The organism is Paenibacillus sp. GP183 (assembly GCF_900104695.1).
Lineage (GTDB): Bacteria > Bacillota > Bacilli > Paenibacillales > NBRC-103111 > Paenibacillus_AI.
In genome coordinates, this window is the sequence record NZ_FNSW01000001.1 from 980,416 (window position 1) to 1,038,086 (window position 57,671).

At 46.1% G+C, this 57,671-nt stretch carries 59 protein-coding genes and 1 riboswitch (2 of these 60 only partly in view); of the genes, 17 read left to right on the plus strand and 42 right to left on the minus strand.

The window, feature by feature from the left end:
* The 5 genes from BLV33_RS04820 to BLV33_RS04835 all read right to left on the minus strand — a co-directional run.
* Positions 1–32 carry the start of a nucleotidyltransferase family protein gene (locus tag BLV33_RS04820; RefSeq protein WP_216234837.1) on the minus strand. 442 nt of this gene lie to the left of the window's left edge, so 32 of the gene's 474 nt are visible here — the first part of the coding sequence; it begins with the start codon at positions 30–32; its stop codon lies off the left edge, out of view.
* Positions 33–176, minus strand: a complete 144-nt coding sequence (locus BLV33_RS29655) for a nucleotidyltransferase family protein (RefSeq protein WP_216234699.1) — start codon at positions 174–176, stop codon at positions 33–35.
* Positions 173–955, minus strand: a complete 783-nt coding sequence (locus BLV33_RS04825; RefSeq protein WP_090788779.1) for a lipid II flippase Amj family protein — start codon at positions 953–955, stop codon at positions 173–175. Before BLV33_RS04825 ends, BLV33_RS29655 begins: the two co-directional genes overlap by 4 nt.
* A 145-nt stretch (positions 956–1,100) precedes the next feature.
* Positions 1,101–2,699, minus strand: a complete 1,599-nt coding sequence (locus BLV33_RS04830; RefSeq protein ID WP_253187203.1) for a catalase — start codon at positions 2,697–2,699, stop codon at positions 1,101–1,103.
* Between the two features lie 160 nt (positions 2,700–2,859).
* On the minus strand, positions 2,860–3,735 hold the full coding sequence (locus BLV33_RS04835) for an SDR family oxidoreductase (RefSeq protein WP_090798689.1): 876 nt from the start codon (positions 3,733–3,735) through the stop codon (positions 2,860–2,862).
* Between the two features lie 122 nt (positions 3,736–3,857).
* On the opposite strand from BLV33_RS04835, the gene BLV33_RS04840 reads away from it, so the two are divergent.
* Both BLV33_RS04840 and BLV33_RS04845 read left to right on the plus strand, forming a co-directional pair.
* A complete protein-coding gene (locus BLV33_RS04840) occupies positions 3,858–4,904 on the plus strand; it encodes a helix-turn-helix transcriptional regulator (protein WP_090788782.1) in 1,047 nt (348 codons plus the stop codon).
* Between the two features lie 50 nt (positions 4,905–4,954).
* A complete protein-coding gene (locus BLV33_RS04845; protein ID WP_090788784.1) occupies positions 4,955–6,190 on the plus strand; it encodes an MFS transporter in 1,236 nt (411 codons plus the stop codon).
* 3 nt (positions 6,191–6,193) lie between these two features.
* On the opposite strand, the gene BLV33_RS04850 is transcribed toward BLV33_RS04845, so the two are convergent.
* Positions 6,194–7,141 carry a YihY/virulence factor BrkB family protein gene (locus BLV33_RS04850; protein ID WP_090788786.1) on the minus strand — a complete coding sequence of 316 codons (948 nt, stop codon included), beginning with the start codon at positions 7,139–7,141 and terminating at the stop codon, positions 6,194–6,196.
* Positions 7,142–7,628: 487 nt separating this feature from the next.
* A complete protein-coding gene (xylA, locus tag BLV33_RS04855; protein WP_090788788.1) occupies positions 7,629–8,945 on the minus strand; it encodes a xylose isomerase in 1,317 nt (438 codons plus the stop codon).
* 152 nt (positions 8,946–9,097) lie between these two features.
* Between xylA and BLV33_RS04860 the strand changes: the two genes are divergently transcribed.
* The gene (locus BLV33_RS04860) at positions 9,098–10,291 is read left to right on the plus strand and encodes an ROK family transcriptional regulator (protein WP_090788790.1); all 1,194 of its coding nucleotides are present in this window, start codon (positions 9,098–9,100) and stop codon (positions 10,289–10,291) included.
* On the opposite strand, the gene BLV33_RS04865 is transcribed toward BLV33_RS04860, so the two are convergent.
* The 13 genes from BLV33_RS04865 to hrpB form a co-directional block, all read right to left on the minus strand.
* Positions 10,276–12,078: an ABC transporter ATP-binding protein gene (locus BLV33_RS04865; RefSeq protein ID WP_253187204.1), complete on the minus strand. Its 1,803-nt coding sequence runs from the start codon at positions 12,076–12,078 to the stop codon at positions 10,276–10,278. The two genes, BLV33_RS04860 and BLV33_RS04865, sit on opposite strands and share 16 nt — an antisense overlap.
* A gap of 10 nt (positions 12,079–12,088) precedes the next feature.
* Entirely contained in the window at positions 12,089–13,846 is a 1,758-nt protein-coding gene (locus BLV33_RS04870) for an ABC transporter ATP-binding protein (protein WP_090788794.1), read from the minus strand.
* Between the two features lie 49 nt (positions 13,847–13,895).
* Positions 13,896–14,846 (minus strand): acetylxylan esterase, encoded by a 951-nt coding sequence (locus tag BLV33_RS04875; RefSeq protein WP_090788796.1) that lies wholly within the window; start codon positions 14,844–14,846, stop codon positions 13,896–13,898.
* Positions 14,847–14,885: 39 nt separating this feature from the next.
* Positions 14,886–15,164 (minus strand): DUF1294 domain-containing protein, encoded by a 279-nt coding sequence (locus BLV33_RS04880; protein ID WP_090788798.1) that lies wholly within the window; start codon positions 15,162–15,164, stop codon positions 14,886–14,888.
* 40 nt (positions 15,165–15,204) lie between these two features.
* Positions 15,205–15,999 (minus strand): glutamate racemase, encoded by a 795-nt coding sequence (gene murI, locus BLV33_RS04885; RefSeq protein WP_090788800.1) that lies wholly within the window; start codon positions 15,997–15,999, stop codon positions 15,205–15,207.
* A gap of 8 nt (positions 16,000–16,007) precedes the next feature.
* Positions 16,008–16,961, minus strand: a complete 954-nt coding sequence (msrB, locus tag BLV33_RS04890; protein ID WP_090788802.1) for a peptide-methionine (R)-S-oxide reductase MsrB — start codon at positions 16,959–16,961, stop codon at positions 16,008–16,010.
* A 37-nt stretch (positions 16,962–16,998) separates the two neighbouring features.
* Complete coding sequence (locus tag BLV33_RS04895; protein ID WP_090788804.1) at positions 16,999–18,963, minus strand: ATP-dependent DNA helicase; 1,965 nt, start codon at positions 18,961–18,963, stop codon at positions 16,999–17,001.
* Between the two features lie 6 nt (positions 18,964–18,969).
* Complete coding sequence (locus tag BLV33_RS04900) at positions 18,970–19,911, minus strand: LLM class flavin-dependent oxidoreductase (RefSeq protein WP_090788806.1); 942 nt, start codon at positions 19,909–19,911, stop codon at positions 18,970–18,972.
* 81 nt (positions 19,912–19,992) lie between these two features.
* Entirely contained in the window at positions 19,993–20,214 is a 222-nt protein-coding gene (locus tag BLV33_RS04905; RefSeq protein WP_090788808.1) for a hypothetical protein, read from the minus strand.
* Between the two features lie 24 nt (positions 20,215–20,238).
* Positions 20,239–20,508 (minus strand): hypothetical protein, encoded by a 270-nt coding sequence (locus tag BLV33_RS04910; RefSeq protein WP_090788810.1) that lies wholly within the window; start codon positions 20,506–20,508, stop codon positions 20,239–20,241.
* Positions 20,505–21,140 carry an alpha/beta hydrolase family protein gene (locus BLV33_RS04915; protein WP_090788812.1) on the minus strand — a complete coding sequence of 212 codons (636 nt, stop codon included), beginning with the start codon at positions 21,138–21,140 and terminating at the stop codon, positions 20,505–20,507. Before BLV33_RS04915 ends, BLV33_RS04910 begins: the two co-directional genes overlap by 4 nt.
* 99 nt (positions 21,141–21,239) lie before the next feature.
* Complete coding sequence (locus BLV33_RS04920; protein WP_090788814.1) at positions 21,240–21,539, minus strand: hypothetical protein; 300 nt, start codon at positions 21,537–21,539, stop codon at positions 21,240–21,242.
* A 52-nt stretch (positions 21,540–21,591) separates the two neighbouring features.
* A complete protein-coding gene (hrpB, locus tag BLV33_RS04925) occupies positions 21,592–24,084 on the minus strand; it encodes an ATP-dependent helicase HrpB (RefSeq protein WP_171909017.1) in 2,493 nt (830 codons plus the stop codon).
* 70 nt (positions 24,085–24,154) lie between these two features.
* Here hrpB and BLV33_RS04930 point away from each other — a divergent pair, with 70 nt between their 5' ends.
* Together BLV33_RS04930 and BLV33_RS29200 are read left to right on the plus strand one after the other, a co-directional pair.
* Entirely contained in the window at positions 24,155–24,409 is a 255-nt protein-coding gene (locus tag BLV33_RS04930; RefSeq protein WP_090788816.1) for a DUF2533 family protein, read from the plus strand.
* Between the two features lie 97 nt (positions 24,410–24,506).
* On the plus strand, positions 24,507–24,671 hold the full coding sequence (locus BLV33_RS29200) for a hypothetical protein (RefSeq protein WP_171909018.1): 165 nt from the start codon (positions 24,507–24,509) through the stop codon (positions 24,669–24,671).
* Positions 24,672–24,884: 213 nt separating this feature from the next.
* Here the strand turns inward: BLV33_RS29200 and BLV33_RS04940 are convergent, their stop codons facing one another.
* From BLV33_RS04940 to BLV33_RS04955, 4 genes are all read right to left on the minus strand, one after another.
* The gene (locus tag BLV33_RS04940; RefSeq protein WP_090788818.1) at positions 24,885–25,535 is read right to left on the minus strand and encodes an HAD family hydrolase; all 651 of its coding nucleotides are present in this window, start codon (positions 25,533–25,535) and stop codon (positions 24,885–24,887) included.
* Between the two features lie 13 nt (positions 25,536–25,548).
* The gene (locus BLV33_RS04945; protein WP_090788820.1) at positions 25,549–26,187 is read right to left on the minus strand and encodes an NUDIX hydrolase; all 639 of its coding nucleotides are present in this window, start codon (positions 26,185–26,187) and stop codon (positions 25,549–25,551) included.
* Positions 26,188–26,312: 125 nt separating this feature from the next.
* Positions 26,313–27,191 carry an aldo/keto reductase gene (locus tag BLV33_RS04950; RefSeq protein ID WP_090788822.1) on the minus strand — a complete coding sequence of 293 codons (879 nt, stop codon included), beginning with the start codon at positions 27,189–27,191 and terminating at the stop codon, positions 26,313–26,315.
* Positions 27,192–27,259: 68 nt separating this feature from the next.
* Complete coding sequence (locus BLV33_RS04955; protein ID WP_090788824.1) at positions 27,260–28,216, minus strand: hypothetical protein; 957 nt, start codon at positions 28,214–28,216, stop codon at positions 27,260–27,262.
* Between the two features lie 187 nt (positions 28,217–28,403).
* Here BLV33_RS04955 and BLV33_RS04960 point away from each other — a divergent pair, with 187 nt between their 5' ends.
* On the plus strand, positions 28,404–30,143 hold the full coding sequence (locus BLV33_RS04960; RefSeq protein WP_090788826.1) for a sensor histidine kinase: 1,740 nt from the start codon (positions 28,404–28,406) through the stop codon (positions 30,141–30,143).
* A gap of 146 nt (positions 30,144–30,289) precedes the next feature.
* Positions 30,290–30,589, plus strand: a complete 300-nt coding sequence (locus tag BLV33_RS04965; protein ID WP_090788830.1) for a hypothetical protein — start codon at positions 30,290–30,292, stop codon at positions 30,587–30,589.
* A 72-nt stretch (positions 30,590–30,661) separates the two neighbouring features.
* Here the strand turns inward: BLV33_RS04965 and BLV33_RS04970 are convergent, their stop codons facing one another.
* The 11 genes from BLV33_RS04970 to BLV33_RS05020 all read right to left on the minus strand — a co-directional run bounded on the left by BLV33_RS04970 (position 30,662) and on the right by BLV33_RS05020 (position 40,905).
* The gene (locus BLV33_RS04970; RefSeq protein ID WP_090788832.1) at positions 30,662–31,225 is read right to left on the minus strand and encodes a DNA-3-methyladenine glycosylase I; all 564 of its coding nucleotides are present in this window, start codon (positions 31,223–31,225) and stop codon (positions 30,662–30,664) included.
* Positions 31,226–31,284: 59 nt separating this feature from the next.
* Positions 31,285–32,175: an IS1595-like element ISPaen5 family transposase gene (locus tag BLV33_RS04975; protein ID WP_086558112.1), complete on the minus strand. Its 891-nt coding sequence runs from the start codon at positions 32,173–32,175 to the stop codon at positions 31,285–31,287.
* 106 nt (positions 32,176–32,281) lie between these two features.
* Positions 32,282–32,911 carry a TatD family hydrolase gene (locus BLV33_RS04980; protein WP_366414845.1) on the minus strand — a complete coding sequence of 210 codons (630 nt, stop codon included), beginning with the start codon at positions 32,909–32,911 and terminating at the stop codon, positions 32,282–32,284.
* A gap of 164 nt (positions 32,912–33,075) precedes the next feature.
* Positions 33,076–33,879: an ABC transporter ATP-binding protein gene (locus BLV33_RS04985; protein WP_090788833.1), complete on the minus strand. Its 804-nt coding sequence runs from the start codon at positions 33,877–33,879 to the stop codon at positions 33,076–33,078.
* Positions 33,880–33,895: 16 nt separating this feature from the next.
* On the minus strand, positions 33,896–34,657 hold the full coding sequence (locus BLV33_RS04990) for an ABC transporter permease (RefSeq protein ID WP_090788834.1): 762 nt from the start codon (positions 34,655–34,657) through the stop codon (positions 33,896–33,898).
* Positions 34,654–34,947: a thiamine-binding protein gene (locus BLV33_RS04995; RefSeq protein ID WP_090788835.1), complete on the minus strand. Its 294-nt coding sequence runs from the start codon at positions 34,945–34,947 to the stop codon at positions 34,654–34,656. Before BLV33_RS04995 ends, BLV33_RS04990 begins: the two co-directional genes overlap by 4 nt.
* 27 nt (positions 34,948–34,974) lie before the next feature.
* On the minus strand, positions 34,975–36,042 hold the full coding sequence (locus BLV33_RS05000; RefSeq protein ID WP_090788837.1) for an ABC transporter substrate-binding protein: 1,068 nt from the start codon (positions 36,040–36,042) through the stop codon (positions 34,975–34,977).
* A 123-nt stretch (positions 36,043–36,165) separates the two neighbouring features.
* Positions 36,166–36,275: riboswitch (TPP riboswitch) on the minus strand.
* A 58-nt stretch (positions 36,276–36,333) separates the two neighbouring features.
* Positions 36,334–37,206, minus strand: coding sequence for a patatin-like phospholipase family protein (locus BLV33_RS05005; RefSeq protein ID WP_090788839.1), 873 nt, complete (start codon positions 37,204–37,206; stop codon positions 36,334–36,336).
* A gap of 198 nt (positions 37,207–37,404) precedes the next feature.
* Positions 37,405–38,970, minus strand: coding sequence for a DUF3369 domain-containing protein (locus BLV33_RS05010; protein ID WP_090788841.1), 1,566 nt, complete (start codon positions 38,968–38,970; stop codon positions 37,405–37,407).
* Positions 38,963–40,501, minus strand: coding sequence for a sensor histidine kinase (locus BLV33_RS05015; protein WP_090788843.1), 1,539 nt, complete (start codon positions 40,499–40,501; stop codon positions 38,963–38,965). Before BLV33_RS05015 ends, BLV33_RS05010 begins: the two co-directional genes overlap by 8 nt.
* A gap of 14 nt (positions 40,502–40,515) precedes the next feature.
* Complete coding sequence (locus tag BLV33_RS05020; protein ID WP_090788845.1) at positions 40,516–40,905, minus strand: hypothetical protein; 390 nt, start codon at positions 40,903–40,905, stop codon at positions 40,516–40,518.
* 249 nt (positions 40,906–41,154) lie between these two features.
* Between BLV33_RS05020 and BLV33_RS05025 the strand changes: the two genes are divergently transcribed.
* On the plus strand, positions 41,155–41,472 hold the full coding sequence (locus tag BLV33_RS05025; RefSeq protein WP_090788847.1) for a hypothetical protein: 318 nt from the start codon (positions 41,155–41,157) through the stop codon (positions 41,470–41,472).
* A 164-nt stretch (positions 41,473–41,636) separates the two neighbouring features.
* Positions 41,637–42,752 (plus strand): aminopeptidase, encoded by a 1,116-nt coding sequence (locus BLV33_RS05030; RefSeq protein WP_090788849.1) that lies wholly within the window; start codon positions 41,637–41,639, stop codon positions 42,750–42,752.
* A 64-nt stretch (positions 42,753–42,816) separates the two neighbouring features.
* Here the strand turns inward: BLV33_RS05030 and BLV33_RS05035 are convergent, their stop codons facing one another.
* Positions 42,817–44,325: a bifunctional diguanylate cyclase/phosphohydrolase gene (locus BLV33_RS05035; protein ID WP_253186971.1), complete on the minus strand. Its 1,509-nt coding sequence runs from the start codon at positions 44,323–44,325 to the stop codon at positions 42,817–42,819.
* Positions 44,326–44,338: 13 nt separating this feature from the next.
* Between BLV33_RS05035 and BLV33_RS29860 the strand changes: the two genes are divergently transcribed.
* Positions 44,339–44,608: a hypothetical protein gene (locus BLV33_RS29860; RefSeq protein WP_253186972.1), complete on the plus strand. Its 270-nt coding sequence runs from the start codon at positions 44,339–44,341 to the stop codon at positions 44,606–44,608.
* A 237-nt stretch (positions 44,609–44,845) separates the two neighbouring features.
* Here the strand turns inward: BLV33_RS29860 and BLV33_RS05040 are convergent, their stop codons facing one another.
* Both BLV33_RS05040 and BLV33_RS05045 read right to left on the minus strand, forming a co-directional pair.
* The gene (locus BLV33_RS05040; RefSeq protein ID WP_090788851.1) at positions 44,846–45,448 is read right to left on the minus strand and encodes a DUF5317 domain-containing protein; all 603 of its coding nucleotides are present in this window, start codon (positions 45,446–45,448) and stop codon (positions 44,846–44,848) included.
* Positions 45,449–45,552: 104 nt separating this feature from the next.
* Positions 45,553–47,043, minus strand: a complete 1,491-nt coding sequence (locus BLV33_RS05045; RefSeq protein WP_090788853.1) for a L,D-transpeptidase family protein — start codon at positions 47,041–47,043, stop codon at positions 45,553–45,555.
* 237 nt (positions 47,044–47,280) lie between these two features.
* Here BLV33_RS05045 and BLV33_RS30405 point away from each other — a divergent pair, with 237 nt between their 5' ends.
* The 3 genes from BLV33_RS30405 (at position 47,281) to BLV33_RS05060 (ending at position 50,382) form a co-directional block, all read left to right on the plus strand.
* Positions 47,281–47,406, plus strand: a complete 126-nt coding sequence (locus BLV33_RS30405; protein WP_290439042.1) for a hypothetical protein — start codon at positions 47,281–47,283, stop codon at positions 47,404–47,406.
* Between the two features lie 622 nt (positions 47,407–48,028).
* Positions 48,029–49,258 (plus strand): IS701 family transposase, encoded by a 1,230-nt coding sequence (locus tag BLV33_RS05055; RefSeq protein ID WP_090788856.1) that lies wholly within the window; start codon positions 48,029–48,031, stop codon positions 49,256–49,258.
* A 182-nt stretch (positions 49,259–49,440) separates the two neighbouring features.
* Entirely contained in the window at positions 49,441–50,382 is a 942-nt protein-coding gene (locus BLV33_RS05060; RefSeq protein ID WP_090788858.1) for a zinc dependent phospholipase C family protein, read from the plus strand.
* A gap of 6 nt (positions 50,383–50,388) precedes the next feature.
* Here the strand turns inward: BLV33_RS05060 and BLV33_RS05065 are convergent, their stop codons facing one another.
* The 3 genes from BLV33_RS05065 to rpiA form a co-directional block, all read right to left on the minus strand.
* Positions 50,389–51,063: a uracil-DNA glycosylase gene (locus tag BLV33_RS05065; protein ID WP_090788860.1), complete on the minus strand. Its 675-nt coding sequence runs from the start codon at positions 51,061–51,063 to the stop codon at positions 50,389–50,391.
* Between the two features lie 17 nt (positions 51,064–51,080).
* Entirely contained in the window at positions 51,081–53,327 is a 2,247-nt protein-coding gene (locus tag BLV33_RS05070) for a type IA DNA topoisomerase (RefSeq protein WP_090788862.1), read from the minus strand.
* A 74-nt stretch (positions 53,328–53,401) separates the two neighbouring features.
* Positions 53,402–54,076, minus strand: coding sequence for a ribose-5-phosphate isomerase RpiA (gene rpiA / locus BLV33_RS05075; protein WP_090788864.1), 675 nt, complete (start codon positions 54,074–54,076; stop codon positions 53,402–53,404).
* A gap of 144 nt (positions 54,077–54,220) precedes the next feature.
* Between rpiA and BLV33_RS05080 the strand changes: the two genes are divergently transcribed.
* On the plus strand, positions 54,221–55,315 hold the full coding sequence (locus tag BLV33_RS05080) for a WD40/YVTN/BNR-like repeat-containing protein (protein ID WP_090788866.1): 1,095 nt from the start codon (positions 54,221–54,223) through the stop codon (positions 55,313–55,315).
* A gap of 3 nt (positions 55,316–55,318) precedes the next feature.
* Entirely contained in the window at positions 55,319–55,594 is a 276-nt protein-coding gene (locus BLV33_RS05085) for a MoaD/ThiS family protein (RefSeq protein ID WP_090788868.1), read from the plus strand.
* Positions 55,595–55,599: 5 nt separating this feature from the next.
* Here the strand turns inward: BLV33_RS05085 and BLV33_RS05090 are convergent, their stop codons facing one another.
* Complete coding sequence (locus tag BLV33_RS05090; protein ID WP_090788870.1) at positions 55,600–56,097, minus strand: metallophosphoesterase family protein; 498 nt, start codon at positions 56,095–56,097, stop codon at positions 55,600–55,602.
* A gap of 185 nt (positions 56,098–56,282) precedes the next feature.
* On the opposite strand from BLV33_RS05090, the gene BLV33_RS05095 reads away from it, so the two are divergent.
* The gene (locus BLV33_RS05095) at positions 56,283–57,584 is read left to right on the plus strand and encodes an AAA family ATPase (RefSeq protein WP_090788872.1); all 1,302 of its coding nucleotides are present in this window, start codon (positions 56,283–56,285) and stop codon (positions 57,582–57,584) included.
* 52 nt (positions 57,585–57,636) lie between these two features.
* Positions 57,637–57,671, plus strand: the 5' portion of a protein-coding gene (locus BLV33_RS05100; protein WP_090788874.1) for a hypothetical protein. It continues 1,672 nt past the right edge of the window; the window shows 35 of its 1,707 coding nt (coding positions 1–35); the start codon lies at positions 57,637–57,639; its stop codon lies beyond the right edge, outside the window.

The window sequence follows — 57,671 nt, forward strand, 5'->3', positions numbered from 1 at the left end:
TTAATGCCATATTGTAGCGGCAGTCCCGACAGTTAGTTCCAAACAGTCTGGTTGACACAGCCAGCACCTATATAGTAGTTATCTATATTTAATTGGTGTGCACGATTCAGCAATTCATTCAGAATTGGATTTTTCAGCACAATTTCTATGAGGTTTTCTAATTGGGTTTCACTCATATGATGAGCCTCACAATAAAACTAATTAAATAAGAGGCTGGAATAAGCACTAATTGACCTAGCATTGTCCCTATAAATCGTGAAGTCATCAGTACTACATATATTTTTCCAAGTTGATGGCGGTAATCTTCATTTTTGATGGCTTTATCTGTTATTAATCCTAATTGAGGATCGATAAAGATGGTTAATAATATAGTTGCAATCCCATTGATAATGCCCGAGGACTGAGAAGCTGTAGTGCTGAATTCAGGCAATATATGAGCTGCATATAGAGAAGATAATACACCGACTGTATAAATGGAAGTCACTACAATATTCAAAACTATGAATCTTTTGGGAATGCCCAGAAATCGAAACAAGGAGGGTTTAATCAAATAGTGTTTAGTTTTCTTTAATTGATCAATAGTAACACTAGAGATAAGTTTCGGTAAAGATCCGGCAACCTCCAGCTTGGATATAATTCTTCCAAAAATGCCGACAAAGGTTGGAAATAAGGCAATCGCAATGATAGTTCCTATGGAGGATGCAAGTAATATGAATCTCAAATATCGGATTAATTCAAAGGTCGGATGAATTTTTGCATAATCCACAAATTTAGCCGTCAACGGTGCTTGAATCAAATTCGCCGTTCGTGATATAAGGACAATAATTCCTGTTAATGATAGAGCTACTGCAATCTTATTCATTTTAACACCGGCAAATCTTGCAGAATAAGATAATGTTTCAGCAGTATGAATTATCATGGTCATCACAAACACCACAATCAGACTTTGGGTCATTGAGATTTCATCCCTTTATTTTAGCTGTATGGTTATTAGTTTCGATTTAAAATGGCGAGTTCCTTCCAAGGCTCAATAAAAAGAGCCATCCTTCGCAGATTATATATCCGCGTAGATGGCTCATGTTCCTTATACAAGCTTTGCATCAATAGGGGCTTGTTTCATGTCCCAACTCATCCGCCTGCTGTGCTGCGCGGTTAGCGTCAAGGGAACTGGTCCCTTTCGTGTTTTTGCGGATATTGGCCAGCCCTTCCGAGACGCGCCTTCCATACCCAGGATCTGCCTCGGTGAAATAACCGATCATCTTCTCCTGAATGGTCTGATGGCAGACCTTTAGAGCATTGACCAGATTGTCGATCAGCTCGTCTCGTTCCAAATCCGAGAAGGCACGGTAAGTGTCGCCTGCTTGCTTGAAATCATTGGTCCGTTCAATTTTGGATCGAACAAGCTTGTCATTGTAGGGAGGTTCATGGTCTTTACCCCGCTTTGGCGCTTCCTTTAATCCGTCCAGAGTGGATGGCTCATAATCTATGCTTGGATTTTGGCCTGGCGCAAGATCCACCCGATACTGCATTTCACCGCCGCGTAAATTGGTGGCGACATGCTTCTTTGGAGCGTTCACAGGGAGCTGCTGGTAATTAGTTCCGACCCGGTAACGCTGGGTGTCAGAATATGAAAAGGTGCGTCCCTGCAGCAGTTTATCGTCGGAGAAATCCAATCCGTCGACAAGCACCCCGGTTCCGAAAGCTGCCTGTTCTACTTCTGCGAAATAGTTTTGCGGATTTTTGTTCAAAACCATCTTGCCCACTGGAAGGAAAGGGAACTGCTCTTTGGGCCACAGCTTAGTCGGGTCAAGAGGATCAAAGTCGAGTTCGGGGTGCTCGTCGTCACTCATAATTTGCACACAGAGCTCCCACTCGGGATAATCTCCGCGCTCAATAGCTTCGAATAGATCTTGTGTAGCATGAGCTGTGTTGTTGGCTTGAATTTTTTCCGCTTCTTTTTGCAACAGATTCTTGATTTCTAATTTCAGCGGTTCCCAATGGTACTTGACGAGTACGGCTTGACCGTCTTTGTTCACCCATTTATAGGTATTGACACCTGAGCCTTGCATGTGCCGATAATTTGCCGGGATGCCCCATGGGGAGAACAGGAAGGTTGCCATATGAGTCGCTTCCGGCGACCCGGAGAAAAAGTCGAACATGCGCTCCGGATTCTGCACATTGTTAACCGGATTGGCTCGGAAAGAATGTACCATATCTGGAAACTTCATAGGGTCGCGGATAAAGAAAATTTTCAGGTTGTTGCCGACCAAGTCCCAGTTGCCGTCTTCAGTATAAAACTTGACGGCAAAGCCGCGCGGATCACGGAACGTTTCAGGGGAGTTGCCGCCAAACACAACCGTGGAAAAACGGACGAATACGGGGGTTTTTTTGCCCGACTCCTGAAATAATTTGGCTCGCGTATACTTGGCGACCGGCTCATCGCCAACTTTGCCGTAAGCTTCGAAATATCCATGAGCACCGGCGCCTCTTGCATGCACAATACGTTCCGGAATACGCTCACGGTCGAAGTGGGTGATTTTTTCGAAAAAATTATAATTCTCAAGGGTTACTGGACCTCGCCTGCCAACTGTCCTTACGTTCTGGTTATCTGTGATTGGATGACCCTGACGGTTTGTCAATGTAAGTTCTGTTTCACCTGTCGTCAATCGGGAATCCGAAGAACTACCCGTATTCTCCACAGAAATTCCATTGGTTTCTTCGTTTTTATCTTCGATCAATGTCGCGCCACCTTTCCAATAATCTACCGATCGATGGGTATTTTATCCAAAAGGTTGAAATCTATGCACGATCCAAGAGAAAGAGAATTATCCCGCCAAACATGACTTCTGGCACTGCGACTCAGAAACCATGCTCCTCTGCGTACCTTCTCCAATGTGGACGGCGGCCGTCGATATCGATGAAGCCGTATTCGTCGGATAACCCCCAAGAACTTAACAGTTGACCGGATTTCTCAGCCACCTTCGGATCAGCTGCGATTGCGGCAATCCCCCTAGCAATGAAGTAAGGCGTCTCCGACTGCAGGAAATGGATGTCCTTTTCCGCCGCATCGCGCCAATTCTCCTCCCTCACACCAAAATGCTCCAGCATCGCTTCCGAACGAAGAAAGCCAGGCGTTATCGCAACCGCCGTCACACCGTGAGGCTTCAGATCGGCAGCCATCGCCTGCGCTAGATGGGAAACTCCGATCTTGGCCAGACTGTAGAACAAGTAACCCCGATAGTGATAACCGACGCCATCTGTAATCTCTAGAATAAGGCCGGCCTTGCGTTCAATCATGATGGGAGCCGCATAATAGGCAGTCATGATGTGGGAGTGGACGGCTTGTCGCTGCATCAGCAGCCCGTTTGTCAGAGAGCCCTCCCAGAAGCCTTTGCCCCAATCGGCCAGCGGGTCGCCTCCCCAGACATCATTGACCAGAATGTCCAGCTGACCCTTCTGTTCGCTGCGAATACGCTGGAACAAGGTCACAATCTCCTCTTCCTTCGTATGGTCCACACGTATTGCAATGCCTTCGCCCCCCGCCGATAAAACGAGCTCGGCCGTTTCCTCAATCGTTTCCGGTCGGTTCATCGGAGAACGATCCGCCCGTGTAGAACGGCCTGTCACGTAGACCGTTGCTCCGGCTCGGCCGAGTTCAATGGCAATCGCGCGTCCGGCCCCTCGAGTTGCGCCTGCGACCAAGGCGATCTGGTTGTGCAGCGGTTTTTGTTTCATTGTCATTGCAGGTCCAGCTCCTTTGAATAAAAGTTAGTTGACTCTATCATCTTAGCCCTAGAATCCTGTCACCTGTTGTCATATATATATGCTACAATTAAATTAATTTAGGGGGTATTCAGATGAGGGCGGATAGGCTGTTGCAGATTATGCTGCTGTTGCAGACGCGCAGCAGGATGACAACCCGAGAATTGGCCGAGAGGCTTGAAGTTTCGGAGCGGACCATTCACCGGGATTTGGAGGCGCTAAGTGCGGCCGGAGTTCCGGTCTATGCGCAGCGCGGGGCTGCGGGAGGATGGCGCATGATGGAGGGATATCGTACGGATTGGAACGGATTTCGCAAGGACGAGCTTCTGGCGCTGCTGGCAGGTGAACCCCAGCGGCATTTAACGGACCTGGGTTTCAGGGATGCCTATGAAGCGGCTGTGTTGAAGGTGCTTGCCTCGCTGTCATCTTCACAACGGCGCGATGCAGAATATATGCGACAGCGGGTTTACGTTGATACGGCAGGCTGGCATCAAAGCGGCGAAGAAGCGCCGTGGCTGCCTGTCTTGCAGGAAGCCGTGTGGGAAGGCCGTAAGCTGCGTTTGCAATACGCTTCAAGCGGCGACACGGCATTGAGCGAGCGCGTCGTGAACCCTCTTGGGCTCGTGCTCATGGGCTCACTCTGGTATCTCGTCGCTGTCCGCGATGAGCAGGAGCCACGCACCTACCGCGTCTCGAGAATCAAGGACGCCGCCATGCTCGAGGAGCCGGTGATGCGCCCAAATAGCTTCGACCTCGCTGTCTATTGGCAGCGCTCGGTCGATCGATTTCGCAGCGAGCTTCCATTCTACTCAGCACACGCACTCGTTCATCCGAGCGTCTGTGCTCGGCTCGAGCAGACTCGCTATGTTCGAGTAGCGGCGTGGCTCGAAGGAAAAATAGTCGACGCAGTCTCTTCCGGTCGCCAGTCGCAGAAGCATGACGCCCGTTCTTCCAGAACGGATGCTTTCGTAACTTGGCAAGAAGCGGAGCTGGAGTTTAATACGCTTGAATCCGCACGTGACATCCTCCTTGGATTCGGAGATAAGGTATGCGTGCTGGAACCGTTCGAGCTCCGTGATGATCTGCTGAACGCGGCAAACAACATTACTACTATGTATGACTTTTCCAACAAAAATCCGTAACCCGAAGCGAAATACATATACCGTAGTAACTGGAAAGGAAGAATTCTTTCATGCGTGCTTACATCAAAGATTTACAAAATTTATCTTATGGCGTGCGACGATTCATCCTAAGCGAGATTCTACTTGGGATTGGAATTGGACTTTTTATGCTCGTATTGAATCTTCATTTACTGGATCTTGGAGTAAACGAAGAACAGATTGGCCGAATTTCCTCCGTAGGCGCCTTATTTATGGGAATATTGGGCATCCCTTCAGGTCTGCTTGCTAATTATATGGGACGCAAAAGAATGCTAGTTTCCGGTATCGCAATTATGAGTTTAAGCTACTTGATTTTTGGATTGGGAACTAAGCTTTGGATTTTTTATGCCGCTCAAATGATTCAATCTCTTGGGATTACGCTATTGGTTACTTCCGAAATACAGCTGCTGTTTCGTTACTGTCAATCCAAAAAGGAAGAAACGCAATCGTTCAGCCTTTTGTTTGCTATTTTTACTTTATTTACGGGGTTTGGCACATTAATTGGCGGGATTTTACCGAGATGGCTGGGTGGTCACACATCAATCTATCAAAGCTCGCTGATTGTTGCAGCTGCGATATTATTTGCAAGCGCATTACTTCGTGCAGTCTGGCTGCCAAAGGAATCAACATTCCTCACACCTGAAATAACCAAAGATACCTCAAAGGATCATCCCGATAAAAAACCTCATAAAGAAGTATCGATTTGGATATTATCTATTTTCATATTACTTTCAGGCTTTACTTTTGGCTGGATCGGCAATTTTCTTAATATTATTGTGAAATTCAGAATGCAGTGGAGCGATGAATGGGTTTCACTTGCGCTAACTTTAAACGGATTATTTCTGTTCGCGGGTTCTTTATTCATGCCGTATCTTCTAGCGCGCTGGGGAATTTCCAAGAGCTTTATTAGAGTATATGCTATTAATATCCTGTCGGCTTTCTTACTCTGCCTCGCGCTTCCTAACTCCATTTTTATAAGTATACTTTTCTTGCGAAGCGGATTATTCACCTTGTTGAATAATATGACGGAAAGTCAGTCGATGTCAGCCGTTTCAGAACATAAGCGCAACCTGTTTGCAGGTATGCGTTCTGTCTTTCGCAGCATAGGCCTTGCCGGCTCTACTTATCTCACAGGTGTAATCCTGACGCATAAAAATTATGCGCTGCCCTTTCTATGGGCCAGTTTGGCTATTTTGATGACTCTCGCCTTCTTTTGGATTTGGGTTCGTCCATTGCTTGAGGAAAAATTGGCGGAAAAACAGGAATAGCTTTTATAGCGTATGGGTGTGATCTTTTTTCCTGTTGAAAAAAGGGATGGTGAACGAAAACTTCTTACAGTCGATCTTATTCTTGCCTTCTCTGTCAAAATGAAGCGTAGCATTGACCTCTCCCCCAAGCACAATGACCATGCTGGATAAATAAAGCCAGGTGAGCAGCACAATGATGCCGCCGATGCTGCCGTAGGTTTTGGAATAGTTGCTGAAATTGTTTACGTAAAAGGAGAACAGCAAAGATGTAACGACCCACCCCACTGTTGCAAACAGGGCACCCGGAAGAACATCCTTCACCTTTAACCGCAAATTCGGCAGGAAAAGATAAAGAAAAATAAATGCGATCACCATGACAGGCAGGGGGATGATGTACTGGGCGAATCTCCAAATGGTTTCGAAGCTGCCCGGCAGGTATACGAATTTATAAATTGTCTCTCCAATCAGCTTGCCAAAGATCAGCATAAACAAGGAAAGAATGATCACAATCGCAAGAGCAATTGTAAATATTATCGATAATCCCTGTACCTTCCAATAAGGTCGATTTTCTTCCGCATCGTAAGCTTTATTCAAAGCTTTCAAGACGGCGTTGATTCCGCTGGATGCTGACCAAAGGGTAGCCAGAATCCCGATGGAAAGAAGCGAGCCGCTCTTGGAATTTTGAATTTCCTCGAAGCTGTTCAGTATCATTTGATTGGACAATTTGGGCAGCACTCGCGTAATCGTCGTGATGGCATCTTGCGCATTCATGTCTGTGAAGCTTAAGAGTGAAAGGATAAAGATCAGAAACGGAAAAAAAGATAAAATCAAATAATAGGTAAGCTGAGCCCCCATGGCCGGCACTTCATCATCTTCATATCGGCAGTACATATTTTCAAGAAAAACCTTCAAACTCATACGTTTTTTCTTAAATGGCAAAGGCTTAAGCGGGATATCTTTGGAATTTTTCATGGATATTATCCCCTCTCATCCTTGTATGCTGCTGATCCTTCCTCCTCAATTTTTACCCTGTTTATGAAAACGTGACACAATGAAAAATGGTGTTCTGACAGCATGATGAATAGGATGATAATCAAATGATAAGGATGCTGTAAATTGAGGTAGATGACAATAAAAATTGAGTCCAGCAAGGGGTAAATGAAGCTTATTGTGAAAAGACGTGTTTTACGTCTTACAATGGAAAATTACAGATTATCATTCGAAATAAGCTGTGTTTTACGGTTTACATCAAGGAAACTAGAGGTGCATGTACTAAATAATATGATTTAAGACGCGTTTTGCACTTAATGAAATATGAAAATTCAATATCGAACCAGTAAGACGTGTTTTACGTCTTATTGGAAAACTAAGGCAGCATTCCGCTTAATCGCGGTCGAAATAGGGGCAGTCCCCAGCCATATTCATGGCTTGGTGACTGCCCCTTCTTTGAATACAATGATTAAACGTTGCTCATGTATTGGTTAAGCACCGATTTCAGCAGCTCTTGGCGACCGGACCGGTTGACGATCGGCTTGTTCTGCAAGGCATAGGCTTCCAGGGTACGGAAGCTGGCTTTGCCGGCCACGATGTCAGCGCCGATGCCTGACTTAAAAGAAGCGTAGCGCTCGTCGATCACACTCTCGAGCACGCGGTCCTCGATCAGCTTCGCCGCGACCTGCAGGCCGCGGGCGAAGGAATCCATGCCGGCGATGTGCGCGTACACGACATCGATCGGCTCGAACGACGCGCGGCGTACCTTGGCGTCGAAATTCACACCCCCGCGGCCGATGCCGCCATCGTTCCGGAGGATCTCATACATCGCCAGTGTCGATGTATACAGATCCGTCGGGAACTCGTCCGTATCCCAGCCGAGGAGCATATCGCCTTGGTTGGCATCAATCGAGCCCAAGGCGCCATTGATTCGAGCTACGCGAAGCTCATGCTCGAAGGTATGTCCAGCCAACGTGGCGTGGTTGGCTTCTACGTTCATTTTGAAGTATGGCGCGAGGTCATACTTCTGCAGGAACGAAAGCGCAGTCGCCACATCAAAGTCGTATTGATGCTTGGTGGGCTCCTTCGGTTTCGGTTCGATCAGGAATTGCGCGTCAAAACCGATTTCCTTGGCATACTCGACAGCCATATGCAGGAAGCGCGCCAGATTATCGAGCTCGAGCCCGAGGTCAGTATTCAGCAGCGTTTCATATCCTTCTCTGCCGCCCCAGAATACGTAATTTTCTGCGCCAAGCTCCTTTCCATGCTCCAACGCTTTCTTGACCTGCGCGGCAGCAAAGGCAAAAACATCCGCATTATTCGTCGTTGCTGCGCCATGGACAAAACGGGGATGCGTAAACATATTGGCTGTATTCCATAAGAGCTTTTTACCGCTCGATTTCATGTTTTCCTTGATCAAGGCAACCATTTTGTCCAGATTTCTATTGGTTTCTTGGAGGGTATTTCCTTCCGGAGCAATATCACGATCATGAAAGCAGAAATAGTCCACATCGAGAATTTGCAGCAATTCAAAACATGCTTCCACACGAGCTTTGGCCAAATCCATGCCGGTATAGGAATCCCAACCGCGAGCTGCGGTGCCGACACCAAAGGGATCAGAGCCATTTGCAGTAAATGAATGCCAATACGCTACCGCAAAACGCAAATGCTCTCGCATGGTTTTGCCCAGGATCTCTTGATCAGGATTGTAGAATTTGAATGCTGTCGGATTTGCAGATTGTCTGCCTTCATATTGAATTTTTTGCAAATTTCCAAAATAACTCATGAATCGTCCCTCCGGAATTTTAATAGGATTGCGCTTTCATAAGTATAGTATCATTACCCAAAATCTTTGTAAATCCATTAAACAAACTTAGTTGTAAATGAGGTGAAATCCGTGATAAACTCTTAAATATCACATAAACTGCGGGGGCTTGTATGAAACTGACCGGGGATTTGAATCTTGTCAAAAAAATCAACACATCGATTGTGCTCAATCACATTCGAAGCTTCTCTCCAATTTCGCGTGCACGCATTGCGGAAATGACAGGATTAACAAAAGCAACCGTATCCAGCTTGGTCAATGAGCTTATTGAGAGCCATCTAACCTATGAGATCGGTGCCGGCGCATCCAGTGGCGGACGCAAGCCGATGATGCTGCTGTTCAATAGTACTGCAGGCTATGCCGTAGGCGTTGATCTGGGCGTCAATTATATATATGCCGCTTTGAGCGATTTGAACGGTGCTCTCATCGAAGATTATAGAATTAAACACGACAATGCCTCTCAGGATCTAGTCATTTCCGAATTAAAAGCATGTATCCGCGAAGTCATTGCGCGCGCGCCCAAGAATGCATACGGAATCGTAGGCATTAGCATCGGAATTCCCGGCATTAGCGATGAGCAAGGGAATGTGCTGTTCGCTCCCAACCTGCGCTGGGAAAACGTTCCGCTTCAGCAAATCATTGAAGCTGAATTCCATATCCCGGTAGTCATTGATAATGAAGCCAATGCGGGGGCTGTTGGCGAGAAGCAATTCGGGACCGCAAAATCCGCTTCGAATTTGGTTTATATCAGCATCGGGAGCGGAATCGGTACCGGCATTATTATCAAAAACGAGCTCTATCGGGGATCGTCCGGTTTTTCAGGCGAGATTGGACATATGTCCATCGAGCATGACGGTCTTAAATGTGTATGCGGCAATAAGGGCTGTTGGGAGCTTTATGCATCGGAAAAAGCGCTATTGGATCAAGCACGCCATGTGTTTGGAGATGTCAAATTGACTCTAGAGAAGCTGTTAAGCATGGCTGATGAGGGGAATCAGAGAGTAATTGAACTCTTTGAACAATTGGGAAATTATTTGAGCGTTGGGGTAGTTAACATCATTAATAGTTTGAATCCGGAGATGATCGTCATCGGCGGAAGGCTGGCAGAAGCACAGCAATGGCTGAGCAAGCCATTGCTGAAGGGTTTGAAAGAACGCTCCCTTCCCTATCCCCGAGATCAGCTGCATGTGCTGTTCTCGGAGCTCGGAATAGAGGCCACTGTGCTCGGAGCCTGCTCTATTGCAATTCATGCTTTTTTTGCAGCCAATCCTTCCTGGGTCGAGCTGCAATCTTATTTTCCAACCTGATTTACTTCTGCTTTGCCCTGAGAATGCTCGTATAATTGACGGTAATAACCATCCACAGCAAGGAGCTCTCCATGAGTTCCTTGCTCTACGATTCTCCCCTGCTTCATTACAAGAATGCGGTCAGCTTGCATAATCGTAGACAACCGATGAGCGATCACCAGCGTCGTTCTCCCCTTCGCCACAAGCTGCAGCGCGGATTGGATCAGCTGTTCTGTATGTGAATCCAGATTGGCAGTCGCCTCATCGAGAATCAGAATGGACGGCTTGCACACGACTATTCGCGCAAAAGATATCAATTGCCGTTCTCCGGCCGATAACCCGCTGCCTCGCTCCGACAAGTGTGTGTCATATCCCGCCTTCATTCTCTGGATCAGCGCATCAGCTCCGACAAATTTGCAAGCCTCTATAACTTCCTCCCGAGAAATGCTCGAATCAAACAAGCGAACATTATCTATAATGCTTCCTGAATATAAGAAAGGCTCTTGCTGCACAAGTCCAATCATTCGCTGCAGGGTTTGCTGCGGAATATCCCGTATATCGGTCCCATCAATGAGTATGCTTCCTTCACGCACATCATAAAAGCGGCAAAGCAAGCTCATCAGCGAGCTTTTTCCTGCGCCCGTAGTACCGACAATTCCGATCATTTCACCCGCACTGATATGCAGGTCCAAATCATGGATCACCGTGCTCTCCGGGCTGTATCCGAATTCCACATGCTGATAATCGAGCTTCCCTTTGACCTTTTTCAAGTCGATTTCTTGAGGCGCAGCCGATTCCTGAATCTCGGATTTGATCGAGAACAAGCGCCAAATCCGCTCCATTGCTACAGTCGAGGATTGAAGAGTATTCCACTGCTGAGTGATGGCGTTGATGGGCTGGAAAAATTGACGAATATACGTAATAAACGCATAAAGCACGCCGAACTCCATCGTATGATGAAAAACAGCCATTCCCCCAAGCCAGGTAACAAATGCGATCGATAAGTTGCCAAGTATATCAAAAGAACGGTTAAAGAGGACATTGGTGCGAATTTCCCGCAAATTTGATTTCAAATAGATTTGATTCCGATCGGTAAAATACTGCTCCTGCTTCTTTTCCTGATGAAAGGATTGAATGATATTCATTCCCGCCAGATTTTCAGCCACAAAGGCAATCAGCCTGGATAAATTGGCTCTTGAAATTTGATACGTTTTACGCATATAAGATCGGAAAGCAAAGGCGATGAAGGCGATGATCGGAATTAAGAGCATGCTGTATAGAGCAAGTGTAGAGTCAAGATGAAACATCAGGATAATGATGAACAGCAGGGTCATGCCGTCACGCATCAAACTGAGGAGCACCTGATTGAAAAATTGGTTTATGGTTTCTGTATCCCCTGACACATGGGTAACGAGGCTGCCATTGGAGAAGCGGTCAAAAAAGGACATCGGCAGCTTCGTGATATGCGCAAACAAATCTTTGCGAATCCGGCCGACGATGCTCTGTCCCGCATATTGCAGCAGATTGCTCTGCAGGTAGCTGAAGATGAAGCCGATGATCGATAAAGCGAAATAAATGCCACAGATGATGAATAGTCCAGGGAGATCGTTTTTGCCGGCAAGCAGGTTATCGTCAATTGCGATTTTTACCAAATACGGCTGCAGTAAATCAGCGGCAATGGCTAATACAGTACAAAAGAACACAGACACAAAGGTCCAGCGAAATGGCTTCATATATCCGAGAACCGAACGGAAAGCTGCTTTCCTGTCCTCACGTCCCACTGGACTGGCGCCAATTTCCACCTGCATCAGCGGTCTTTCAATGACCTTTGGCATAGCGAGTCCCCTCCTCTTGGATGGCATGCAGAGAAGCATAGATCCCTTTTTCCGCGATCAACTGCTGATGAGTGCCCTGTTGGACAATGGTTCCATGATCCAGCACAATGATTTGATCCGCATGCTTCAAGGCGCTTATTCGATGCGCGATAATAATCGTGGTTTTTCCTTTTCTCGCTTCTTTTACGTTGCTGATGATTTGCGTCTCGGTGACCGCATCAACCGCGCTGACGCTGTCATCCAGGATCAGTACAGGCGCGTCCTTCAAGAAGCCTCGAGCCAAGCTGGTTCTTTGCCTTTGGCCGCCGGACAAGGTGATTCCTCTCTCTCCCAGCCTGGTTTCATATTGTTCAGGGAAATCCATAATATTTTCATAGATTTGCGCATTTTTTGCCGCTTCTTCCACATGGTCCAGTGTCTCTTCACGGTTGGAAAAAGCTATGTTATCCCGTATCGTCGTACTGAACAGAAATCCATCCTGCGGTACATAGGCAATCTGACTGCGCAAGCTTTCCAAGGTTATGCTGCGAATATCCTTCCGATCCATGCTTATCGTGTGCTCAGGCGGGTCGTAAATACGCAGGAGAAGCTTCACCAGCGTTGTTTTGCCGCTGCCCGTTTTTCCAAGAATGCCTAATGTTTGTCCTGCTGCTATTTCGAGGTTGATATCGTGAAGTGTCTCGTCCCCGGCATCCGGATATGAAAAAGATAATCCCTGGATTTGTATTCCACCCCACCGCTTTCGATCCAGCTGAAGCGCATGCTCGGTCTCCTGAATATCCGGAGGAATCCTCAACATTTTGTTAATGCGATCGAGTGAGGCCTGTGCCCGCTGCATCGTATTGATCACATTGCCGATTTGCTGAAGCGGAGACACGATCATCCGCAGGTATAAAGTAAGCGCGACAAAATTACCTAACGAGATCTTATGTTGAATCGTTAAGTAACCGCCAAAAATAATCGCAATCATAAGGGAAATGGTACCCAGGAAAGGCAATGCAGCCTGGAACATCGAGGACATCTTCACCAAATTCAGTTGATTGTCCCTGATTCGATCCACCTTTTCACCAAAACGCGACTTCATGATCTCTTCAACTGCGAATTTCTTGGTTACGCGTATACCGCCGAATTGCTCCTCGGCCGTCTCTGTCATACTCGCTAACGATTCCTGTACTTCCTTGGATCTGTTACGGATTCTGGGTCCAAAATAAACGACCAGCACTGGAATGAACACAAGCGGAAGTGTACAAACAATAATCACATACGTTGGAATCGAGCTGACCGCCATCATCACCATAACGGAAGCAATCAAGATAACGGCGTTCGTGGTTTGGTTGATGCCCATGGAAATGGATTCACGCACAGAAGTCACATCATTCATCACATAGCTGAGCAGTTCACCCACACCGTGCTTGGAATAGTAGCTTTCGCTCAGCTTCAAAAATTGATCGAACAACCGTTTGCGGGTGATGAATTCAAACACCCGTCCCAGCCTCATAATCGTATATTGCCCAAGCCCTGCCAAAACTCCGAATGAAAGGCCAATCGCGAGTAGAAGCAAACTGGCGTCGACTACGGCAGACTCCGTAATGCCGCCCTTCTGCACTTGGTCGGTAAAATCACCGAGCACCTTGGGATAATTGGCTTGGATGATATTGCCTGCGGCAATCATACATATGGCCAGCGCGTAATAATACCAATGTGAGAATAAATAATCTAACAAAATCCGCTGCTTGCGCATGAAACTTTCACTTCCTACAAGGTTGACGTGATAAGGACGGATATGTCTGCTATTGCAAACACTTTTTTATAAAATTCATGCTTTCCCTTTTCTGATATTCATTCACACTGTGGCCCAGAAAAGGATACACCTTGATTTCCTTGGGAGCCTCGATCCGGTTATAAGCGGCGAAAATTGTTTTGGGAAGGCATATTTCATCCTTCAAGCCCACCGACACCAAAATAGGAATCCGGATTCGATCAGCCAAATTCATATTATCAAAATAGCTCAGATTTTCCAAGATGAGAGTTAACTTTTCCGGGTACACATTGGCGAATTCAGCAAGCTCTTTAAGAGAGCCTATGGAATCAAATATACCATAATTCATATGGCACATATTCGGGATGTCGGCAACTGCGCAGCAGGCCTTGTTGGATAAAGCTGCAACCGCCATAACCAAACCGCCTCCTTGGCTCCCCCCATGAAGCACAATGGCCTCAACATCGGTCTCGGGTTGAACGGAGGCGGCATCCAGAGCTTTTAAAGCATCTATGATGATAGCCATGTAATAAGAGGTTTCTTTTTGCAAAATTCCTTGGGAAATCCAGCCCTTGGTCATTCCCTCGCTGCTGGTCAATTGATTTCCGGTTTGACCTCCCTGTCCCCGCACATCCAAGGCTAACACACAATATCCCAGCATCAGCCAGTGGGCATATCTTTCAGGATAGCCGCGTCCGTTGGTGTAGCCTTGATAGACGACCACACACGGCATTTTACCGTGAACAAAAGAAGGCACAATATACCATCCAAACAAGGGTGTTTGGTCAAACCCTTCAAATTGAATTTCATATACCTTGGCATAGGGGAATGGAGAATCCACTTGCTTCCTTTGCATATTCAACGGTTTATGGTTAAATGTCTCCAGCTGATCATGCCAGAATTGTTGAAGAAGCTGCGGTTTCACACTCATTTCGGGAATGTAGTCATTTAGCTCCTTTAATTGACGGGCAAGCTCGTCCATGTTTTAGCCATCCTTCCACTGTTAAGCCATTAGTATGATTCAGATATTACCTAGTAAAAGTAATAGCAAATAAACACATAAAAAGTTAACAGCAAGAAGAGCAGGAAAACCCAATGTAAATGACAAGTGCTTTGTTTTATGCCGCCAGACAAGCATGCCAAGCCATCCGCCCAGTGCTCCTCCAATGGCTGCGAATGTAAATAAACGTTGTTCCGGGATTCTTCTGCGGCCTCGCCTTGCTTGCTTCTTATCATATCCCATAGTGAAGAAGTTAATGGCATTAATAAAAAGGAGATAAATGAATAATGCTGCGGGCAAAATAGTTCCTCCTCTAAGCTGGCAAGAAAGAGCCTCGCACCTATTCAGGAATGCTCGGCTCTTCTATTTGGGCGAGAAATATTTGATAGGCTTTTTTCATTTTATGGATATAAGCTTCATCATGAGAAGTGCACAGAAAATGGACATCGCCTTGACCATACTCATTCAACAAGGATCCTTGCTCCAAAATATCCTTTAATCTCTTCACGGTGCCTCTGCTTCCATCTACTAATCTGGTATTTGCAGGAAGGAGTTCAGCCAGTATCCGCTTATAAAACGGATAGTGCGTACATCCTAACACCACGGTTCCGTATTGTTCAAGAGAATAAGCGGACAGCTTGTCTCTTAAGTATGTCTTGATTTCATCGGGATCGAAATTCAAGGCTTCGCAATATTCTACCAGCTCCGGCAAGGGCAGCGAGTCTACAATGCTCATATCATCGACACGATGCACAAGCTCGTTGTACTTGTTCTCCCTTAGCGTGAGCGGTGTAGCCAGCACCAAGACCCGTTTACCGCTGGAACGGCTCATTTCAACGGCAGGCTTAACGGAAGGCTCCATCCCGATTACAGGGATATCCATGCTGCTTCTCAGCTCTTCAATAGCAATGCTGGTAGCTGTATTGCAGGCAATAACTACAGCCTTGACCGGCTCCTGCACAATGAGCTTCATCGCTTCCAGGATATGCTGCTTCACTTGCTCTTTAGGCTTGCTGCCATAAGGCACATGAAGCGTATCCGCCAAATATAGAAAGTCTTCCTTTGGCAATTGACGGACGGCTTCTGTTAAGACGGAGATCCCGCCAATACCTGAATCAAACAATGCTATTCTCATGAGTGTGATTATCCTTTAAATAAGTCTTGAAATTCAGTATAGCCTTCTTTTTCCAAATCCTCTTTCGGAATAAAGCGCAGCGCTGCTGAGTTAATGCAATATCGAAGTCCGTTCGGACCGGGACCATCATTGAAAACATGGCCCAAATGAGAATCAGCCTCACGGCTGCGAACTTCCGTACGAATCATGCCGTGAGTCTTATCGACAACTTCTTTTGCCGCCGACTCATCCATGGGTTGTGTAAAGCTGGGCCAACCGCAGCTTGAATCAAATTTATCCTTGGAGCTGAACAACGGCTCACCGGATACAATGTCCACATAGATTCCGTCAGCTTTGTGATTCCAAAACTCATTGCGAAACGGCGGCTCCGTTGCGTTATTTTGGGTTACCTCATATTGCATCGGTGTCAGCTTCTTACGTAAAACCTCTTTATCCTTGTCAGCATTCCAGTGCTTCTGGATATAACGATCCCTGCCGGAACCATTGCGGTATGCTTTGTAATGCATCGTGTTTTTCTTATGATAGCCTTGATGGTACTCTTCCGCAGGATAAAAGGTGCTGGCTGGCAGGATCGGCGTCACAATTGAACTGTTGAAACGTCCGCTTTCGTCTAATGCTTTTTTTGAAGCCTCGACGGTCTGCTTTTGCTCGTCGCTGTGATAGTAGATTGCTGTTCCATAAGATTCGCCGCGATCAAAAAACTGTCCCCCCGCATCGGTTGGATCGATTTGAGTCCAAAACAGCTCTACCAGCTTTTTGTATGGAAATACAGCAGGGTCAAAAGTGATTTGTACAGCTTCTTTATGTCCAGTCGTTTCGGAACAAACTTCTTTATAGGTAGGATTTTCTTTATGTCCGCCTGTATAACCGGAAATGACTTCGATAATTCCGGGCTGCTCTTCAAAGGGTGAAACCATACACCAGAAACATCCGCCTGCGAATGTGGCTTTTTCTAGGGTCATTGTATGCTATACCTCCCATTAATTAAGATTTATAGCTTTAGTATAGCTTATTATGGTCTGAAATACGAAACTCGACGCCTTGAGGAAGAATTTCCTTCACTTGATTCCTCACGAGCTCGGAACGGCTGAGTTCCTCGCTTAGAATGACGACGATGCCCTTGTCCTCCCGGGTACGAATCAACCTGCCGATTCCTTGCCTCAGACGGAGCAGCATATAAGGCAAATCCACCTTTTCAAAAGGAGAATCCGAGCCTTTGCGCATAGCCGTGTAAACGGGGTCATTCGGAGGAAACGGCAGCGCCCAGATGATCACATTGGATAAAGACGGCCCGGGAACATCAAGCCCTTCCCAAAGCGTCACCGCACAAAGGCTGCTGTGCTCATCATTTTGAAAAGCGGAGATCAAAAAGCTGATCTCCCTGTCTCCTTCAAACGCTATAGACAAGCCTGCGGCTTCGGGATTCAAGGAGATTTCCTGCTTAAATCGTTTCAGCTCCTCTTTGGATGGAAAAAGGATCAAGGCTCTGCCTTCCGTTTGCTTCAGCATACGCAGGGTCCAGTCCATTTTTTCCGCAAAAATATCGGACGAACCGAGCTCGGGAACAATGACTTCCATTTGATGCTCATAATCATAAGGGGATGCCACTGTGAATGAAAGGTAATCTTCGATGCCCAAACTGTCCGCCATATAAGAGAACGAACCGTCAATGGAAAGTGTCGCCGAGGTAAACAGGATGGGGATTTGCTGCGAGAAAACCCGCTCCTTCAGAACTTCCTTCACCAGCTTAGGCATAATGACAAAGGTCAGTCCGTCCCCTTCATCGGTGACCCAGAATATTAACTGCTCCGAGAATTTAAACAAGCTCAGTGCCAGCTGAATCATTTCCAGATGCTCTTCCACGATTCGGAGCTGATAAGGTTCAATGGTGTAAAGCTCGCTCTCAAAAATAAGCTCCTCTTCAATCGTGGCGAGTATATCCCGAAATCGATTAATCTGCACGACCAGTTCTTCCCCATAATGAATTTCCCTGCGGTCAGAGCCGGGTACAGCTTTGCTGTGCTTTTCCAAAGCCGCAAACAGCAGCTCGCTCCGTTCAATAGCCTCATCAATCGCTTCGGCCAAGGATTCGCGGATTTCCCCTTTTAACAAACGAAGCAATATTTCTTCAAAGACATTATGCTTTAGCTTGTAAGTTAAAGCCTTTTGCGCTGCGGTCTCCAGCAGATGACCTTCATCAAAAACAACCGAGCTGTGCTCCGGCAGCAAAGGAAGCTGTCCTTCACGCTTACGCGCTTCATAGGTCCATACATGCTCCATGTAAAAATCATGCGAACAAATGATCAGATCCGGTGATTTGCGGTAATGATCCCTCGAGAGCGTTTGCCCGCAGCGATGTCTTCGATCACAAACGAGGCAATCCTGAAAAGGATCCCAGCTAATTTTTTTCCATTGCTCATCATTTAAGGTCGAGTAATTCGTCCGGTCCCCATAGGGGTAGAAGGATTGCATCGCCGCATGGTTGTTCACAAAATCGGGGAGCTGCTCATGAATAGATTGAAAAAGCGCAGACTCTTCCTCCTTATGTCTGGATTCCTCCAGCTTAACGAGGCATAGATAATGATCCGGCGACTTGCCGAGACGTGCATCAATGTCCATATTCAAATGCTTGGCCAGCTTGGCGATGTCTCCTTCCGGCTTCACCAGCTGCTCAATCAACGACTCATCTGCACATGCAATCACAGCCGGTTTACGCGAATAACGCGCATGGCATAGGGCATGCAGTAAATAAACCAGGGTTTTACCGGTTCCGACGCCTGCTTCGGCGAAGATCGTTTGGTTTTCGGCAAAAGCCCGCTCCACCTGAAAGGACATATAAATCTGCTCGTCCCTGATTTCAAAGCCGGCCTCTGGCAAGATTTCATAAAAGACGTCTGCAATCCAGTCGCTTGCCTGCGAATAGAAGGATTCAGACGGATTATAGGTAAAAGGGTATCGCTGCACTGCGGGTTAGCCTCCAATAATCTTTATAAGTTCATAAGAGCGGATACGCTCATCGTATTCAGGGGTCATGGTGACAATCATGAATTCATCTACTTTATAACGCTCCTGCATAAGCAGAAGCTGGTCCTGGACTTGCCGAGGATTCCCGATCACGATTCGTTTGGACGCTGAAGCAGTTTCGGTTTCCTTGACACCGTCCGGATTAAACAATAATCCGCCGCCTCTGGCAAGCCTCCGTGCCTCCTCTTCGGTTTCCGCACAAACGACGGCTATGGTCACAATCGTCCTGGGTTCTTGCTGCAGCTTAGAGGGCTGGAACTGATCTCGATAAACAGACAGCACCTCCAACGCATCTTGATCACTCATAAACTGCCCGAATACATACCCCGCTCCCAGCTCAGCGGCATAGGATGCGCTTTTTCTATTGGTTCCAAGCAGCCATAACTCTGGGGCAACAGGCGGAATCGGGCGAGCAATCACCGTCTTGTTTTCCATTTGGAAGCGGTGATCGAGCAGCTCCGATAAAGCCTTGAGCGATTCCGGCATTTTACGGTTTTGTTCCAGAAAATTATCATTCAAGGCCATAACCGCTTCAGCAGAACCTCCTGGAGCACGGCCGATGCCGAGATCAACTCTTCCGGGATAGAGAGCCGCTAACAAATGAAAGGACTCTGCTACCTTGATCGGTTTATAATGAGGCAGCAGAACACCACCTGAACCGATGCGGATCTGCTTGGTTTGAGCACCAATATGCGCTAGTAGAACTTCCGGTGTTGCAGAAGCCAGCAGCGCCATATCATGATGTTCGCTGGTCCAATAACGGGAATACCCAAATCGTTCTGCAGCTTGAGCTAATCTTACAGCTTGCTGCAAAGCCGTATAAGCGTCAACTCCTTGAAGCACAGGAACCAGATCAAGCACACTTAATTTCAGTGAATTCAAAATCATCGAATCTCCTTTATATGTCATGCGTCACCAATTGAAAAACCGCCGTCATAACAGCTTATGCAGGCGGTTTACACAAAGCTCTTATTCTCTTAATGCGTCACGGAGCTTGGTCGACATTGAACTGCTTCCTTGTGTAGACGGAATTCGGCGCAATTTGACCGCTTCCAGCTTTAAACGTTCATTCTCAGCGATCAATTCTTCTACCTGTTGGAGTAAGCGTTGATCTTCACGGCCGCATTCGGTGAACAGTTGCTTGAGTCCGCTGCGGATTCCGTCGATTGGATTGATGGGCAAGTGATTCATGGCAGAGGCAGCCTCCTGTTCAACTTACTCTATGACCAAATTATTTTTCGCCGCTTGCACCAATTGTTCGAACAACTCGTCATTCTTATCGAGCTCTTCTTCAACGGCAAGGATATCATCTTCGCTCCCCGACTCGTTCAAGAAATTCAAGGCATAGCTCCAATCCTTGCCGTGTTTGCTTTGCAGCGTAATCTCATAATCTTTTTTGTGGTTTTCCACCTGAAAGGAAACATGACCGACATTGCCGTCCTCTTTGTTTCTTGTCATCACAGCATTAAGAATCGTAAGCTTCATCTGATATCCCTCCAGAAAGAATCGATGGTCACATCTATATTATTGTTTCGAAAATAATCGGCATGTCCGCCAACAATGGGAATTTCCCGGATAGCAGGACTTGTCTGAATGGAGCGCATGCTTAAGGCTCGACCCAGCTGCCCCCAACCGCCTAATCGGGTTATGGGATCTTTCCATTTGCCATATTGATCAACTGCGGCGACATAGATGACATGTTCCCTGAGGACAGGAGGTATGGAACATTTGGGGGATCCAATTTGTACCACAGTCGGAGGTAACAGGTCTTCTACTTCAGATAACAGAAGCTTCGCCGCATGAACGCCTGCCACTCCGCCTCCGCTGTGACCTACAATCACCATTTTGCCGCCACGGTATAATTTACTTATTTCATCAGCCGCTTTTCGACCGCCAAGGTACCTGCCTAACCTCAAAGTAAGAGGAAGCATGTCAAATGTGATTTCCCTGAGCTGCCGTATTCTGCCAAAGTACAAGTCCCCATAAGGGAAAAGCAGCTCGCCTCGGGCAGACCAGCCATCATTTTCATACCGGCGGATCAGCTCCATGCACAAATCTTTCATAAAATTAGGCGACGTCCATATGCCTGCCAGAGCAAAGATGTCTACATTGTCCATAGCCCAGCCATCCGTGTCCTTTCCCTGTCTGTTGCCAAAATAATACCATACTGTAACTAAATCTCCAATTCTCAGCTGTAAAATTCGATTTTCGGAGGGTTACAGACGGAATCTTGCAATCTGCTCCCACAGCTGCTCTTTTTCCAAAATCTCTTTCTGCTTATCGCCAATCAGATCAAAATGGGGAAAATCCGTTCTATGATGAATATGTCGCGGATTGAGCCCATTACTGAAGCACCACTCGCGAAGCCGAGTTATATTCGAACATCCAGCCTTTGTGACGGTGGTAATTCCAGGGAAACGCTCATCAATCCAATAGTGGGTCAAAAAAGCAATTTCTCCGAGAGCTACCTTCCGTTTCCAATCATTCATTTCCGTTCTGGATATGCCAAAAGCCATAAAGCATGCTCCTTTTTTCTTGCAATAGCTACAGATCTATTTTAACACAATGCTATGATCTGGGCTTAGCCCGGTTCGTAGGCTCGGCAATAAGAGGATCATCCGGCCAATAATGCTTCGGATAGCGGCCTTTGAGATCTTTTTTCACTTCAAAATATGCATTCCGCCAAAAGCTGCCCAGATCGCGGGTTACTTGGACAGGGCGCTGTGCAGGCGATAAGAGATTCAGGGTCAATGGAACCTTGCTGCCGGCTATGCGAGGAGTATCTTCCAATCCGAACATCTCCTGCAAACGGACAGACAAAGCTGGTGCAGCCGGATCCGAATAATCGACAGGGACGCGCGAACCGCTGGGAACTGTAATATGCGTAGGTGCGCTTTGCTCAAGCTCTTGCCGCTGCTCCCAGGAAAGATTACCTTCCAAAATGGAGACCAAATGAAGCCTTTGCAAATCATTGAGGCTTTTCAATCCATATAGATGAGGGCTAAGCCACTCTGATAAATGGGCGATTAATGCAGGTACGGATACATCCGGCCAACTTGAATCGGATTGATGCATGAAGCAAAGTCGCTCTTGAAGCTGTCTGGAGGCGCGAGACCATGGCAAAATGGACAAGCCTTCATCTTCAATGCCCTGAATCAAGGCTCGCAGCACCTCCGCAGGATCAGGATCGGGATGAGGAATCTCTTTCAGGATCAGAGCCCCCAGCCTTTCTCTTTTTCTGGCTCTGACGGATTGCGACTGCTTGTCCCAAACGATGATATCCTCATCATCTATGAACTTGTTTAAAGAGCTGTACAGACTGTTCAATTCAATGGGAGCCGCCAAGTAAATCCGGCTTTCCGTGATTTGATCATCCAGATCGGCAGCAACCAGATAGGCTGCATTGGACAACGACTGCAGCTCGGTTATCGCGGCTCCACGCCCGTTGCTAAGCGTGAATTTTCCAGTGGCGCGACGTCCGGCAATCCGGTCAGGATAAGCAAAGCCCAGCAGCAAACCGCATGTCGAGCTGTCCAGATCCGTTCTGGTTGCGGAATGAATACTTAATGCCTTCTGCCAGTAGGAGGACTCCACCCCTATCCTGCGGCATATTGCCGAATCGACATGAAAAGCCGAGGGGTTTGCCAGCGCATCCAAACGCAATCGCAGATCCACGTTGCGCGCATAGGCATCGCCCCGCAGGAAGTCTCTTTCACTCAGGATCGCTGCGAGGTCGCAGGCCATGCGGCCAAGCCCCAGCGGTATCGCTTGCAGGATCATATGGGCAAGCCGCGGGTGCATCCCGATCTCGGCTATGCGTCGGCCATGCGGCGTGATGCTGCCGTCCGCATGCAGAGCGCCAAGCTGTGCCAGCAGCAGCTTGGCTTGGTTCAAGGCAGCGGCTGGAGGAGAATCCAGCCATACCAGCTCCTGCGGATCCGCGACCCCCCAGGCTGCCAGCTCCAGCGCCAGCGGTACCAGATCCGCTTCCTTGATCTCCGGCGTGCTGCTGGGCGCCAGTTGCCGCTGCTCTTGCTCGGTCCATAGGCGGAAGCAATCGCCTGGACCGAGACGGCCCGCTCTGCCGCGGCGTTGATCGGCAGAGGCTTTGGACACCGCCACGGTTTCCAGGCGGGTCATCCCTGTCCGCGGCGAGAAACGCGGAATGCGCATCAGGCCGCTGTCGATGACGACGCGGACGCCCTCTACTGTCAAGCTGGTCTCTGCGATTGACGTAGCCAGCACGATCTTCCTTACTCCAGGCGGTGCGGGAGCTAGTGCCAGATCCTGGGAATCATTGCTCAGGCTTCCGTACAGGGGAGCAACCCGAACACGATCGCCTAATCCGAGTTCTGCTAATCTAGCGGCAACCCGGTGGATTTCACCGGCTCCCGGCAAGAACACGAGCATACTGCCTTCCGTTTGATTCAAGGCTGTCAAGATCGATTGAACAACCACCGGTTCGATGCGGCCCTCCAGCTTGGCGGTCAGATAGTGCGTATCTACGGGATACGCTCTGCCTTCGCTGCGGAGAATGGGAGCGTCACCCAGCAATACGGCCACAGGCTCTGCCTCGAGGGTGGCCGACATCACCAGAATGCGTAAATCCTCACGAAGCAATTCCTGGGTTTGACGGCAAAGCGCTAGTCCCAGATCGGCATGCAGATTGCGTTCATGAAACTCGTCAAAGATGACGATCCCCACATTTTCCAAGGCCGGATCTGCCTGCAGGAGACGCGTTAAAACCCCCTCAGTGATCACTTCGATTCGTGTTGCTGGGCCTACTCGAGTGTCCATGCGAACTCGATAGCCAACGGTTTCCCCGACTTGCTCGCCTAGCAGCGCCGCCATATAGGCTGCGGCTGCGCGGGCGGCCAGTCGGCGAGGCTCAAGCATGATGATTTTGCGTCCTGCCAACCAAGCTTCATTCAGAAGCGCAAGCGGAATTCGAGTTGTTTTCCCTGCCCCAGGAGCCGCAACCAGTACAGCGGAAATATTCGATATGAGCGTCCGTTGAAGGGCTGGAATGACCGGCTCGATCGGCAGCATCTTGCTATCCATATGGAGTTCTCCTCTTTTGCCAAAATCGTGTATACTGAGAAAAGAAAAAAAGATAAAGGAGTAAACAATCATGAGTGTACACGAAGCGATATCCAAGCATTCCAATAATCAGCATCTGCATATAGTGAGATTCACAGAGCTCGATGAGCAGCGTGAAAAAGCGATTGAAGATTGTATCGCCTTATGCAAGAGCGGAAAACCCTTTTCGGTTGATTCGATAAATCAAATAACAGCTGCCATTATCGAGCATGCCAAGCATGGCATTTCTCCGCTGCGCAAATTTGTAACGGAAGAAATGGTCAGAGAATACGCCGCCAAGGCCTAGTTAAGCAGCATACGAAGTCAGTTTTGCCAAGGCAAAACTTTAAGATTATGCTTACGAAGTCAGTTTTGCCAAGGCAAAACTTTAAGGAGGGTCAACCATGAGCTTTTTTACATTTTTTGCGATGCTTATTATCGGTTCGGCATTCAGCTTCGGCTTGCTCTTGTTATTCAAAAACAAGAAACTGCCAGGTATTCTGCTGCTCGTTCTTTCCGTTGTTTTTTATATTGCCTATGTAAACTTAGCGACTGTCTATTTTACCTAAACATATAATACGCAAATAAAGCGTACCCGCCTACTATGGCAATCACATAAAACAGGGTAAGTCTTATGATGTTGGGGGCTTTCCTTTGATCATACTCGGGATTGCCCTCTTTGTTTTTCCTGGAAACCCCCACTAAAATGGTAGCCACCAATGCAAAAGCCATTAGAAAGAAGACGATGGAGTAAAATAAAAATTCCAGGATTTTCACTTCCTCTATAGGTTTTTCAGTTTGGACACCGTTATTTGCGTGATTGAATCAACAATAAAATCAGCCCTGGTTAAATCTTGCAGGCCGGAGTTTAGATTCATGAAGCCGATGCAGGTCATGCCGGCAGCCTTTGCCGCGGCCACTCCATTACGGGAATCCTCGATAACCACACAATGCTCGGCTTCAACCTGCAGCAGCTGCGCTGCTTTGAGAAAAACATCTGGAGCCGGCTTACCCTGAGGTACTTCTTCTCCGCTTACGATCACGGAGAAATAAGGCTGAAGCTGCAGTTTTTCAATTACTGCTTGAATGAAAAGAACAGGTGATGAAGACGCAAGCCCAACCGGGTAACCGTCACTTCTCAGAGCTTGGAGAAGGGGAACGATCCCCTCAATAGGCTTTTCATCTCTTTCTTTGAATATGCGCAGCTTCATATCCATTTGCATGCGACTCAATTCATCCACGGAAGGCTCAAGCATATGCGCTTCCTTGATATACTTCCACATCGCGGGATTGGTCATCCCCACGTACTTTTCGAGATCTTCATGAGTAAGGTTCAATCCAAGTTGGCGTGTCATGATCAAATCAATTTCAAAATGCATCGGCTCGCTGTCGATAATGACACCGTCCATGTCAAAAATACAAGCTTTGAACAATGTTTTCGCCCCTTTATTTATCCGGATCGATTTGATTAATGGCATTAAATAAAAGCTTGTAATAATTGACATCATGCGGGACCAAATCCGTTGAAGCTATATACAAAAGCCTTTCTTCCAGCTGTCCATCGACTGATAAGTTAGCACCTACGGCAGGAATTGTTTGTGCGGCTCCTTGAATGAGAGACTCGAAATCTTTCAATCCAACGAAGTAAAGACCGGATACTTCATCTTGCTGAATCCGGTATTCAAAAATATGTTGATCGCATCGATAAAGAAATACATGGCAAAACTCCCTGTCCATACGGCCTTCGGGAAGGGCGTCTTCTTCCGCATAAATCCCGCATGGAATCAAGCTGCTGAAAGCAACCTGAAGTCCAAGCTCTTCCTCCAGTTCCCTCACTCCATCCTCCACGTTTTCTCCGGCCATTAAATGGCCGGCGCAGGAGATATCGAGCAAATTCGGAAATGTATCTTTATCCGGATGCCTAAGCTGAAGCAGTAAAGAAGGCTGATCATTTCGCAGGCTTATAATCCAGCAATGAAAGGTTTGATGCCACCAACCATTGGCGTGGACCTCCAACCTGCCGGCTGTACCCACTCGCTCCATTTGATCATTGAAAATGTCAAATATCTCATCATGATTGAGCATTAGCTGCGCTTCTCCATCCCTTTCAGCAAAGTAAAAGGCACATGGCCCATTGATAGGCCACTTTTAACTAAAAAAGGGCTTCCCGATAGCCATTTTTTATGGCTGAGGATAGCCCCATTCGTTCATTATGCTATCGAGGTCGGCGCTTCAAAAGGTGAAGAATAGCCGCTCAAGGCGCTCAGGATCCGATTCGCTTCATCGCTGCTCATCGACCCAAACCGTTCGGTCGCCTCCACGATCTTGGGGAATAAATGCACATCGCCCGCGCTGGCAAATCCGTTCAAGCCGGGAAATGAAAGCACGAAGTGCACGCAGGCATCGATGATTTCCTGCTGATCAAACGGCTCATACCAAGTGGCGTAATTGCGGGATTGTTTCTCATCCCAGGGGCCCTTGGCAATCGCTTTGATAACCCTGACAGCGGCTCCTTGCTTGTCAGCTTCAGCCATGAATAAATCAAAATCATGCCTGTACTCCGGAAGGCTATACAGGTAATAGTTAAGCGGAAGCAGCACGGTATCAAACGGAAATCTGCGCAAAGCCTCCAAGTGTACTGCAGGTGCAGAATGCCCATGTCCCGTGATGCCAATCGCTTTCACAAGTCCCTGCTCTTTGGCTTCCACTACAGCTTCAATCGCGCCGCCCTTTCGGGTGCAAAGATCCAACTCCGTCATGCTGCCTACAGCATGCAGCTGGATCAAATCCAGCGTATCCGTTTGCAGCCTCTCCAAGGAACGGTGAATCTCCGCCTTGGCCTTGTCGTAGCTGCGCTCGCCTGTCTTGGATGCGAGAAAAATCTGATCGCGAATTCGCGGCATCCAGGGTCCCATGCGAAGCTCCGCTTCTCCATAGCTTGCAGCAGTGTCAAAGTGATTCACGCCATGCTCAAGAGCGAAAGAGATGGAAGCGTCCGCTTCCTCCTGGCTTACATTTCCTAAGCTTGCAGCTCCAAACATAACGACTGAGCTGTTGTATCCAATCTTTCCCAGCTTGCGATACTCCATACGAAACACCTCCTTATTGCTTATTATATCGAATAGTTTTTGTTTGTAAAAGTAATACCTGTTGGAGTTTATACATTGTTTTCATCTTCCGTAGTTTCAACCAGTGAGGAATATGCATTCTGCACGGCCGCCAGCTCCGTATCGCATTTTCTTCGTTCATTTTCCAATTCCCATAAAATCGTATTTACAGCGGAGCTTTTGGATTCCACTTGGGCTAAGGTGTTTTGAATTCTGCCCTGTACGATCCAGTCTGTAATCAAGCCGTCAAAGAAATAATCCGAGAAGCGAAGAAAAGAATTTACATCCAGCTCGATGGTCAGTGTCAAGTGTACATCCTGAAGCTCTTTTTCAAATCGGCCCAAGTTTTTCTGCGCGTTTTGAATATAATCCATGGCTTCATCCAGCCGATTGTGTTTGCCATGAGTGGCGAGCAGTCCTCCGCCCAGCATATCAAACGTCCCCCAATTGGTGGCAGCGTGCAGCGCAACTTTTGCTTGATCCAGGTTATCTGACACTGATTTCCCTGCGGCGATGGCTTCATTCAATTCTTTGATATTTATTTCCAACTCCGCACGCCGCTCAGCCAATTCGTGAAGCTTTTTGCTCGTGACGGAATCATTTTGCTCAATCAGCAGCTCTTTCCGGGCCGTCGCATCTTCTAAAGCCATTTGACAGTTACGAACTTCATAAAGCTTCGCTTTAAGCTCGTCAATTTCGGTGCGTATGGCTGCCGTGGCCTTGCTGGCTTCATCATGCTTCAGCTTGGCTTCCAGTACTTCCATCTGCTCATGCTCAAGGCGTTCCTCTTTCTTTGACAGGATCGTATATAAAAAGCTGGAAAAAGAAATACCCTTCAGCTTTTCCACATCTTCTTCCTCTTTCTTCAGCTGCAGTTCCCACATTCGGATTTGCTGTTCTCTTTCCTTCAGCTCCTCTTCCAGATTGTGAAGACGTTCATTCCAGATCATCTGCAGTCTGCCTTGCTCTCTTGCGGCAACGATTTTTTTATTGATTTCTATATACATCCTGCCTCCACCTCCCTAATAGCCATTACCCTTATTGACGATTTTAAACACAGTGTGGTTTCAAGACACAGGCAAGAACTGTGAATTACCTGGCAACTGGCTCCTAAAAAGAACATGTTTTAGCTTCTACTTTGGTATATAATAGGTTTGCTGATGCTGATTACATAAAAGGAATGCGTGAAACAGAATGAAAATCAACTCTAGAATTTTGCTTATATTTTTCTTGTTGATAGGTCTGCTGTTGATTGCCAACAATACATCCTATTACTGGTTCACCAAAAAATCATTGACTGAAGCTGTATCGGAAAAAATGAAATCAACTGCTGAGCAAATCCGCATTTCTATTGAGCATTCGGAAGAAGGTTCTTTCTACGTTGAGGATGTTATTGGAGAAAATCTCAGGTCAGTGGCTCTCTATGCCAAATCCGAACTCGATCCTCATATTAATAGGGTGACGAATGAACAATTGCTGGCGATTAAAAATCAAACGGGCGTAGATGGCATTTCATTAATGCAAAGGGTTGGAGATGATATTGTCGTTACCAAATCTTCCGAACCTGCGGAAATTGACCTGCCTACAAAGGATTTAGGCTATTGGTTTACGGCTTTTAACCAGCTTTTCAATGACCATAACGTTACGATTTCAGAAGGAAAAAAACTGCCCAACTTTTGGACAGGTCCTTATGAAGTTCCAGCCTCAGGCACAAGCGATAAGTCTAAATTCGGTTATTATTATGATGGAACTACCGATTATATCATTTGTACCTTTGTTAATGCGCGAAGAATAGATGTTTTTAAAAATATTACGGGTGCAAATTCGATCATTAAAAAAACAATGGACTCTAATCCGGATATTGTGGAAATAGCCGGGTTGAATGCAAATACTTTCGGGACTTCGCCCAAAGTATATAAAGATGCAGCAGGATCTCCATTTGTATCGGTTTATGACAAAACCGTCCTATTTGGACAGTATACCGTCATAGATGCAAGTGATGTCGATAACGCCAGAAAAGCCGAGAACTTGAATAAGCCGGTAAGCATCGTTACCAACTGGGTTGGTAAGCCAATCCTCAAAACATTTGTTCCCGTACAGGTGAAGCAGCTTAGCTCAGTCCAAAGAGAAGTACCCTATGTCATTACGATTGTTTCCGACTATAAAGCCATTCAGGATACTTTGAACAGCATGCTTTTTCAATCGGCCGCACTATTTTTAATTTTAACGATATGCAGCTTTGGATTGCTTTACTTTGCATTCCGGTACATGACTAAAACGAGAGAATCGGCGGTCCAATCGACTCAAGAGCTGTATATTCAAAATATGGATATGATGTTTGCGGCCATCCGCGGTCAGCGGCATGATTTCCTGAATCATGTTCAAACCATTTATGCACTTTTGTCTCATGGCAAGCGAGAAGCTCAGCTGAAATATATGAAGGAGTTAATTGAAGAAATTGATGAAGTTACAGACATCATTCAAATCGGCCATCCCGCCATAGCTGCGCTGATCCAAGCTAAAATTGCTGTTGCGATGCGCGCCAAAATCAACTTCCGCTATTCTTTCACAGGTTTGGATGGCTTGACTCTGGGCATCAAGTCAGTTGATATCGTTAAAATCATAGGCAATTTGATCGATAATGCCTTTGATGAAGCGGGCAAATTCCCTCCGGAACAACGAGATGTTCGTGTAACCGGCTGGTCAGAGGCGAGCTCCTTATTCATCTCGGTTACAAATCCTTTCGATGGCGAGCTTGCTGAAGCCGATAAGGAAAAATTATTTGAAATCGGCTATACAACCAAATCCGAAGGCGATCATCATGGTGTAGGCCTAGCAGTAGTCAAAGAAACCATCCTGAAATATAAAGGTAGGATTGAAGTGCATTGTGAAGACGGTTATATTAATTTCCAAATATCCATCCAAATGCAATGATTGAATGAACTGCCTTCGAGGGCAGTTCTTTTTGTGTTTTGAAATAAATTGGATAAATATAGGGAAATTACCCCTTCCAATAAGAACAAATGTTTGCTATAATAAAAACAAACAAATGTTCTCATTATTTGAAGGAGGTTGTTAACATGGTTCCCAGTCACAATTACCGTTTTATTGAACGAGATTATTGGTACCAGCAGGCATTATGTAACAGCGAGCATTTACTGCCTTCACAAATTGAGGATATTCTGGATGAACAACATAGAGAATACTGCGATTATACCTTTAAGTTTTATGAGGATGGTTCCGTATCCATTATCGACAATGAAACGAATGAAGCTGTTATCCCGGGAGAACTATCCGGAGCTGCTCTGGATTTTTACGTTCGCAAGAGAATTCACCTGATCAAAGTAAACCTCCAAGAAAAGCAGTTCCAATATGCCTGAAATATAGAAACAAATAGAGAAGGTTCCCTTTGGTGGGAGCCTTCTCTACATTTAAGCAGCCTCAATAGATCGTTAAGGCCGCTGGACGCGTTTAAAGCAGCTGGCGGTATGATCATCCACCATCCCGGTTGCTTGCATGAGTGCATAACAAATCGTGGAGCCCACGAATTTGAACCCTCTTTTCTTTAGATCCTTGCTCAGCGCATCGGATTGTTCCGTTGTTGCGGGAATGTCCCGCAGCTCCGCCCACTGATTGATCAGCGGCTCTCCACCGACAAAACGCCACATATAGGCATCAAAGCTGCCGAACTCTTCCTTCACGCGAAGAAAAGCATGGGCGTTTTTCACAACGCCTTCTATTTTCAATCGATTTCTGACGATTCCTGGGTTTTGCATCAATTGCTCGATCTTCGCTTGGTCATACAAAAGGATCTTCTCGGGCTGGAATTGATCAAAGGCTTCGCGATAGTTCTCACGCTTCTTAAGTATCGTATACCAGCTGAGTCCGGCCTGCGCGCCTTCCAAATTCAACATCTCAAACCATTTAAGGTCATCATGGACAGGTATCCCCCATTCATGGTCATGATAATCCACATAAATCGGGTCTTGATTGACCCAACCGCATCTTGTACACACAGCACTATCGACTCCTTCTCCAAAAGAATAAGAACATCAGTTCTGGCTATGCACATACCTCAGGAAACAGCGAAAGGGGCAGAAACAAGGCAAGCATTCAGAAGTCGTCCGAATAATTCTTTTACAAAGAAACGACGATTAAATCGATAGCAAAATTCATCGAGATACGTCTGCAAGTATGTGGAACCAAGCCCATGGTAGGTTCCTTCGACGAAAGCTTTTGCGTTACTGATCACAGTGTGAAGCCATTTGAGAAATTCTTCATTGTCTTCTTGGTAGTAGTTTTTGCTGATGTGGTGGAAGCCCATTGTATTCAATTGTTTGTAGGAAGGATGACCATCGGAATGGATCGTGGAGCCTTTAGCTATGCATTCTTCAGCTACTCGATGGATCTCCTGAATGCTGACCTTTTCAATGACCTTCATTCGAAGATGCCTAGGTCGGCCTTCTTCATCTGTGGATAGAGCGATGGCGACTTTTGTTTTTCCAGTGCCTCTGCCATCTGTTCCTGATTTGCGTCCGCCGAAATAAGCGTCGTCCATTTCCACTAAACCACTTAATTGATAGTTGGCATCTTGGGCCCTCATCGCCTCTCGAATCTTGCGCAGCAAGCGTAGCGCCGTTCTGTAGTTGATTTCGAGAACGTCAGAAAGTGCTAGTGCTGACCGACCTCGCTTATCATGGACAACTAAGTAAATCGCCCAAAACCAGGTCAGTAGAGGCAACTTAGATTTATGCATGATGGTTCCCGCGGTCACGGAGGTCTGATGAGCACACTGCTGGCACTCGTACAGTCTTCGTTTTTGAATGAAGTAGTATTTCTCATGTTTGCAGCGTGGGCATTGGAAACCATCTTTCCATTTTTGAGCCGAAAGGTAGGACGCACAGTCTTCCTCGGTTCGAAATTCTTTTTGAAATTTGATTAATGACATTTCAACTGCTTTTGCCATCTTCCAATCACTCCGAACGTATGTTTGATATTTCCATTTTATCACACGTATGTTCGTATTGAAAGTTGTTCCTGAGCAGAGTGCATAGTCAGAACATCAGTTCTCTCTATTGTATATCGAGTCTGTAAAACTGTCCAGTGTTGTACATAAGGGCAGTTGCTGCTTCTTGTTCAGATATATGTTTGATTTTAGCAATTTCCTTAATGACATTAATGATCATGCCCGGATGTGTTCGTATTCCTTCAAATGGTCCATCGAATGGCCAGGGACCATCCGTTTCAACCATCAGTAGCTCGATCGGATATTGTGCGGCCAGCTGGCGTATATCTGCTTCATAAAGCACATCAGGTGTAATGGATATGTGGTAACCTTTGGAGATCATTCGTTGGATCGTTTTTTTGCTTCCTTTGAACCAATGAAAATGGGCTTGCTTCACACGATGCCGTTCCAGTAAATCGCAAACAAGATCTGCATCTTCATAGACCGCATGAAGCACAATCGGCTTATGTAAGCTCGCGCTCATAGTGATAAACCGCTCCAATAATTCCAGATAAGGTTCGAGTTCAAAAACGAGACCCTTCTCTTCAGCTTCCTGCCTCCTGTAATAGGGCAAACCCACTTCACCAATGGCAACCATCTGAGAAGCGTGCTGCAAAATCCACTCAAAGAGCTGCTCCCTCTCTTCTTTTCCAGCGACATCTTGTTCGGGATGGTAGCCATAAGCGGCATGTACCAGATTTGGTTATCTGTTGCTCCATGAATCGGTAACTTTGCAGGATTCCAAGTGCCTGGAGACAGCGATCAACCCATGTATCTGCATCGTGGGAAGATTGGATAGTATTTCAACCAATTCGGGTTCCTCGTACATATCCAAATGAATATGAGCATCGATACCGCGGATCAAAGGCTTTCCCCCGATACAGGAATGCTGTGCAGCCTGCCTTGCTCTTTTTTCATAATCGCATAGATCTCCTGCCTCAGTTGTTGAAAGGAAAGATCCAGCATGACGGATTCCCGTCGCGGACGGGCAAAAGGGACCTCAATCACCTTCATAATGCTTGACGGCTTATTGGACAGCACATAGATACGGTCCGATAAATACAGAGCTTCTTCAATACTGTGGGTTACGAAAAGAACCGCTCTCTTGTTCGCTTCCCATATATCCAGCAGCCATGCCTGCATCTCCTGGCGAGTGAGCGCATCCAGGGACCCGAATGGCTCATCCAGACACATCAGCTCTTGCGGACTTAGCAAAGCACGAAGAAAAGAGACTCTCTGCTGCATTCCTCCTGACAGCACATGCGGAAACTCCTGCTCATATCCGCTGAGCCCTACGCGGCCTAGCCATTTTCTGGCTTCTTCTAAAGCTTCACTGAGGCTTGCCCCTGCTATCTCTTGCGCCAGAACTACATTCGACTCTACAGAACGCCAAGGAAACAAAGACGGCTGCTGCGGCATGTAGCTGATAAGCCCCTTTTGGCCGGTGACCAAGCTGCCCTCAAGCCAAACTTCACCTGAAGAAGGCGTGATCAATCCGCCGATAATCTGAAAGAGCGTTGTTTTGCCGCTTCCGGAAGGACCTACTATGGAAACAAACTCACCCTTATCCACATGCAGAGAGATATCGGACAGCACCTGTACGCTTTTGCTCTTGTTCGTATAGGTATGCTGGACATGCTTCAGCTCCAAAATACGTTCGGACATGGACGTTTCCCCTTTCCTAGGATTTGACATTCCAACGAATCAGCAGCTTTTCGAGCCAAACAATTAAGGCGAAGAACAATAAGCTCAAGCAAACAATGATGAAAATGGCTACAAATTCGCGATCCGCCCGATAGTTATTTTTTTGCAGCATCATATAGATGCCGATTCCTTTGCCGCTGCCGAGCCAATCGGCGATAACTGCACCCATGACACTATAGGTGGCTGAGATTTTTAATCCGGAAAAGATAAAGGGCAAGGAATTGGGCAGCTCCAGCTTCATAAATAGCTGCCGCTTGGATGCTCCGATCATTTGCATATATGTATACATGCTCCGGTCCGTTTGCATGAATCCGTCCATCGTTGCAATGGAAATCGGGAAAAAACATACTAATGTAATGACGATGATTTTAGGCAGCAAACCGAATCCGAACAGGATGACCAGCAAGGGTGCGAGAGCAATAGTCGGGATATTTTGAGTCAGGATCAGCAGTGGATAAAATCCGGCTTTAAATCCAGGTACCAGATGCAGTACACAGGCTGTTAGCAGTCCAATCAGCACACCTGCTCCAAATCCGAGTAACGTCATTTGAATCGTTGAACCTGTTAGCTTCAGCAAGGTCGGCAGCGACTGAAGGCCTTCTGACAAAATCTTCAGCGGTGCAGGCAGCAGCCAGCCCGGAATCTGCAGCCATATTGTCGATAACTGCCAAACGACCAAAAGCAGTATGACCACTAATATTGGCGGCCATACTGCCTGGATCCAGTTCGAACGATTCACGGACGATATTTCTCCGTTAATTTATCCATGGAAGCACCGGATGGATTGAATAGAATCTTCACCTGGGACAGGACGCTCGGGCTGCCCATCTCGATCATGGCTGCATTCATGTCCTGTATGATCTGAAGTAGATGATCCAGCTCTCCCTCCATGGTCGTTTCCAGCGGACTTACCTGGTGCTTGACACCGGACTTCGCGATCACCTCAATCGCTCGGTCCACATAAGGAATGACATCTTCATTGTTCTTGGTTTTTGGAATGATTTGAATACTTACCAGTGCATTAGCCATACGATACGCCTCCTTGAGCGATTTTGATTATTTTTTGGACCCGGGCAAGAAGTCGTTGGTGAATGCAGCATCTACATCCAGCTTCTTTTCGAGCAGCTTATGATCCAACATCCAGGTGGCATAGTTATCCCATACGGCTCTCTTTTGCTCACCCCAACGCGGTGCATCATCCTTGTACTTGGGACTGAGCCATTTTTGGCTGGCAATCACCAGCTTTTTGTCCAGATCCGGCACGGCCTTCAGCAGCATATTGGCTGCTTCCTCAGGCTTGTCAATCGCAAATTGGTAACCTTTTGCCGCAGCAGCAGTGAAAGCCTTGACGATTTCAGGTTTTTCCTTAATCATCTTCTCGCTTGTCGCAAGTACAGGTGTATAGTAATCCAGTTTATCCGAATATTTGGTCAAGTAAATCATATTAATCGGCTCATTGCGAAGCTCCGCATCTACACCTGTCCAAGCATAATAGATCCAGGAAAAATCAATATCTCTCTTAACCGCAGTAAAATAATCAGCGGATCCGATGTTGACGACCTTCACCTTGCTGACATTCGCTTTCTCCTGCTGCATCAAGGATTCGATGACCGCCATTTCCACAGGTGCCCCGTAACCGCCGTAAGTTTTACCTTCAAAATCCTTAGGCGTTTTAATGTTCTTACTTACCGGGGAAGCAAAACCGGAAGTATTATGCTGAATGATGGCAGCTATGGATACAATCGGAACTCCCTGAATTCGCGCATTGGTAATACTCTCTTGAACACTAACGCCAAATTCAGCTTTTCCGGCTGCTACCATGCCCTCCGAACCGCCATCTCCCGGCTGAATAATCTCCACATTCAAACCTTCTTGTTCGAAATAACCTTGATCCTTCGCCACGTACAACCCGGTGTGATTCGTATTCGGTGTCCAATCGAGCACAATCTTAACATCGGTCAGCTTGGCAGGCTTTGTACTTGCTGCCGCTGTTGCCGCAGGTTTTTCTGTGGCTGCTGATGTTGCTGTTGCTGAATTCCCATTATTGTCTGTTTTTGCTCCACAGCCTGCGACAACAACGGTCAAGCTCATCATTAGCACGGATGCCATTTTTCCCCACTTCATGCTGTATCTCTCCTCCAACTGTTTGTTACCAAATAAAAAACGCCCCGGTATCCGTGGGCGTCTTATGAGCGCAATTGGTAAGGCATTTGCATAAAAATATCCACTCGGAAATGAACCGAACGGATGTGCATTTGATCTTATTCTCTACGCTGGCATTACCCAGATCAGATTAACGGTTAGTGACAGTTTGGTCACAATCTCAGCCTGACTCCTCAAGCTCCCGTGGGTTATTTGGTTGTACATTTAAGATACATCAACTTTCCGGCAATTGCAATGCTATTTCTTTTATCCTTACAATTTAATCATCCTGGATTCTTCTTCAGCCCATTCATCAAATTTCGTCAATGAACGCTCGGCATCGTCATACCCAAGCTCATAAAGCAGCTGCAATTTATCTGCATTCTTTTCCACACGGCTCACCATCATAGGCGAAGAAGGACGAATAACCAAGGCTTTCCCTTGTTTCTCCAGCTCATCTACTATTTCCAGCGATTCATTATAGATTTGGCTGCGATTCACCAGTGCATCCACAAGCCCATTGTATTTGGGATAGACACTTTTGGCGAACCATTTTTGCTTGAATGGTGATTTTCTATAACCTTTTTCTTTCGTTAAAATAATCACGTGACGCTCATTTCCATCCTTGATGGACTGCTTGATAGGAATCGGATCGACAAGGCCGCCGTCAAACAAGGTGCGTCCTTCAAACACGACTGGCTGGGAAATAAAAGGAAGACTGCTGGAGGCTCGGAGGATAGTTGATGTATTCTCCATCAAATCATGCTTCGTATAATAAACCGTCTCCCCTGTAACAGCATCTGTTGTACCTATGGCAAAACGCTGTTCCGAGGAATAAAAGGCAGGAAAATCAAAAGGCTCGAGCACATTGGGAAGTTGATTAAAGATGAAGTCCATACCGAACATACTTTTCTCGCGTAACAAGTTGCGGTAACTCAAGTACCGATGGTCCTTTATGTATCCGATTGTCACTTTCTTGTTACGGCCCCGCTGACGGGAAATATAGGAAGTTGCATTACAGGCTCCAGCCGAAACACCGACCACATATGGGAAATACAAATCATAGTCGATTAAGTAATCAAGTACTCCAGCCGTATAGACTCCTCTCATACCGCCGCCCTCAAGCACTAAACCAATACCATTCATATGCCTTCTCATCACCTATCCTTAAGCTTGTATCTGTATTTTCATTTGTATCAGTTACACTTTCCTCTATTGTACAGGATTTGACAAAAAAAAGAAATTCTTATCTCGGAAAGAAGATATGATCTTCCTTCCCATATGACTAAAAAACCTCCATACTCAAAAGTGAGATTGAAGGTTTATCAAAGCTATTATATTAGATCATGTGTATTTTTCTTTAATGACAAGAAATTCATCCAGATGAGTCAAAAACAAATCTACCAACACCGGATCAAAATGACGGGCCTTTTGGCTTAGAAGGAAATCCAGCACTCGGTCCAAATCCCATGCCTTCTTGTACACTCTATCGCTGCAAAGGGCGTCAAATACATCGGCTACTGCTGTAATCCGACCATAGATGTGGATGATTTCTCCCTTTAAGCCATGAGGATAACCGCTCCCATCATACTTCTCATGATGCTGCTGAGCGATAGTTGCCGCCGCATTAAGCACCTGCTTATTGGAATGCTTCAGCATTTCATACCCCAAACCCGCATGAGACTTGATGACTTCAAATTCCTCATCGGTCAGTGGGCCCGGTTTGTTCAATATAGCATCCGGAATGCCGACCTTCCCGACATCGTGCATGGGAGATGCCAAGCGAATCACCTCGGCCTCCTGCTCCGAGAGCCCATACTTTAGTGCCAAGAGCCTTGAATATTCCGCAACTCTTTTGACATGATGTCCGGTTTCCTTGGAACGCGTTTCCGTAATTTCACCCATGGTGTAAATAATTTCCTTCTGCGTGTTTTCCAGCTCTAGATTTAAATAAATGTTCTCAAAGGCTACGGAGACATTCGCACAATAAATCTCCACCAAATAACGTTCCCACTCACTCAGAGTCTGGAAACCGTTGATATAAATCACATTTTCCATGCCCATTTTACTTCGAAAATAAATGGTCATGTGGCATGAACTATATATGCTGATTTTTGTTTGAAAGGCTTGCTCTATGAACTCAAACACATCTCTGGGCACTACATCCCTGGCTCTTTGTTCCCCGGTCTGGGCATAATCACCGCTGGCGGCCAATATGTATATATCTTCTTCTTCCTTCGTGACGGCAAAGCTGCAATGAACCGCATTCTCATTCGCATTGACAATGGAGATTAATTGAGTCAGAACACCGGAGGCGAATTTTTTCATCGATTGAAGCTCAAATAAGGTCGGTGCCGATTTGATTATTTCTTCAAGGCCGTTTCTGCTCTTCTCAATCACTTTAATATCACGAAAGGAACGTAAGGCAGACACTACGGTGGTGAACAGCTTTTGGGTCGTAAGCTCTGTTTTCTCTTTGTAATCATTGATATCGTAATCCATGATGACTGATTTCTCGGGAGCCTGACCGGGTTGGCCGGTGCGCAGAATGATACGGATAGATTGATTTTTCATCTCTTTGCGTAAATATTTAATGAGTTCCAGCCCTGCATGCTCACTCTCCATCACGACGTCAAGCAGGATGAGCGCGGCATTCGGGTGCGCCTCAATCAGTTCCTTGGCTTCAGTAGCTGAAAATGCACTGTGAAACTCCAGCTTTTTCCCGTCAAAAATAAAATCATTCAACACCATTTTTGTAACCTGATGAACCTGCTTTTCGTCATCCACGATAAGAACTTCCCAAACCTCTTGATTACGCTCCTTAACCAATAAGGGACTTCTATCATAACCCTTCTCTTCATCCGCAAAAATCAGCTCATCATCAAGTTCTTGAGGATTATCACTATTCATGGAATGTTTCCTCCTCTATTGGTATCTCAATATAAAACATACTGCCGCGGCCCAGCGTGCTGTGTACTTGAATGGTTCCCCCCAGCGACTGCGTCACCAGATTATAAACAATATTCATACCGAGCCCTGTTCCGCCATTACCCCGGCTTGTCGTGAAGAAAGGATCGAAAATCTGCTCCAAAACCTCCTGCGGCATTCCTTTGCCATCGTCTGAATACATAAAAATAATCCGATCCTTTTCCGCATTAATCTTAAATATGAGGTTGCCTTCTTCTCCCGATTCATAAGCGTGGTTCAAAGAGTTCATAACCAGATTGGTCATGATTTGAGAAATGGCTCCCGGAGTGCTGTACAGTTCAAGGCTGCTGTCACACTCAATCAAAACTCTATGTTTTGTTTTCTTGAGAGTGGGTCCCAGACTGACGATGACCTCTTCCATGTACTCTTTTAATTTAAACGTACGCTTTGCTTCACTGGTTTGATCCACGGAAACCTGCTTAAAGCTCCGCACAAGTGCAGATGCGCGCACCAAATTGGATTGTATCATTTCGGTTGTTTCTATTAGTGTGAGGATGAATTGATCCAGGTCCGATTTTTTCATTTTATTTTGTTGGTAATTCGTTTGAAAGTCTTTTATTTTCTGCTCCAAGAAGGAGACGGCTGTAACACCGATGCCAATGGGCGTATTAATTTCATGCGACACTCCGGCGACCAGACTGCCCAGCGCGCCCATCTTTTCCGATTGAACCAGCTTTTCCTGCGCATTTTTTAAAGATTCAAGAGCATTCTGCAGCTCATAATACCGTTCGTCCAGGTTAATGACCATCTCGTTAAAAGCATCGGAAACCTCTTCAATTTCAGGTGAGGCGCGAAAGTCCAGTTTAGGCAGGGTGCCGCCCTGCTTGACGATAACAGCGGCTTCACGCAGACGCATCAAAGGCAAAATAACAATGTTGCGAAGGATTAACCATAAGATCACCATCAACAGAATCGCAGATGAAAGACCGGCGAGAATGGAGAACACAATGCGTTTGGTAACGAGATCCGATTCCTCGCTGGAATCATAAAGAACCTCAACAGCTCCAATAACAGAACCGTCCTCTTGAAGCGGAGCTACGAGCCGAACAATTGGCATCCCCATTTGTTTCTTGGGGATCCTTTCAACAAATGTCTTATCTTGTTCAGGTATAACCGGATTTTTGGAATTCATCTGTTTTCCTACCCAATCTCGTTGAGAGGAAGCCAAAATTAAGCCCTGTTTGTCATAAAGAATCAGTTGATATACTTGCTTATTTTTATATTTGATATAATCGAAGATTTGTTGAACATCATGAACAGACCGCGACTCTTCATATCTTCCGTTAATCGCTACGGTCATACCGCTGATTTGACTGACATAGGCTTGCTCAACGGATTTTTGCAAGTTCACCGTATCAATAACCAGAAATAAAGAAATGATAAACAAGGTTGCTGCCGAAACAAAAAAGATGATTTTTTTTTGCAATCCTGTTCTCTTTCTAGGTGACGCCATATGTATTTTTCCCCTTATTTGATTTCAAATTCTTTGGTTTGAGATACATTGTAAGGGGTATGATCATTATTGTGCAGGGAAACCTTCACCTTGTGCATGCCGACAGTCAGATCTTTAAAGACATACTTATCTTCTGTGGATACTTTCTTCTCGCCATCATCATCCAGATACAAATGCATATGCCCTTCTCCCGGGACCCGTTCCTTTCCATAATGCTGAGGCGAAATAGTAATATCAGTTTTGAAGCTAACAGTTGCTGTACGTTCCGAAACATAGACTTTTAACTCCAAGCTTGGCTTTTTGACCGTGGTTTCAGCAGGTACCGTTGTTGCTATTTTGCTGCTGCAAGCCGTGATAAGAAACACAGCTAGTGCCAAAACTACAATTATCTTGGTCGCGTTCATCATATCACTCCTATAATGGTGAAGATTGTCAAAAAACAGATGATTTGATATAAGCTTAAAAAGAAAAACAGATTTTGTCCACAATTAATTTTTATGGGAATTATTGGTCAAACTTCGCTGTCGAAATTAATAAAAACATATCTATTTCTGCGCTTGCCCGGGAAATAACTTTTTGGGGCTGGGAATGTTTCTAAGTATTTTGGAGCAAGGTAATATGGAACATTTCAGATGATTATTGGAGGAGATAACATGGTAGAAACCGAGCAGCACCAGGAACCGCTCCGCCATGCTCAGGAAGCTGCCGAGCAGGCCGTAACTTCCGCTGATTCAGCAGTCAGACGCTTGCATAACGCAATCGATGAAGCAAATCCGCACGATATTTTATCAGCACAAGCAAACTTGGGTCATGCCATAAACCAGGTTAAAGATGCAATGGAGCAGCTGCAAAATTTCAATAACGAATCTTATGGACAGCAAATCAAACTGAACCTGCAGCAGCTGGATCAAACTTTGCAGGAATTGGAAAGCGATGACAATACTTATCAATTTCCCAAACAAGTCAGATAATGCGGAGTGCAAAGTGGTCGAGAATTCGATCACTTTTTGCTGTTTATTAACCCTGTTAACGGAGCGTTAGATGTCGGATCTTGCAGCATCCAATGGGCTATAAATTATCGTATGAATAAGGTATAATCATACATTGACAATATCATTTAAGGGAGATTATGAATATGAGAGATCCTCGCCTTCAAACCTTTGCCCGTAATATCATTCAGTATTCCGTTAATCTGCAGCCTGGTGAGAACATATTGTTTGAAATGATCGGCGTCAAAGACCCGGAGTTGGCCAAGTGCTTGATTGAAGAAGCTTATGCTGCAGGAGGGAATCCTTTCATAGAGCTTCGTGACCCTGCCATAACCAGGAGCCTGCAGCTAGGAGCTCAGCAAGAGCATTTCTCCCAATGGTCTGAATTTGAATTGGTTCGGATGCGCCAAATGGACGCCTATGTGGCTGTTCGCAGCGGAGAAAACATTACAGAATCGTCCGATGTTCCGGATGAAAAGATGAAAACATTCCTGAAGTATGTTCAACGCCCGATTTTTGATGAAAGAATTAACAATACGAAATGGGTTGTCATGCGTTATCCGAATGGCTCCATGGCACAGCTTGCCGGCCAAAGCACGGAAGCGTTCGAAGATTTTTACTTCCAGGTATGCAACCTGGATTATGGCAAAATGTCCGCTGCGATGGACGGGCTTGTCGACCTGATGAACCGTACGGATCGAGTTCGCCTAGTTTCTCCGGGTACCGATATCAGCTTTTCAATCAAGGATATCCCGGCGATCAAATGCGCGGGCCTTCGCAATATTCCTGACGGAGAAGTGTACACAGCCCCGGTCAAGAATTCCGTCAACGGAGTGATCAGCTACAATACACCGACCAATTATTCCGGTTCCTCCTTTGAAAACATTGTGCTTCGTTTCGAGAACGGACGGATTGTTGAAGCAACCAGCAACAATTCGAGCAAGTTGAACGAAATCCTGGACACGGACGACGGCGCACGTTATATTGGCGAATTTGCCATCGGCGTTAACCCCTACATCCAGCATCCGATGAAAGATACATTATTTGATGAAAAAATTGACGGAAGCCTCCATTTTACGCCGGGCCAAGCCTACGAGATTGCAGATAACACCAACCGTTCCTCTGTTCATTGGGACATGGTGTTGATCCAACGACCCGAATATGGCGGCGGTGAGATTTACTTTGACGATGTATTGATCCGCAAAGACGGCCGTTTCGTACTCCCTGAGCTGGAGCCGCTCAATCCGGAAAACTTGATCTGACTCCATCAACAATGAAGGGCATATCCATGATCTGAAATCAGATTTGGGATATGCCCTGTTGAATTTAATTAATGATTTTATGTTTAAGCTTGAAATCATACTTACTGTAAAGCATTTGAATAAAAGGTTCAACATAATTCTCGTCAAACTGCTTGCCAGCACAGCTCCTAAGCTCCAAAATGGCTTCATCGAAAGTTCTCGTTGGTTGATAGGGCCTTTCCGTCGTCATTGCGTCAAATGAATCGATAATACACAAAATCCTGGCCAGATGCGGTATCTCTTCCCCTTTTAAACCATAAGGATAACCCTTTCCATCTACACGTTCATGATGCAGTTCAACCAGAGGAATCAATTCCTTGTATTTATCAATCGATGCTACAATTTCCCTCCCCCATACCACATGATTTTTAATAATATCCCATTCTTCCGCCGTCAATTTCCCCTTTTTCTTCAACATGATCTTAGGCACCTCGAGCTTGCCGATATCATGAAACAGTGAGCCGAGCACCAATGTTTTCTTCTCCGACTCGCTAAGCGGGATAAACTCACAAATGTCGATAGCATAGCTGAATACTCGCTTGCTGTGTTGAAACGTATATATATCCTTGGATAAAAAAAGCTTCAACTGATGTTCAATTTCCAGAATATCCTTTTCGAAATCAATGGTTTTCTGGACGATCGATTGCTCATTGTAAATATGCACCATATTTTTGCCCTGGGCTTTGGCATAATACATCGCTTGGGATGCTTTATCGAACAGCTGGGATTTATCATAAATGCTTCTATCATAGGCAATAATTCCTGCGGAAAAAGAAATGCAGCCATGCGGGAAAATTTCCGCACCTTCAAAATAAGAATCATTTAGCTTTTTGCGCAGTGCGTTTATGATGGAAAATGCTTCTTGATTCGTCTTACCAGGCAGTAAAATAGCAAATTCCTCTCCCCCATACCGAGCCACATTACAATCGTTGGATTCATTTTTAAGAAAAGTACCTACAAACTCAAGCAGCTTATCCCCTTGCATGTGTCCAAACTTGTCATTATAGGTTTTAAAATTATCCAAATCCAGCATGGCCAAGCTAAAGGAAGATTCGTAGTTTTTCGCATGTGTCAGCTCTTCTACAAGCATTTCTTCTATGTAACCATGGTTATAAAGCCCTGTTCGCTGATCATGAGTCGCTTTATCTGTGGCCGTTTGGTATAGAACAAACAGCTGCTTGAAGGCGATGGATAATAAAACGGAGATACTTAGAAATAAAAATAAGCCGAAATATAAATGTACAGGCAGTAAGATGCAGAGTATCAATGAAAACAACAAGGTAATTATATATGCTGCAGTTGTTTCTTTGAGAATACCTTTAAGAACATTAAATAAATTTCCTTGTATCGCTAAAAAATAATAGATACCAAAAGCCATGACGTTAATAAAAAAATAAACGCTAAGTGCCAGAATATAAGGATAAATATGATGTGTATCAAGGCTGCCTATAACTCCACCGGTTGCTATAAAAGAGTAATACGCACCCGTTATACTCAAACTGTATGATGAAAAATTAAAACAATACTTCCACAAGGCGATATCTCGTTTGTATAATGCAAATAGGACTGAGCTCAATAACAATACAGTCAAGCTGGTATCTACACCAAATAAAAAAATGCATGTCAGAAAAACCGATGATTCCATCGATATCCCATTACCTTCCGGCGGAAGTGCAATCGGGAAAAAATTGAGCATCAAAACAGTACCAACAAACGCATATAAAATGACCCACTCCGAAGGAGAAGGAATTGTAAAATTCATTAATAAAAGAAAACATAGGAAACCAAGAACAATTTCTCCTGCTACAAACATATGAGTTGGAACGACGAAAATTCGTCTCATCTTATCTGCAAAATTCATCATGATTCGACCTTTCGCGAACAGAGTAAAAGGAAGAAACGGATTTCCGTTCTTCCAATCCCCATTTTGCCACAATTTCTTAATATTAACCGATAAATTTGAATCCTGATGTTAAAGAAATTATAACAGAAGCAACAATAGCTGTGTTAAAGAAAATTCTTTTAATTTTGATTCCTTCCACTTTCATCGATATTCACCTCCTCTTCAATACACTTATCAGGTCCCCGCCAAGTTTGGACTCGGAGGCTTTTTTTCCTTTATGTTGGAGCATAAGATGCTGGATAAACTTAAAAATTCCTATATTCATAATCACATCACCAATACTGATCACTTGTTCTCTCGGGTATGGGCTTGAAATGGGGATAATATCGCCCAAAAATCCAAATCTCGAGGCGTCAGTTAATATTTGATGCTTGGCGTAAAGTCCTTCTTTCAGGTAGGTTGTGAAAGCAGGATCCAAAATAGCGGCTGCATCCAGGGAAACCGGCATCCGTCCGCCATTGGCGATCATGACGATAAAATTTAACAATACGCCGATCCAGATCAACATAAAGCCATTTTGATTTCGATTCATCCATAAAAAAAGAAGCCCAATCACATATACGGCAATAAATAGATATGAGCTTATTGCTGCGATCCAGGCGACCTTATTTTGTGTTATGAATACAATCAATTGAACAGCCAGCAAAACGGGAAATATCCACCCATACTTTAAGCGAAGCCCTGAAAAGCTCCTAAAGCTGCCGCCGCGAAGCAGGCCCAAAATCGCTGAAATGACAATTCCATCAAAGACCATTGACTTCGCTCCCTTGGTGTATTTTTTAGATTAATTCGCCAAATGATTATAAATTCCTCTTGGAATGTTAACATATTTGGTAATAATTTTATTAAGTTTTTACTTTATCCCAGCCATTGGAAAGTTTGATCAAAAGAAGTTTCTATAATGGACGGAGCAGCAGAAGGTATGATCTCATTTGTGATTGGGAGCTCTTGCAATTCATTATTTGAGGATGCTGCTCCTTGGTCTGCTATTTCCACAACAGTTCCTTTTGGTACAAAGGCGAAGAGTTGATTGATATCGGAATTAATTAATCGAATACAACCCAAGGATCGGTCCATACCGACAGAGCTTTCATCATTTGTGCCATGGATAGCCAGCATTCCAAGTCCCAATCCTGCTGATCCATACACTCCCCGCTTGTTTCCCTGAGGATTCAGAACTCGATTCAACACTGTAAAATGGGCCTCGGGGGTTTGCTGATTGGCACCTAAACCGGCATTCTTCTCCATAATGAGCTGAGAGCCGGAAATGAGCTTTAAGCTGTGCTCGCTTTTTACAATTTCGATATGTATCGGTTCATAAGGCAATCTCGTCCTCTCATGGCTATTCGGATAAAACATCATGGCCAGATTGTCCGAAAAAGCATCGTATACCCAACCTCCTTCTCCACTGTAAGTCGATGCAACTTTGTTGGAATGAGAGGTTGATTCCAAAGGGATAAAGCTTAAATAATTGTGCGGGTAATCTTGAATAAGCTGATCCAGAGATTCCGGAGGCTTGCCAAAATCACGGATGTAAGAGTCAAGCGCCGTGCGAACCAAATTGGCCCCAATAGCTGTCAGAGGCTGCTTCTGATTGATCTCCGGATCCAGGAAGCGAATTTTCACAGTTTGATCCATGGATGCGTTATATTCAGCGATCACAAATGCTTTGTCTGGTACATTCTTGTCCAGCAGCGGGATGGCATTCTTGTCTATGGATTGGGTCGAGGTTTGAAGTCCATAGATGAGTATATTTTGTTTGGTATGTATATGGCCAAGGTCAACAGCTTGCTTATGGATCGCGGATTCTATTTTCCCTCTTGGCGTTTCATAAGGGAAGTGCATCAGGTACTGAATATCTGTTGTTTCATAAGTGACTTCCTTGCCGACAGGCCAATGCTTCACCTTGGAGATGGTAGTGGAAATCGAATCAGCGCTGAAATAAAGCACAACGATCAATATATTAAGCACCAATAATACAATCAGGAGCATGCTTATAAAAGGCGATTTGGCTTCATTCGCATGTTCTTCTGCTGCTGCGCTTGAAACATGTGCGGATTTCTCGCCGGTTTTCATTGAAAGCTGTCTTAGAGCTTTGTTGGCTGCTGAGTAGTAAGGAGAAGGATAAGTGCGCAAGGTTTCCTGATAATGAAATTTGGCCTTGGGCACATTACCTTTGCTTTGATGCTTTTGTCCCAGCTTAAAATGCGCTTCAGGGGAATACGGGTCCAGATAGCGGATGACTTTTTCATAATAAAGAGGGTCTGCCGGGCTGATATACAAATTTTTATGAATGTGGACAAGGTTATCGTCCAAATGATGTTTGAATCTTGAGCGAAATCGATTCAATTTGGCCCCCTCCTAACGTTGGACAGGAACTACATCTTATCCTTATATGATACGTATTGTATCATTGAATTTGTGATAAAACAAGCCTTTATGTAATTAATTGCTATTAATAACGATAAATTAAACAAAACCAGCAATGATCTTTCATTTTAATGATACTATATGTATCTTTATTCATGCTTGGTTGAATAAACCGTCACTTGCTGTCAAACACTACAAGATGGAGGTGTTAGTTAGATGGCAGGAAGAAATAATCATCCAAAGAATGAAGGACCCGCAAGTCAACCTTCACGGTTGGATCAATTCGGAGAAAAAGCGCAGATGGAAGAAAAAAAGGCAAGCAAAGAGAAAGCAAAAGATTGATGAACAAGAATAAACCGCTGCGCTATTCTTATCAGCTGAAAAAAGAGTCTTGTCGGGCTGCAATAGCCTCACAAGACTCTTCCTTCTGATGATTATCCTCGGCAATTCGACAAAAAATAACTTTTTCTAAATCTGCTTTCTATTTGGAGTGATAACTTCCCGTCTCATGCTGTCATACATATTGAATCCAAGAAAACACACTATCCAAATTACGAGGTGCACACGATGATTTACGGGACTCAATTACTAGAAGCTGACATCGAGCTTTTCGCTGCCGCTCTTTCTCAATCAAAGGTGTTCGTTTGGTCTTTGGACCACCAAGGTGTTTACTATCAGGTAGACTACGGAATGGTTGATCTGTACACACCAGACCATGTCAAAGTAAAAAGTCTCCAAGAGCCAAATAAAACAGTTTTATATCCACGCGAGTCCTGCGAGTTTAGCATTCAATTCAATTAGTAACTTGAGTGTTGCAAAAATCCTGTTGTCGATAAAGCCGAGTTAAAGCCGAGTTTTTAGATCCTTCGTCGAACGGCTAAATAGAAGAAGGACATCGACCCTTTGTGGAGAAATTGACGGTCACGGAGCCAATTTTTCCAGATAAAGGAGATGTCCCAATTCCATGGTATCCCTCTACCTGCCGATCGTCAAGTTCATTTTAGCGCTGAAGTTGGAGTTTTCTAAACCCCAATTGAATCACTTGTTTACGCTCGTTCATGGCATCATTCTTTGTGCCGGACGCAAGAACATTACGCAGATCCGAAACGCTGCCAGACAAGATTGTCATCTGAGCAGTATCACCAACTTTCTGAATCATGCGCCTTGGTGCGTCAATCGCATGCAGCGCAGGCGTATGCAATTCGTCATAGAGAAAATCCGGGCAAAGCGCATGAAGAATGGTGATGCAAGGCGTCTTGTATTTTTCATCGTGGATGACTCTTACTGCAAGAAAGAACCATCAACCAAGAAAATGGAAGCTCTCAGTTTTCAATATTCTCACGAGGATGGAAAATCGATCTGGTGCCACTGCGTTGTCACGGCCCACGTAGTAAGCGAGGGCAGTTCCTATGCCTGGGATTTCCGTCCTTACTACCGTGAAGAATATTGCACGAACCATGGCTTGACTTTCAAAAGCAAGAACGATCTTGCCGTCGAGATGATCGAGGCATTTCCGGCTACGCAGGATGAGCAGGTTTACGTGCTCATGGATAGCTGGTACACCAGCGAGAAGATCATAAATAGCTGTAACCGCAAGGGATTCCATGTCATCGCTGCCGTCAAGACCAACCGACTGATCTGCGTCAGCGGCGTAACGATCTCCATGGCTGATTTCGCTGTCCAGTACCTTCGCAAGTCTGACCTACGCTCCGTTACGGTGGAAAGTCAGGGGACGTACTGGATTTATGAATATGAAGGTCCGTTAAGCGAAATGGAAAACGTCAAGGCTTTGCTGTCTTGGAAAGATGAATATGCCCCTTCGAGCAAACCTCAAGTTTGTCTCCTGTGCACGGATTTAAGCTTGGATCTCGTTACAATCCAACGCTACTATCACGTGAGATGGAACATTGAAACGGGCTATCGCTATTTCAAGGAACTGCTAGGTTTTGACCAATATCAATTGCTGTCATTTGAAGGCATTCAGCGATTTTGGGCGATTCAGTATCTGACGCAGAACTTCTTGGAATCTCAGCGTCAGGACTGGATGAAGAGCGACAAACATCTTACGCTTGGAGATGTGGTGTACCGAATTCGGCAAGAGTATTTCGGGCAGATCATCGTTTACGTGTATCAGCAAGCCTTGGTGAAGAAGCCGTTATTCGACATCCTTAAGCATCTCAAAATATCCGCCTGATCTGTCGAATTACCTTCCCTGCTACAGGTGTGTCTATTTTCGGTTATCACGAAGAAAATCGCAACTCTCAAGTTAGTAAATGGAAAAAAACGTCTGGCGGAGAGCTTTCTCTCTGATCCGGCGTTTTTTTATGCTAAAATAAGGCCATTATATCCACTCACGCAATAATCGGAGGAAGCCCCATGCCCAATATTTGGACTCATCTGCTATTTGGTCAAGAATTAATGAGCAAGCTGGGCCATGAAGACGTTTGGAAGGATAAGCAATTGAGGAATGTGTTCAATCTGGGGTGTCAGGGTCCTGATTTTTTGTTCTATCATCATTTTCTGCCATGGCAACGCGATAAGAAAATGGCCGAGCTGGGTAGTCTCATGCATAAGAAGGAATGCGGCCCGTTCCTCCTGGATCTGGTTCACCATGTTCATGGAAGAGGTCTTTACAATCCAGCAGTGCTGTATGTTCTTGGTTTCATAACCCACCATATTCTGGATCGGAACATGCATCCCTATGTTTTTCATAAATCCGGCTTCAAAAAATGGAAGCATCAGCGGTTTGAGATTATTATGGACACCCTTGTCGTGAAAAAAATGCTGGGGAAAGAAACGTGGAACACGCCTGTTTGGAAAGAGATTGATGTGGGAAAAGCGTTCCCGATGGGGATTGTACCAGCGCTAATGGATGCCGCAGCAAAGCGATATCCTGCTCTAAGCTCGAAGATTGCAAGTGAAGACTGGGACGAAGCCTACCGAGACATGATCAAAGCGCAGCGGCTGTTTCATGATCCGACCGGGATGAAGCGAGCGCTTACGCTCGGGCAAATCTCTCCACTGGTCTATGAGAAGCAGCCAGCCCCGCTGGATTATTTGAATGAGGCCAGAGCGACCTGGAATTGCCCTACCTCCCTGGATGAGACCTATTCACATAGTGTCTGGGATCTGTGGGAGCAAGCTGGTAAGGATGGCGAGCAGGTCATGAAAGCCGCCCTTCAGACTCTGCAAAGCGGCTTATCGGCCAAAGGAGATCATGCTGCTGAGCTCGAAATGGTGCTGGGCAATGTTTCCTATGAAACGGGTAAATCTTGTGACAGCGGACTTGAAATCGTTCATGTGAATCCTATGATCTAACTGTTTTTACAAATTGGGAATCTGCCAATCTATCGGCGTACCGCCAAACTCTGATATAAATTGATTAGCTCGGGAGAAAGGCTTGCTTCCGAAAAAACCTCGGTAAGACGACAATGGACTGGGATGCGGCGAACGAATAATTCGATGTTTGTTGGCATCGATCAGGCTCCCTTTGGCGCCTGCGTGGCTTCCCCATAGGATGAAAACGACGGGCTCCGCCCTCTCATTCAGAGCTTGGATGACTCGATCCGTAAACAGCTCCCAGCCCTTACCTTTATGGGAATTGGGCTCGCCTTCTCTAACGGTAAGCACAGCATTAAGCAGCAGCACTCCCTGCTCGGCCCATCTGACGAGATACCCGTTGTTAGGGATTGTGCAGCCCAAATCCGATTGCAGCTCCTGAAACATATTTTGCAAGGATGGCGGCGGTTTAACTCCCGGTTTTACTGAAAAGCTAAGCCCGTGAGCTTGACCGGGTCCGTGGTACGGATCTTGTCCAAGAATCACAACCTTGGTATTCGCGTAAGACGAAAGATGAAGTGATGAGAAAATATTTTCTTTGTTCGGATAAATGACCCTCGAGTTATATTCATCAACTAAAAATTGTCTCAGGGAGAGGTAATAGGGCTTATGAAATTCTTCTTCCAGTATGGGGGACCAATCATTGTGCAAAATAGCCACTGACCTCAACCCTCCTCTTAATTCATTCGTTCAATCTCTAAAGCACCTGTATCTGCATCTTTCAATATAAGACGCCCTTCTACAGGTGAACCGTCGGGCTTGATTAATTTCAGCTTGGCGGTTTTGCCTTTATCGATCAAGGCTGTAATCTGAGCATCCGTCAGCGTGCGCCCAAAGCTTTCCTTCCAGATGACAAAGCTGCAGCCCTCCTTGTAGTGCGAGCAGCCATAGCCCTTGCGGCCCATGAAAATCGAGCCGCCGCAACCCGGCCTGGGGCAGGCCGCCACGATGGCCGGCCCTTCACGGGCGGCGCCGACTTCATCGACTGCTGCGCCCGCCCGAGCGGCGCCGGACTTTACATCGGCGCCTTTGCCTCGAGCAGCAGCCCCCTTCTTCGCAGCGGGGGCTTCGCTCTCAAAAGAGTTCTTAGCCGCGCGCGCCTGCACACGCACCTTCCCTACAATCATGGCGGCGAATTTTTTCACATTCTCCATGAACTGCCCATCCGAGGCGGTGCCTCTGGATATCTCATTGAGCCGGCGCTCCCACTGCCCCGTCATCTCGGGTGAAGTGAGCAGCTCGATGCCTGCTCCCCGAATCAATTCGATCACCATACGGCCTTTTTGTGTGATCTGTATTTTTTTGCCCGACATGTCTACATAGCCGACCTTCTTTAACCGTTCGATCGTGGCTGCTCGTGTAGCCGGAGTCCCCAGACCCGAATCCTTCATCGCATCGCGCAGCTCTTCGTCTTCAATCTGCTTGCCCGCGCTTTCCATCGCCTTGAGCAGCGTGCCCTCCGTAAAATGCTTGGGCGGCTGCGTATCCTTCTCCTTCACCACGGCATCCCCACAAAACACGCCTTCGCCGGGTTCAATCGAGAAAGGCTCGCTCACTTCAATTTCTTCTTCCTCGTCATCTTCCTTCTCTTTGCCTTTGGCAGTCTTTGCTTTTTCCTTTTTTTGGTCGGCGTAGATGACTTTCCAACCCAGGCTCAGCAGCTCTTTGACCGTAGTTTTGAACATTTCGCTTTCAACCTCAGTCATCACCGTATGAACCTTATATTCGGCAGCCGGATAAAACTGGGATAAAAAACGCCTCACAATAAGGTCATAAAGCTTCTGCTCATCGGGACTCAGCCCTGATGCCTTACGGTTCGTCGGTAAAATCGCATGATGATCCTCAACCTTGCTCGGGTTGCAAATGAACTTGTTGCCCTTGTGCACAAGGCTGCGATTGGCACCCTTCACCAGCTCCTCGTATGCCGTACCCTGCAAGGAGGATAAAACTTTATGCATTTCCGGAATATTTTGCTCGGTTACATAGTTGGAATTCGTTCTTGGATACGAGATCACTTTGTGCTTCTCATACAGGGCTTGAGCGGTATCCAGCGTTTTTTTGGCGGAGAAAGCATACTTACCGTTCGCTTCCCGCTGCAGCAAAGTAAGATCGTACAGCTTGAAAGGGTACTCTTTCGTATCCTTAACCTCATAGGATGTGATACGTCCCGGTTTCCCCTTCACTTTAGCGGCAAGCGCATTGACCTTTTGCTCGTCTGTCATTCGGTCGCCTTGCCACATTCCCTTATAGGTCACTTCATTTTGCGTAAAATGTCCTTCCAACTCGAAAAATTTCAAAGAGGAAAAGGCCTCTATTTGCTTCTGTCGATCATAAATCAACGCCAATACGGGAGTCTGCACTCTGCCTACGGATAACAGCACGTTATGCTTCGTCGTAAAAGCGCGCGAGCCATTCATCCCAATCAGCCAATCCGCCTCACTTCTCGAGCGGGCAGCCCTCGTCAAATTCTCGTACTCACTTCCGTCCTTAAGCTTGTCGAAGCCTGTACGGATCGTCTCTGTAGTCAGGTCTGATATCCATAAGCGCTTGACCGGATGCTGCAGCCCAAGATGCCTTTGAATAAGCGAAAAGATATGCTGGCCTTCACGTCCGGCATCACAGGCATTGACAAGCCGGTCACAGCGTTTCGCCAGCTCGGCAATGACTTTCAATTGATCTATCGTTCTGGGATTCGGCACCAGCTTAAATTCCTGCGGAATGATGGGCAGATGGTCGATGCTCCATTTTTTATACTTATCGTCGTATTGGTCAGGCTCCGCCAGCTCGATCAAGTGGCCGATGGCCCATGTAATAATGTAGGCGTCCCCTTCCAAAAAGGAGCGTTTGTTCACGGCCTTCGGTTCGATTGCGGCTGCAATGTTGCGTCCCATGTCAGGCTTTTCAGCGATAACTAATATTTTCACATGCGTACCTCTTGTTCATTAATGGCTTGATCCTTTACATGCAGTCCAACTATCTTAATATTCGGGTTCCGCTGTTAAAATCCTTTTTCCCGAACTCTCGCTTCGCCGCCCGATGTTCCGATTACAACCCTGTCAGCCATATTCACAAAGAGACCATGCTCCACAACTCCGATGATGGCATCAAGCTGATGACTTAATCCTGCCGGATCCATGATGCTTCCAAATGGACAATCGAGGATATAATTCCCGTTATCGGTGACGTAAGCTTGTCCGGCTTTTTGTCGAAGCCGAGGGGTGCAGCCGATCCCGGAAATGCGCCTCACTGTAGTCTCCCAGGCAAAAACAGCTATTTCCACCGGGAGATGAAATGCACCCAAAACGTCTACCTCCTTGGTCTCATCAACAACGATGATCAATTGATCCGAAGCAGCAGCTACAAGCTTTTCGCGGAAAAGCGCGCCTCCCCCGCCTTTAATCAGCTGCAGTTTTGCATCCACTTCATCGGCGCCGTCTATTGTTAGATCCAGATTTTGCACACGGGAGAAATCGGTTAGAGGAATGCCCAGTTCAAGGGCAAGCTTTTCCGTACCCTTTGAAGTCGGGATCGCTTCAATTTTCAATCCTTGTTTTACTCTATCTGCAATAGCGTGGATAGCCCAATAAGCCGTTGAGCCCGTTCCAAGGCCGATCCTCATCCCATCTTCCACATAGGAAGCCGCCTGCTGACCTGCGATTTGTTTGGCGTTCAAATTCTTACCTCCCGTAAAAACAGACTCATACACTTATTGTAGTAGATTTAGGCAGCAAAAAAAACTTTTGTAAATTTAAAGGAAAAGAATTTCCAATTGTAGAACTATTCAGTTTAGTATGAAATTTTAGGAGGCTGAATGAGCATGCGTGTAAATCTACTCATCGGAACCAACAAAGGGTTATTTATTTATTCCTCGGATGCGGAAAGAAGAAATTGGACGCTGGATGGACCTTATTTGTCAGGATGGGAGGTTTATAGCGTGCTTGGCGACCGCATGGATGGCAATCGGCTGTATGCCGGCACTTCTCATGCTGCCTACGGGGCTACGGTGCGCATATCCGAAGATAAGGGGCTGACCTGGCAGCAGGTTGATGACGGCCCTTCTTATTCGAAGGAAAGCGGTTTTTCGCTGAATCGAATTTGGCAGCTTGTTCAAGGGCTCCCCTCTGATCCGCATACGCTTTACGCGGGCGTCGAGGAAGCGGGTATATTTGTGAGCCGTGATCGGGGGCTTAGTTGGAAGGAATTGGACGGATTAACCAAGCATCCGACAAGACCGGGTTGGTTTCCTGGAGCCGGCGGAATGTGCTTGCATACGATCCTTATCGATCCCAATAATTCTCAGCGCATATGGATTGGTATATCGGCTGTCGGCGTATTTCGCACCCTGGATGGAGGCTTAACGTGGAAGACCTGCAACGAAGGCTTGTCCCGTGTACCTACCGGAATGCCCTATCCTGAGGTTGGATATTGCGTTCATAAAATGGTCTTGGATCCGGTGAATCCCGATATCCTATACATGCAGGAGCATAGCGGAGTATTTCAATCCAATAATGGCGGTGACAGCTGGTTTCCCATTGAAGAAGGGCTTACCTTGAAGGAAGGTGATGAGCCTTTTGGCTTTCCGATTGCGATTTCACCGACAGGCGATCTGTTCCTGATGCCGCTTGAAAGCAGCGAACAGCGCTCCATGAGAGACGGTAAGCTTCTTGTCTATGGCCGCTTAAAAGGAACTTCCCGTTGGGAGCCCATCGGAGATGTGGTTCCGGATGAACAAAAGCATGTCAGTGTGCTCCGTGATGCCATGACTGTCGATTCTTTAGATCCTAACGGACTTTACTTCGGGACTACATCTGGAGAAGTGTATTTATCTTTGGATCGTGGTGTGAATTGGGAGCGTTTACCTGGACAATTTTCGCGGATTCTTTGCGTGAAGACCTGGATTGTGGAGGAATGAACTATGCTGATCAAGGTAAGCATCCCCTCGATGCTGCGTGATTGCTGCTTAGGCAAGGTCCAATTTGAATTGCACGCTCCAAGTTTGGGCGAGGCCGTCGAGCTTCTGCTAGGCACCTACCCCAAGCTGCGTGTTCATTTGTATAAAGAAACCGGCGAGCTTCGCGAGCATGTACTGCTTTTTTATAATGATGAGAACATCGCTTGGTTGGAAAGCTTGGATCTGCCGCTGCAAAATGGCGACAAGCTGACCGTCATGCAGGCTGTTTCCGGTGGTTAATGGCATTAAGCTTTGCTGTCGTAATACACATGCCAGGCTTTGATTTTCTCCTGCAGCTCTATGATGCCGTATGAATATTGCGGCTGTCTCCGTTTATCGGTGGGCGATCCCGGGTTAAACATGAGCATCCCATCTGTTCGCTGCATGTAAGGACTGTGAGAATGACCGAAGATAACAACATCGGGGCGCTCCGCATGAAAGGCTTCGCGCGCGCGTTCCTCGGTTGTTTTTCGATAGCCGTCGCCATGGATAAGACCTATTCGAAAGCCTGCCAATTCAAGCAGTTTCTTGCGGCCGAATAGCTGAATAATCTCGGGTCCGTCATTATTTCCGGCAATCCCTTCACAAGGAGCAATCTTTTCCACCAGAGCAATAATCTCAGGACTCACCCAATCACCTGCGTGCAGAATGAGATCCACCCCGCCTAGTCCCTTCACTAATGCATCAGGAAGCTTCACAGCTCTTTCCGATAAATGTGTATCTGAAATGACTCCTATTCGCATGGTTTATCTCTCCTCTTCGCAGCTGTCAGCTGTTCATAATCGCCTTATCTCGCCATTGTAGCAAGAAAGCGCTGCAAAAAAAAGCATCCACTCCCCCAATAAATTCGATGTTTGCCAAACGGTTTGATACAATAGAGCATATTCGCTCACCCATTCCATCCTGAGGGGGTTTGTATCTACCCATTATGAAACATCCTGTCGCTATACAAAATATATGTAAAGAAGCCATGAGCCATCTGGAAAAAAGGTTTATGGAGCGAGATGAGTTGATTCGTGTGCTTGTGCTGGCCATGATGAGCGGCGAAAATGTACTGCTTATCGGCCCGCCGGGATCAGCAAAATCACAGCTGGCCAGAGCCGCTGCCCAGCTTTTTGGATCCGATCAGGGATTTGATTATTTGCTCACGAGGTTTACAACCCCGGATGAATTATTTGGTCCGGTCTCCTTGCAAATGCTGAAGCAGGATCAATATGTGAGGCATACAGACGGCTATTTACCGAGCGCTCGCTTTGCTTTTCTGGATGAGATTTTCAAAGCCAACAGTGCGATTCTCAACTCGTTATTGTCGATATTGAATGAACGCATATTTTTTAACGGACGTGAGAAGCAGAAGGTTCCATTGCTCTTCTTAATGGCTGCATCCAATGAGCTTCCTGAAGACAATGAGCAGCTTGCTGCGCTCTATGACCGTTTTCTATTTCGCTATGAGGTTGAATATGTGAAGATGATCTCCAGCTTTGAGCTGATGTTTGGCGCGCCGACAACCCCAATTCCCTCCCTTCTGTCCCTGGATATCGTTCAACAAATCCGGACCTCGGCTCAGGAAGCCGTAATACCTGAAGATTTGATTTACATGCTGTTTCAGCTTAAAACGGCCCTGGAGGAAAAGGAATATGTGCTTTCCGACCGCAGGTGGAACAAAATCGGTCAGGTGTGGAAAACATCTGCGGCCATTCACAGCCGGAGTGAAGTTTCAGTATGGGATACGGTGCTGACTCCCCATATGCTTTGGGATTTCCCGGAGGATTTTTCGATCGTTCGGGATATTTTCAGCACTGTGGTTCAAGCAGCGTTGAAAAAGGTGATGCAACAGGAGCTGCCGCTTGACCGATACGAGCAATCGGTTCGAGCTTGGCTGGATAAGGAAGAAGAATTGAACGGCTTTCAATTCAAGCGCGAGGTTGGCGGTGCTATCAGCGGGGAATCAGCAGAACGCGCCAAGGCTCAGCTTGAGAGGTGCCGGACGGAGCTTGAGGAAACAGCACGCTCACTACGCGGCAGGCTCGTTGCTTGGCAAGAAAAAGAAAAAAGACTTCCCGAATGGATAGCGGAGCAGACCATTTTCCTGCTCCATCCCGATCAATACGCCGTTAAATTCACCCATCTGCGGATTCAAGGGGAACGTATATTACAAACCGTCCAAGGGTTGTACCGCACTCTATTTGATCGTGAAATCCCGGGCATCTTGTACGATTACACGCTTTAGGCGACTTTACAGCTTTCATTATATTACTCATTTCGGAATGGTGGGAACGATCTTGATCATTCGTTGTACTCGCATAGACCGATATGT

Excerpts from the sequence above, each read along its gene's own strand:
- BLV33_RS29655 (WP_216234699.1), bottom strand. The coding sequence starts at position 176 with ATGAGTGAAACCCAATTAGAAAACCTCATAGAAATTGTGCTGAAAAAT.
- BLV33_RS04825 (WP_090788779.1), bottom strand. The coding sequence starts at position 955 with ATGACCCAAAGTCTGATTGTGGTGTTTGTGATGACCATGATAATTCAT.
- BLV33_RS04835 (WP_090798689.1), bottom strand. The coding sequence starts at position 3,735 with ATGAAACAAAAACCGCTGCACAACCAGATCGCCTTGGTCGCAGGCGCA.
- BLV33_RS04840 (WP_090788782.1), top strand. The coding sequence starts at position 3,858 with ATGAGGGCGGATAGGCTGTTGCAGATTATGCTGCTGTTGCAGACGCGC.
- BLV33_RS04845 (WP_090788784.1), top strand. The coding sequence starts at position 4,955 with ATGCGTGCTTACATCAAAGATTTACAAAATTTATCTTATGGCGTGCGA.
- BLV33_RS04850 (WP_090788786.1), bottom strand. The coding sequence starts at position 7,141 with ATGAAAAATTCCAAAGATATCCCGCTTAAGCCTTTGCCATTTAAGAAA.
- xylA (WP_090788788.1), bottom strand. The coding sequence starts at position 8,945 with ATGAGTTATTTTGGAAATTTGCAAAAAATTCAATATGAAGGCAGACAA.
- BLV33_RS04860 (WP_090788790.1), top strand. The coding sequence starts at position 9,098 with ATGAAACTGACCGGGGATTTGAATCTTGTCAAAAAAATCAACACATCG.
- BLV33_RS04865 (WP_253187204.1), bottom strand. The coding sequence starts at position 12,078 with ATGCAGGTGGAAATTGGCGCCAGTCCAGTGGGACGTGAGGACAGGAAA.
- BLV33_RS04870 (WP_090788794.1), bottom strand. The coding sequence starts at position 13,846 with ATGCGCAAGCAGCGGATTTTGTTAGATTATTTATTCTCACATTGGTAT.
- BLV33_RS04875 (WP_090788796.1), bottom strand. The coding sequence starts at position 14,846 with ATGGACGAGCTTGCCCGTCAATTAAAGGAGCTAAATGACTACATTCCC.
- murI (WP_090788800.1), bottom strand. The coding sequence starts at position 15,999 with ATGAGAATAGCATTGTTTGATTCAGGTATTGGCGGGATCTCCGTCTTA.
- msrB (WP_090788802.1), bottom strand. The coding sequence starts at position 16,961 with ATGACCCTAGAAAAAGCCACATTCGCAGGCGGATGTTTCTGGTGTATG.
- BLV33_RS04900 (WP_090788806.1), bottom strand. The coding sequence starts at position 19,911 with ATGATTTTGAATTCACTGAAATTAAGTGTGCTTGATCTGGTTCCTGTG.
- BLV33_RS04905 (WP_090788808.1), bottom strand. The coding sequence starts at position 20,214 with ATGAATCACTTGCCCATCAATCCAATCGACGGAATCCGCAGCGGACTC.
- BLV33_RS04910 (WP_090788810.1), bottom strand. The coding sequence starts at position 20,508 with ATGAAGCTTACGATTCTTAATGCTGTGATGACAAGAAACAAAGAGGAC.
- BLV33_RS04915 (WP_090788812.1), bottom strand. The coding sequence starts at position 21,140 with ATGGACAATGTAGACATCTTTGCTCTGGCAGGCATATGGACGTCGCCT.
- BLV33_RS04920 (WP_090788814.1), bottom strand. The coding sequence starts at position 21,539 with ATGGCTTTTGGCATATCCAGAACGGAAATGAATGATTGGAAACGGAAG.
- hrpB (WP_171909017.1), bottom strand. The coding sequence starts at position 24,084 with ATGGATAGCAAGATGCTGCCGATCGAGCCGGTCATTCCAGCCCTTCAA.
- BLV33_RS04930 (WP_090788816.1), top strand. The coding sequence starts at position 24,155 with ATGAGTGTACACGAAGCGATATCCAAGCATTCCAATAATCAGCATCTG.
- BLV33_RS29200 (WP_171909018.1), top strand. The coding sequence starts at position 24,507 with ATGAGCTTTTTTACATTTTTTGCGATGCTTATTATCGGTTCGGCATTC.
- BLV33_RS04945 (WP_090788820.1), bottom strand. The coding sequence starts at position 26,187 with ATGCTCAATCATGATGAGATATTTGACATTTTCAATGATCAAATGGAG.
- BLV33_RS04950 (WP_090788822.1), bottom strand. The coding sequence starts at position 27,191 with ATGGAGTATCGCAAGCTGGGAAAGATTGGATACAACAGCTCAGTCGTT.
- BLV33_RS04955 (WP_090788824.1), bottom strand. The coding sequence starts at position 28,216 with ATGTATATAGAAATCAATAAAAAAATCGTTGCCGCAAGAGAGCAAGGC.
- BLV33_RS04960 (WP_090788826.1), top strand. The coding sequence starts at position 28,404 with ATGAAAATCAACTCTAGAATTTTGCTTATATTTTTCTTGTTGATAGGT.
- BLV33_RS04965 (WP_090788830.1), top strand. The coding sequence starts at position 30,290 with ATGGTTCCCAGTCACAATTACCGTTTTATTGAACGAGATTATTGGTAC.
- BLV33_RS04975 (WP_086558112.1), bottom strand. The coding sequence starts at position 32,175 with ATGGCAAAAGCAGTTGAAATGTCATTAATCAAATTTCAAAAAGAATTT.
- BLV33_RS04985 (WP_090788833.1), bottom strand. The coding sequence starts at position 33,879 with ATGTCCGAACGTATTTTGGAGCTGAAGCATGTCCAGCATACCTATACG.
- BLV33_RS04995 (WP_090788835.1), bottom strand. The coding sequence starts at position 34,947 with ATGGCTAATGCACTGGTAAGTATTCAAATCATTCCAAAAACCAAGAAC.
- BLV33_RS05000 (WP_090788837.1), bottom strand. The coding sequence starts at position 36,042 with ATGAAGTGGGGAAAAATGGCATCCGTGCTAATGATGAGCTTGACCGTT.
- BLV33_RS05005 (WP_090788839.1), bottom strand. The coding sequence starts at position 37,206 with ATGAATGGTATTGGTTTAGTGCTTGAGGGCGGCGGTATGAGAGGAGTC.
- BLV33_RS05010 (WP_090788841.1), bottom strand. The coding sequence starts at position 38,970 with ATGAATAGTGATAATCCTCAAGAACTTGATGATGAGCTGATTTTTGCG.
- BLV33_RS05015 (WP_090788843.1), bottom strand. The coding sequence starts at position 40,501 with ATGGCGTCACCTAGAAAGAGAACAGGATTGCAAAAAAAAATCATCTTT.
- BLV33_RS05020 (WP_090788845.1), bottom strand. The coding sequence starts at position 40,905 with ATGAACGCGACCAAGATAATTGTAGTTTTGGCACTAGCTGTGTTTCTT.
- BLV33_RS05025 (WP_090788847.1), top strand. The coding sequence starts at position 41,155 with ATGGTAGAAACCGAGCAGCACCAGGAACCGCTCCGCCATGCTCAGGAA.
- BLV33_RS05030 (WP_090788849.1), top strand. The coding sequence starts at position 41,637 with ATGAGAGATCCTCGCCTTCAAACCTTTGCCCGTAATATCATTCAGTAT.
- BLV33_RS05040 (WP_090788851.1), bottom strand. The coding sequence starts at position 45,448 with ATGGTCTTTGATGGAATTGTCATTTCAGCGATTTTGGGCCTGCTTCGC.
- BLV33_RS30405 (WP_290439042.1), top strand. The coding sequence starts at position 47,281 with ATGGCAGGAAGAAATAATCATCCAAAGAATGAAGGACCCGCAAGTCAA.
- BLV33_RS05055 (WP_090788856.1), top strand. The coding sequence starts at position 48,029 with ATGGTATCCCTCTACCTGCCGATCGTCAAGTTCATTTTAGCGCTGAAG.
- BLV33_RS05060 (WP_090788858.1), top strand. The coding sequence starts at position 49,441 with ATGCCCAATATTTGGACTCATCTGCTATTTGGTCAAGAATTAATGAGC.
- BLV33_RS05080 (WP_090788866.1), top strand. The coding sequence starts at position 54,221 with ATGCGTGTAAATCTACTCATCGGAACCAACAAAGGGTTATTTATTTAT.
- BLV33_RS05085 (WP_090788868.1), top strand. The coding sequence starts at position 55,319 with ATGCTGATCAAGGTAAGCATCCCCTCGATGCTGCGTGATTGCTGCTTA.
- BLV33_RS05090 (WP_090788870.1), bottom strand. The coding sequence starts at position 56,097 with ATGCGAATAGGAGTCATTTCAGATACACATTTATCGGAAAGAGCTGTG.
- BLV33_RS05095 (WP_090788872.1), top strand. The coding sequence starts at position 56,283 with ATGAAACATCCTGTCGCTATACAAAATATATGTAAAGAAGCCATGAGC.